The 55,981-nt window shown below is 71.4% G+C and carries 50 protein-coding genes, 4 tRNA genes and 2 pseudogenes (1 of these 56 only partly in view); 24 read left to right on the top strand and 32 right to left on the bottom strand.

From position 1 onward, the window contains the following. Nucleotides 1–188: 188 nt before the first annotated feature. Entirely contained in the window at nt 189–1,886 is a 1,698-nt protein-coding gene (locus tag ACZ4Z1_RS09345; RefSeq protein WP_468485977.1) for a S1C family serine protease, read from the top strand. 41 nt (nt 1,887–1,927) lie between these two features. After that, a tRNA-Ser gene (locus ACZ4Z1_RS09350) sits at nt 1,928–2,015 on the top strand. A gap of 152 nt (nt 2,016–2,167) precedes the next feature. Here ACZ4Z1_RS09350 and ACZ4Z1_RS09355 read toward each other — a convergent pair. The 22 genes from ACZ4Z1_RS09355 to ACZ4Z1_RS09460 form a co-directional block, all read right to left on the bottom strand. Next, complete coding sequence (locus tag ACZ4Z1_RS09355) at nt 2,168–3,550, bottom strand: tyrosine-type recombinase/integrase (protein ID WP_468485978.1); 1,383 nt, start codon at nt 3,548–3,550, stop codon at nt 2,168–2,170. A 69-nt stretch (nt 3,551–3,619) separates the two neighbouring features. Beyond that, on the bottom strand, nt 3,620–3,811 hold the full coding sequence (locus ACZ4Z1_RS09360; RefSeq protein WP_468485979.1) for a helix-turn-helix transcriptional regulator: 192 nt from the start codon (nt 3,809–3,811) through the stop codon (nt 3,620–3,622). Nucleotides 3,812–3,947: 136 nt separating this feature from the next. Next, on the bottom strand, nt 3,948–5,204 hold the full coding sequence (locus ACZ4Z1_RS09365; protein ID WP_468485980.1) for a DUF3631 domain-containing protein: 1,257 nt from the start codon (nt 5,202–5,204) through the stop codon (nt 3,948–3,950). Between the two features lie 172 nt (nt 5,205–5,376). Continuing rightward, on the bottom strand, nt 5,377–6,288 hold the full coding sequence (locus ACZ4Z1_RS09370) for a bifunctional DNA primase/polymerase (RefSeq protein WP_468485981.1): 912 nt from the start codon (nt 6,286–6,288) through the stop codon (nt 5,377–5,379). Next, the gene (locus ACZ4Z1_RS09375) at nt 6,285–6,551 is read right to left on the bottom strand and encodes a hypothetical protein (RefSeq protein WP_468485982.1); all 267 of its coding nucleotides are present in this window, start codon (nt 6,549–6,551) and stop codon (nt 6,285–6,287) included. Before ACZ4Z1_RS09375 ends, ACZ4Z1_RS09370 begins: the two co-directional genes overlap by 4 nt. Nucleotides 6,552–6,640: 89 nt before the next feature. Continuing rightward, the gene (ssb, locus tag ACZ4Z1_RS09380; protein WP_468485983.1) at nt 6,641–7,087 is read right to left on the bottom strand and encodes a single-stranded DNA-binding protein; all 447 of its coding nucleotides are present in this window, start codon (nt 7,085–7,087) and stop codon (nt 6,641–6,643) included. Between the two features lie 19 nt (nt 7,088–7,106). Next, a complete protein-coding gene (locus ACZ4Z1_RS09385) occupies nt 7,107–7,601 on the bottom strand; it encodes a MazG-like family protein (RefSeq protein ID WP_468485984.1) in 495 nt (164 codons plus the stop codon). Nucleotides 7,602–7,609: 8 nt separating this feature from the next. Next, nucleotides 7,610–8,086: a hypothetical protein gene (locus tag ACZ4Z1_RS09390; RefSeq protein WP_468485985.1), complete on the bottom strand. Its 477-nt coding sequence runs from the start codon at nt 8,084–8,086 to the stop codon at nt 7,610–7,612. Nucleotides 8,087–8,116: 30 nt separating this feature from the next. Beyond that, nucleotides 8,117–8,311 (bottom strand): hypothetical protein, encoded by a 195-nt coding sequence (locus tag ACZ4Z1_RS09395; protein WP_468485986.1) that lies wholly within the window; start codon nt 8,309–8,311, stop codon nt 8,117–8,119. A gap of 211 nt (nt 8,312–8,522) precedes the next feature. Continuing rightward, nucleotides 8,523–10,718, bottom strand: a complete 2,196-nt coding sequence (locus tag ACZ4Z1_RS09400) for a P-loop NTPase family protein (RefSeq protein WP_468485987.1) — start codon at nt 10,716–10,718, stop codon at nt 8,523–8,525. Then, nucleotides 10,711–13,152 (bottom strand): hypothetical protein, encoded by a 2,442-nt coding sequence (locus ACZ4Z1_RS09405; RefSeq protein ID WP_468485988.1) that lies wholly within the window; start codon nt 13,150–13,152, stop codon nt 10,711–10,713. The genes ACZ4Z1_RS09400 and ACZ4Z1_RS09405 overlap by 8 nt, the downstream gene beginning before the upstream one ends. Nucleotides 13,153–13,225: 73 nt before the next feature. Next, nucleotides 13,226–13,438 carry a hypothetical protein gene (locus ACZ4Z1_RS09410; protein WP_468485989.1) on the bottom strand — a complete coding sequence of 71 codons (213 nt, stop codon included), beginning with the start codon at nt 13,436–13,438 and terminating at the stop codon, nt 13,226–13,228. Between the two features lie 39 nt (nt 13,439–13,477). Further along, complete coding sequence (locus ACZ4Z1_RS09415) at nt 13,478–13,783, bottom strand: hypothetical protein (RefSeq protein WP_468485990.1); 306 nt, start codon at nt 13,781–13,783, stop codon at nt 13,478–13,480. Further along, entirely contained in the window at nt 13,771–14,001 is a 231-nt protein-coding gene (locus tag ACZ4Z1_RS09420) for a hypothetical protein (protein ID WP_468485991.1), read from the bottom strand. Before ACZ4Z1_RS09420 ends, ACZ4Z1_RS09415 begins: the two co-directional genes overlap by 13 nt. A gap of 78 nt (nt 14,002–14,079) precedes the next feature. Then, the gene (locus ACZ4Z1_RS09425; protein ID WP_468485992.1) at nt 14,080–14,409 is read right to left on the bottom strand and encodes a hypothetical protein; all 330 of its coding nucleotides are present in this window, start codon (nt 14,407–14,409) and stop codon (nt 14,080–14,082) included. 57 nt (nt 14,410–14,466) lie between these two features. Further along, the gene (locus ACZ4Z1_RS09430; RefSeq protein ID WP_468485993.1) at nt 14,467–14,802 is read right to left on the bottom strand and encodes a hypothetical protein; all 336 of its coding nucleotides are present in this window, start codon (nt 14,800–14,802) and stop codon (nt 14,467–14,469) included. After that, a complete protein-coding gene (locus ACZ4Z1_RS09435) occupies nt 14,799–16,064 on the bottom strand; it encodes a DUF2637 domain-containing protein (RefSeq protein WP_468485994.1) in 1,266 nt (421 codons plus the stop codon). Before ACZ4Z1_RS09435 ends, ACZ4Z1_RS09430 begins: the two co-directional genes overlap by 4 nt. A gap of 11 nt (nt 16,065–16,075) precedes the next feature. Next, nucleotides 16,076–16,600, bottom strand: a complete 525-nt coding sequence (locus ACZ4Z1_RS09440) for a hypothetical protein (protein WP_468485995.1) — start codon at nt 16,598–16,600, stop codon at nt 16,076–16,078. Next, nucleotides 16,597–17,304 carry a GGDEF domain-containing protein gene (locus tag ACZ4Z1_RS09445; RefSeq protein WP_468485996.1) on the bottom strand — a complete coding sequence of 236 codons (708 nt, stop codon included), beginning with the start codon at nt 17,302–17,304 and terminating at the stop codon, nt 16,597–16,599. Before ACZ4Z1_RS09445 ends, ACZ4Z1_RS09440 begins: the two co-directional genes overlap by 4 nt. Then, on the bottom strand, nt 17,301–17,456 hold the full coding sequence (locus tag ACZ4Z1_RS09450; protein WP_468485997.1) for a hypothetical protein: 156 nt from the start codon (nt 17,454–17,456) through the stop codon (nt 17,301–17,303). Before ACZ4Z1_RS09450 ends, ACZ4Z1_RS09445 begins: the two co-directional genes overlap by 4 nt. Beyond that, the gene (locus ACZ4Z1_RS09455) at nt 17,453–17,902 is read right to left on the bottom strand and encodes a DUF3307 domain-containing protein (RefSeq protein WP_468485998.1); all 450 of its coding nucleotides are present in this window, start codon (nt 17,900–17,902) and stop codon (nt 17,453–17,455) included. Before ACZ4Z1_RS09455 ends, ACZ4Z1_RS09450 begins: the two co-directional genes overlap by 4 nt. Then, nucleotides 17,902–18,159, bottom strand: a complete 258-nt coding sequence (locus tag ACZ4Z1_RS09460) for a DUF6284 family protein (protein ID WP_468485999.1) — start codon at nt 18,157–18,159, stop codon at nt 17,902–17,904. Before ACZ4Z1_RS09460 ends, ACZ4Z1_RS09455 begins: the two co-directional genes overlap by 1 nt. Nucleotides 18,160–18,911: 752 nt before the next feature. On the opposite strand from ACZ4Z1_RS09460, the gene ACZ4Z1_RS09465 reads away from it, so the two are divergent. The 4 genes from ACZ4Z1_RS09465 to ACZ4Z1_RS09480 all read left to right on the top strand — a co-directional run bounded on the left by ACZ4Z1_RS09465 (nt 18,912) and on the right by ACZ4Z1_RS09480 (nt 23,997). Next, nucleotides 18,912–19,310, top strand: a complete 399-nt coding sequence (locus tag ACZ4Z1_RS09465; protein WP_468486000.1) for a GntR family transcriptional regulator — start codon at nt 18,912–18,914, stop codon at nt 19,308–19,310. A 249-nt stretch (nt 19,311–19,559) separates the two neighbouring features. Next, on the top strand, nt 19,560–20,774 hold the full coding sequence (locus ACZ4Z1_RS09470; RefSeq protein ID WP_468486001.1) for a helix-turn-helix domain-containing protein: 1,215 nt from the start codon (nt 19,560–19,562) through the stop codon (nt 20,772–20,774). Nucleotides 20,775–20,793: 19 nt separating this feature from the next. Next, on the top strand, nt 20,794–21,279 hold the full coding sequence (locus tag ACZ4Z1_RS09475; RefSeq protein ID WP_468486002.1) for an NUDIX domain-containing protein: 486 nt from the start codon (nt 20,794–20,796) through the stop codon (nt 21,277–21,279). A 789-nt stretch (nt 21,280–22,068) separates the two neighbouring features. Beyond that, nucleotides 22,069–23,997, top strand: a complete 1,929-nt coding sequence (locus ACZ4Z1_RS09480; protein WP_468486003.1) for a D-alanyl-D-alanine carboxypeptidase family protein — start codon at nt 22,069–22,071, stop codon at nt 23,995–23,997. A gap of 104 nt (nt 23,998–24,101) precedes the next feature. On the opposite strand, the gene ACZ4Z1_RS09485 is transcribed toward ACZ4Z1_RS09480, so the two are convergent. Together ACZ4Z1_RS09485 and ACZ4Z1_RS09490 are read right to left on the bottom strand one after the other, a co-directional pair. Beyond that, nucleotides 24,102–24,740: a GNAT family N-acetyltransferase gene (locus ACZ4Z1_RS09485; RefSeq protein WP_468486004.1), complete on the bottom strand. Its 639-nt coding sequence runs from the start codon at nt 24,738–24,740 to the stop codon at nt 24,102–24,104. A 150-nt stretch (nt 24,741–24,890) separates the two neighbouring features. Further along, nucleotides 24,891–25,907, bottom strand: coding sequence for a bifunctional DNA primase/polymerase (locus ACZ4Z1_RS09490; RefSeq protein WP_468486005.1), 1,017 nt, complete (start codon nt 25,905–25,907; stop codon nt 24,891–24,893). Nucleotides 25,908–26,156: 249 nt separating this feature from the next. On the opposite strand from ACZ4Z1_RS09490, the gene ACZ4Z1_RS09495 reads away from it, so the two are divergent. The 5 genes from ACZ4Z1_RS09495 (at nt 26,157) to ACZ4Z1_RS09515 (ending at nt 30,755) form a co-directional block, all read left to right on the top strand. Then, nucleotides 26,157–27,284 (top strand): bifunctional MaoC family dehydratase N-terminal/OB-fold nucleic acid binding domain-containing protein, encoded by a 1,128-nt coding sequence (locus ACZ4Z1_RS09495; protein WP_468486302.1) that lies wholly within the window; start codon nt 26,157–26,159, stop codon nt 27,282–27,284. Continuing rightward, the gene (locus ACZ4Z1_RS09500) at nt 27,281–27,739 is read left to right on the top strand and encodes a MaoC family dehydratase (RefSeq protein ID WP_468486006.1); all 459 of its coding nucleotides are present in this window, start codon (nt 27,281–27,283) and stop codon (nt 27,737–27,739) included. The genes ACZ4Z1_RS09495 and ACZ4Z1_RS09500 overlap by 4 nt, the downstream gene beginning before the upstream one ends. Then, a complete protein-coding gene (locus ACZ4Z1_RS09505; protein ID WP_468486007.1) occupies nt 27,736–28,902 on the top strand; it encodes a lipid-transfer protein in 1,167 nt (388 codons plus the stop codon). Before ACZ4Z1_RS09500 ends, ACZ4Z1_RS09505 begins: the two co-directional genes overlap by 4 nt. A 156-nt stretch (nt 28,903–29,058) precedes the next feature. Beyond that, nucleotides 29,059–29,919, top strand: a complete 861-nt coding sequence (locus ACZ4Z1_RS09510) for a DUF1906 domain-containing protein (protein WP_468486008.1) — start codon at nt 29,059–29,061, stop codon at nt 29,917–29,919. Between the two features lie 302 nt (nt 29,920–30,221). After that, nucleotides 30,222–30,755, top strand: a complete 534-nt coding sequence (locus ACZ4Z1_RS09515; protein WP_468486009.1) for a SigE family RNA polymerase sigma factor — start codon at nt 30,222–30,224, stop codon at nt 30,753–30,755. A gap of 21 nt (nt 30,756–30,776) precedes the next feature. Here the strand turns inward: ACZ4Z1_RS09515 and ACZ4Z1_RS09520 are convergent, their stop codons facing one another. Continuing rightward, nucleotides 30,777–31,616 (bottom strand): MOSC domain-containing protein, encoded by an 840-nt coding sequence (locus ACZ4Z1_RS09520; RefSeq protein ID WP_468486010.1) that lies wholly within the window; start codon nt 31,614–31,616, stop codon nt 30,777–30,779. Nucleotides 31,617–31,818: 202 nt separating this feature from the next. Then, nucleotides 31,819–31,950, bottom strand: coding sequence for a lasso RiPP family leader peptide-containing protein (locus ACZ4Z1_RS09525; protein ID WP_468486011.1), 132 nt, complete (start codon nt 31,948–31,950; stop codon nt 31,819–31,821). Nucleotides 31,951–32,307: 357 nt separating this feature from the next. On the opposite strand from ACZ4Z1_RS09525, the gene ACZ4Z1_RS09530 reads away from it, so the two are divergent. Further along, entirely contained in the window at nt 32,308–33,960 is a 1,653-nt protein-coding gene (locus ACZ4Z1_RS09530; RefSeq protein ID WP_468486012.1) for a long-chain fatty acid--CoA ligase, read from the top strand. 88 nt (nt 33,961–34,048) lie between these two features. On the opposite strand, the gene ACZ4Z1_RS09535 is transcribed toward ACZ4Z1_RS09530, so the two are convergent. Both ACZ4Z1_RS09535 and ACZ4Z1_RS09540 read right to left on the bottom strand, forming a co-directional pair. Further along, complete coding sequence (locus ACZ4Z1_RS09535; RefSeq protein WP_468486013.1) at nt 34,049–38,425, bottom strand: response regulator; 4,377 nt, start codon at nt 38,423–38,425, stop codon at nt 34,049–34,051. Between the two features lie 193 nt (nt 38,426–38,618). Next, the gene (locus tag ACZ4Z1_RS09540) at nt 38,619–39,104 is read right to left on the bottom strand and encodes an SSI family serine proteinase inhibitor (protein ID WP_468486014.1); all 486 of its coding nucleotides are present in this window, start codon (nt 39,102–39,104) and stop codon (nt 38,619–38,621) included. Between the two features lie 411 nt (nt 39,105–39,515). Here ACZ4Z1_RS09540 and ACZ4Z1_RS09545 point away from each other — a divergent pair. From ACZ4Z1_RS09545 to ACZ4Z1_RS09565, 5 genes and pseudogenes are all read left to right on the top strand, one after another. Beyond that, nucleotides 39,516–39,606 (top strand) — tRNA-Ser (locus tag ACZ4Z1_RS09545). A gap of 150 nt (nt 39,607–39,756) precedes the next feature. Further along, entirely contained in the window at nt 39,757–40,512 is a 756-nt protein-coding gene (locus ACZ4Z1_RS09550) for an HD domain-containing protein (RefSeq protein ID WP_468486015.1), read from the top strand. A gap of 132 nt (nt 40,513–40,644) precedes the next feature. Next, nucleotides 40,645–40,717 (top strand) — tRNA-Arg (locus ACZ4Z1_RS09555). A 483-nt stretch (nt 40,718–41,200) separates the two neighbouring features. Then, a pseudogene (locus ACZ4Z1_RS09560) lies at nt 41,201–42,442 on the top strand (IS701 family transposase). A gap of 234 nt (nt 42,443–42,676) precedes the next feature. Further along, nucleotides 42,677–43,485 (top strand): annotated as a pseudogene (locus tag ACZ4Z1_RS09565) (IS5 family transposase); the annotation flags it as partial. Nucleotides 43,486–43,619: 134 nt separating this feature from the next. On the opposite strand, the gene ACZ4Z1_RS09570 reads toward ACZ4Z1_RS09565, so the two are convergent. Together ACZ4Z1_RS09570 and ACZ4Z1_RS09575 are read right to left on the bottom strand one after the other, a co-directional pair. Next, complete coding sequence (locus ACZ4Z1_RS09570) at nt 43,620–44,264, bottom strand: MAE_28990/MAE_18760 family HEPN-like nuclease (protein WP_468486016.1); 645 nt, start codon at nt 44,262–44,264, stop codon at nt 43,620–43,622. A gap of 13 nt (nt 44,265–44,277) precedes the next feature. Beyond that, complete coding sequence (locus tag ACZ4Z1_RS09575) at nt 44,278–45,381, bottom strand: GmrSD restriction endonuclease domain-containing protein (RefSeq protein ID WP_468486017.1); 1,104 nt, start codon at nt 45,379–45,381, stop codon at nt 44,278–44,280. Nucleotides 45,382–45,660: 279 nt separating this feature from the next. On the opposite strand from ACZ4Z1_RS09575, the gene ACZ4Z1_RS09580 reads away from it, so the two are divergent. Continuing rightward, nucleotides 45,661–45,734 (top strand) — tRNA-Met (locus ACZ4Z1_RS09580). A 64-nt stretch (nt 45,735–45,798) separates the two neighbouring features. Here ACZ4Z1_RS09580 and ACZ4Z1_RS09585 read toward each other — a convergent pair. Further along, entirely contained in the window at nt 45,799–46,578 is a 780-nt protein-coding gene (locus ACZ4Z1_RS09585) for an NAD(P)H-dependent oxidoreductase (RefSeq protein ID WP_468486018.1), read from the bottom strand. Nucleotides 46,579–46,675: 97 nt separating this feature from the next. On the opposite strand from ACZ4Z1_RS09585, the gene ACZ4Z1_RS09590 reads away from it, so the two are divergent. Further along, nucleotides 46,676–47,791: a GlxA family transcriptional regulator gene (locus ACZ4Z1_RS09590; protein WP_468486019.1), complete on the top strand. Its 1,116-nt coding sequence runs from the start codon at nt 46,676–46,678 to the stop codon at nt 47,789–47,791. After that, nucleotides 47,788–48,705: a DUF2797 domain-containing protein gene (locus ACZ4Z1_RS09595; RefSeq protein WP_468486020.1), complete on the top strand. Its 918-nt coding sequence runs from the start codon at nt 47,788–47,790 to the stop codon at nt 48,703–48,705. Before ACZ4Z1_RS09590 ends, ACZ4Z1_RS09595 begins: the two co-directional genes overlap by 4 nt. 86 nt (nt 48,706–48,791) lie before the next feature. On the opposite strand, the gene ACZ4Z1_RS09600 is transcribed toward ACZ4Z1_RS09595, so the two are convergent. After that, on the bottom strand, nt 48,792–49,367 hold the full coding sequence (locus ACZ4Z1_RS09600; protein WP_468486021.1) for an NADPH-dependent FMN reductase: 576 nt from the start codon (nt 49,365–49,367) through the stop codon (nt 48,792–48,794). Nucleotides 49,368–49,784: 417 nt separating this feature from the next. Between ACZ4Z1_RS09600 and ACZ4Z1_RS09605 the strand changes: the two genes are divergently transcribed. The 4 genes from ACZ4Z1_RS09605 to ACZ4Z1_RS09620 all read left to right on the top strand — a co-directional run. Then, nucleotides 49,785–50,534, top strand: a complete 750-nt coding sequence (locus ACZ4Z1_RS09605; RefSeq protein ID WP_468486022.1) for a response regulator transcription factor — start codon at nt 49,785–49,787, stop codon at nt 50,532–50,534. A 279-nt stretch (nt 50,535–50,813) separates the two neighbouring features. Next, a complete protein-coding gene (locus ACZ4Z1_RS09610) occupies nt 50,814–52,442 on the top strand; it encodes a sensor histidine kinase (RefSeq protein ID WP_468486303.1) in 1,629 nt (542 codons plus the stop codon). Nucleotides 52,443–52,468: 26 nt separating this feature from the next. Then, complete coding sequence (locus ACZ4Z1_RS09615) at nt 52,469–53,947, top strand: bifunctional glycosyltransferase family 2/GtrA family protein (RefSeq protein ID WP_468486023.1); 1,479 nt, start codon at nt 52,469–52,471, stop codon at nt 53,945–53,947. Beyond that, on the top strand, nt 53,944–55,981 hold the 5' portion of the coding sequence (locus ACZ4Z1_RS09620; RefSeq protein ID WP_468486024.1) for a glycosyltransferase family 39 protein. 107 nt of this gene lie beyond the right edge of the window; only the first 2,038 of its 2,145 coding nucleotides appear in the window; its start codon is at nt 53,944–53,946; its stop codon lies off the right edge, out of view. Before ACZ4Z1_RS09615 ends, ACZ4Z1_RS09620 begins: the two co-directional genes overlap by 4 nt.

Consider the following 55,981-nt stretch of genomic DNA (forward strand, 5'->3'; position numbering starts at 1 on the left):
ACAGTCACAGCCTCGGCTTACGGCGCCCTGACGCGCGGTGGGAAAGGCTTGCGCCTGTGACAGTCGCCGGTACCGCCTGCCCGTCGCCCGTACGCCAGGGTCCTACGCCGCATCCTGGACACCGGACCGCATCCTGAAGGAGAGGCCGGGCCGTGGCCCGGCACCGTCGCGAAGCTGAGGAGAGAGCCGTGAGCACCGAGAACGAGGGCGCCGCCGTCCCGCCGGAGGCCCAGCCGCCGTCGGCGCCCCAGGGGTCGGACAGCGCACCCGAGTCCGGTGCGCGTCCTGCGGACGGCGCGGGGGCGCGGGACGTGGCGGGCACGCCGGGGGCGAAGGACACGGCGGGGGCGCACGACGCACAGGGAGCGGCCTCCGCCCCGGCGCCCGCTCCCGCCTCGACTCCGCCGTCCGCGCCCCCGCCGCCGGAGTTCGCGCCGACGGCCGGCCAGGCGGGCACGCCGGTCGGCGCTCCCGACCGTACGCAGCAGTTCTCCAAGCCGACGGACCCGCAGGACGGCCCCTACCCGGCAGGCGGCCCGCACCCGGCCTCCCAGCCGCACGCGGGCGCTCACCCCTACCCGGGCGGCGAAGGCGCCCCTTCCGGTGCCCCCGCCCACCAGACCACGCCGCCTCCGTACGGGACGGCGGCACACGGCGCTTCCGCGGGCGGCTGGGGTGGCCCCCCGCCCGGTTACGGAGGCGGCGGCGCGGGCGGCCCGGACGGCGTGTGGGGCGCCCCGGGCGCGCCCGCGCCCAAGAAGCGCCGCAACGGCGGCCTGATCGCCGCCGTACTCGTCGCCGCGCTGGTGGCCGGCGGCATCGGCGGCGGCATCGGCTTCTGGGCCGCCAACCGCAGTGACGCGAACTCGACGACGGTCTCCGCCTCCGGCGACCCCGAGGCGCTCAACCGCAAGCCCACTTCCGTCTCCGGGATAGCGCAGAAGGCGCTGCCCAGCGTCGTGACGATCGAGGCACAGGGCGCGACCGGCGAGGGCGGCACCGGCACCGGCTTCGTCTACGACAAGCAGGGCCACATCCTCACCAACAACCACGTCGTCGCCAGCGCCGCCCAGGGCGGCAAGCTGACCGCCACGTTCTCCAACGGCAAGAAGTACGACGCCGAGGTCATCGGCCGGGCCCAGGGCTACGACGTCGCCGTCATCAAGCTCAAGAACCCCTCCGACGCCAACCTCGTCCCGCTGCCGCTCGGCAGGTCCGCCAACGTCCAGGTGGGCGACGCGACGATCGCCATCGGCGCCCCCTTCGGCCTCTCCGGCACGGTCACCACCGGCATCATCAGCGCCAAGAACCGCCCGGTGGCCTCCAGCGACGGCGGCGGCGCCACCCCCTCGTACATGAGCGCCCTCCAGACGGACGCCTCGATCAACCCGGGCAACTCCGGCGGCCCCCTGATGGACGCCACCGGCAGCGTCATCGGGATCAACTCGGCCATCCAGTCCGCGGGCAACGGCGGCGGTGGCTTCGGCGGCGAGAGCCAGTCCGGCAGCATCGGCCTCGGCTTCGCCATCCCGATCGACCAGGCCAAGCGGGTCGCCAACGACCTGATCAAGAAGGGCCAGCCGGTCTATCCGCAGATCGGCGCGCAGGTCCTGATGCGCGACACCGGCGACGGCGCGACCATCGCCCAGGGCGGCGGCGCCGACGGCTCCGCCTCCGTCACCCCGAACGGCCCCGCCGACAAGGCCGGTCTGAAGCCCGGCGACACGATCACCAAGCTCGACAACACCGTCATCGACAGCGGTCCCACCTTGATCAGCACCATTTACCAGCACAAGCCGGGCGACAAGGTGACCCTCACCTACAAGCGCGGCGGCAAGGAGCAGACCACCCAGGTGACCCTGGGCCAACGCACGGGCGACAAGTGACGCGCTAGTCTGATCCCCGCGCACCGTCCTCCGGCGCGCGGGGAGGCTTGCCCGAGCGGCCTAAGGGAACAGTCTTGAAAACTGTCGTGGGGTAACCCCTCACCGTGGGTTCAAATCCCACAGCCTCCGCCGAGGTCAGCAAACCGCTGGTCAGGAGGGGCGCCCGAGCCAATCGGGCGCCCCTCCTGCGTTGGGGGTGTCTCACCCTGGCTCGCCGGTATCCCACCTTTGACCAGGGCGTGCGGGCCAGGCACGGGCCAGGAACTGGGCGGTCGCCCCCGTCATTCGTCCAGTTGCTGCTCGATCAAGCTGTTGGCTCGTGACTGCGAACCACGCAAGATCTTCGCGTAGAAGCGGTACAGCACGGCGATACTGTGGCCCGCCCGCCGGGCGACTTCCGCGGGGTCCACTCCCGCCTTCAACCACAGAGAGACACCAGCGTGCCGCAGGGCGTACGGAACATCCGCCAGGTCGGATTTCACCTCCACCGGCGTGAGAACCTGCCGCCGTGCCTCCTGCCACATCTCCGTGTACTCCGTGGACCGCACACGCCCACCCTGTGCAGCACGGAACACTCTGCCGTCAGGGGCAGTGCCATACCGGCCCATGTGCTCGCGCAGCATTGCCACGAGAACCGGCGGGATCGGTACCGACCGGGTGGTGCGGCGCGCTCGTCGTTTCAGTCCCCGCTCCTCGTACGACTTACCGTCGTCCGTCCACCCCGCACCGACCTCCGGCCGGCTTCCCCTGAGTACCAGCTCACCCCAGCCGCTGCCGGGCAGTGAGCAGTGGTCCTTCTTCAGGTCGGCGATTTCGGATGGACGCATAGCGGCGTAGTACAGGCACCCGAAGAACGCGTAGAGATGGTCACCGCGGGGTCCCTGGGCCCGCACAGCTTTCAGGAGGCTTCGAGCCTGCTGCGGTCCGGGTACGTACTGAAAGTCGATCTCGTCATCCGTCTTCGGCGGAGTCCAGTCGATGCGCATCATGGGGTTGGACGCCAGCACCCCGGTCTCCACGGCGTACCGCATCGCGTTACTCAAGACCATGACCTTCCGGTGCGCGGTGGTCTCGGCTGCCGGTTCACCGTCGAGCTTGAGCGACAGTGCATCAAGCGCTCTTCGCAGTTGGGCAGGCTTCGCCGCATCGGTAACCTTGAGCGAATGCCTGGCGAGCCATGACAGCGCTTCGGTGATTTCGTTCGGCGGCGCTTCGTGCACAAGCCTGCTTACCAGGGCGCCATCGTCCGTACGGGCAGCGCGAAATGCCCACGCACACAGTGCACGCCGCAACACCGTGCTGTCCGGCATACCGCGAGTTGTGGTCACGAAGACCGCCGTAGCACCGGCGAGGGATTCAGCGATATTGGCCCGCTGCTTGGCCGCGGCCTTCGGCCATTTCATGAGCATGTAGGCCACAGCGTGGTCATACCAGGAAGGACAGTTAAGCGCTTCCAGTTCGGCTGCGGGTAGGCCAGTCTCCTCGTCGAACTGCTGGCGGTTCTGAAGCGCGGTGAGCAGTTCTGCGCGTCGGCCGTCCGCTTGTGCCTTGGTCTTGTAGCTCTTCGAATAGGGTCTTGACCCCACGCGCCAGCGGAGCTCGAACGGCTTCGGACGGCCCTTCCGGGTGCGAATGGACCAGATCTCTACGTCGAAGGTCGGCATGGGACTCCGTACTGCGAGGGGGCCCGCCGAGCAGTGTTCGCGGGCCCCGATGGAACAGCGGGTGGAAGGTCAGGCGGCGGATTTTTGCTCGTGCTGCTGCCACCAAGCGTCCAGGTCGGCGCGGCGGACGCGGAGCTGGCCGTTGGGGAGCTTGATGAAGCGGGGAGCTTGGCCGCGGGCACGCATTCGGTAGTAGGCGGCGCGGCTCATGTCGATCTCTTCCAGAACTTCGTGGAGCTTGAGCATCTTCCGGTTGGACACGGTGTGCGACTCCTTCGGCGAGTGGGGCTGCTTCCCCCTTCTCTCTCGGGTCCGCTACGTCCGCTACATCCGCTACACCCCAGGTCAGGGCCATGATTTTTGTAGCGGATTGGCGAGGTGTAGCGGATAGGTCCCGCTACGCGGTGCGGGAGAGGACCGGCGGGGGCGTGGCGCTCGTATCCGCTACATGCTCCGTATCCGCTACATCGATCACGCTGTTCACCTGCGGTGTAGCGGATGTAGCGGATGTAGCGGACGTAGCGGACCCGGGGGAGGACGGGGGGCAGTACCGCATCCAGGCGTCGGCGAGATCCTCCGCGTAGTAGCCCCGAGGGGTGCCGGAGGAAGTGCGCATGGGCCGGGTCCGGATCGGCTCGTTGGCGCCGGTCACGTACTCCTTGAGCATCTTGGCCAGGCCGCGCGGGGTCAGATGCCGGCCGTCCAGGTCACCCCACGGCGAATCCTCCAGATTGTGGAGTGTGCGGAGGATGTCGGCGGTGGGCATCCGGTCGGCGCCGCAGAACACCTTGTCCCGCAGATCGGTCAGGAGCTGGACGCCCAGGGACGCCGGTTCGCCGTCCTTGGCCGCGGCGACCAGGTCCACACAGGCCGCGCGGGCCCGCTCCGGCCAGGTGCCGCCGGCGGCTTCGGCCACGGCCAGCAGCGGCTCCCACACGTCCGCGGGCCGGTCGGAGATGCCCTCTGGGAGCTCCGGCCAGGCGTCGGTCACCTGCGCGCGCACCTGGTCGGCCCATGCGGCGAGCCGGTCGCGCAGGGCGTGCCCTTCCCTGCCGTTGGTGCGCTGGCGGTAGGGCTCGATGTGCTCGTTGGGTGCCCGCTTGCGCATCCGGATGATGACGGACCGGGTCAGGATCGTGTCCGGCAGGGATCCGAGCCCGGCCATGGCGACGGCGCAGAACGACGGGAAGGGCACGGCGTTTTGGTTGGCGCCCTCCCCGACGCACCGCAGGGAACTCGCGCCGCGCCGGTAGCCGGAGTTCAGGAAGCCGCGAAGGTCTTCGTTGCCGCCGGCTTTGGGGCTGAAGATCGTGTCGATCTCATCGAAGAGGATGGTGGGGCGGCCCTCCTCGCCTGTCACCACGCGGAAGAGAGCGTTGGCGGAGGCGTTGACCGTGGCCAGCGGGCGCGGCACCAGGGCTTCCACGATCTCCAGGGCCCGGCTCTTGCCGCTGCCGGGCTCGGGGGAGAGGAACGCCAGGCGGGCGGTGTTGTCGCCGCAGTCCACGAGGTGGGCGTGAGCGTCCCACAGGGTCACGGCCACGTAGGCGGCTTCCCTGGGGAAGATGTTGAAGCGGCGGTGGAAGCGTTCGACTTCATCCAGGAGCGCCGCGCCGTCGATCGGGCGTGGTGCGTGCTGTGCGGGATCGTTCATGAGGCAGTCCTGTTCTCGGCGTCCGGCCGCAGAGCGGGGCGAAGAGCTGAATGGACGGCCTGACGGCCGCCGCCCTTCGGGCCGCGGGCAGCCGCCGGAGCCCGGAAGCAGCCAGCGGCGTACGGGCGGTCGGGGCTGGGAGGGAGGCTCTTAAGGGGGTGGGGGCGGGTGGTCATGCGGCTTTCCCGCCGTTGTGGCTGATCGACCAGTTCAGCGCACTGGTGACGGCGGGCCGGCACTCGCGTTCGGTCAGCCCGGCTGCCACTCCTGCCCCATTAAGAGCCTCCTCCACCACGGCGTGGGAAAGGTCGCCGGAGGCCACTAGGCGTCCCAGGGCCCGTGCGGCACGGACCAGGGTCCGGTTGCGGGTGCCTTCCGGGGCGTGACGAACGTTATCCGTCTCGTTGCGCAGCGCCGCCTGCGCGTACGCACTCGCCCGGCCCGGGGAGGGCAGGGTGACGGGGCCGCGGGCGCGGGGCGGGGGCGTGAGAGCAGTGAGCAGCCACGCGGGCAGGTCGGCCACGGGCGCATCGACCACGACGCGGTAGTCCCCGGCCGGGGTGGTGCTTCCGGCGGCGACCACGTAGCCGCCCCAGGCCCGGGTGTCGATGAGCGGCCCGAGCTTGCCGGCGGTGTTGTGCAGCCGTACGCCGCCCGGCGCGGCGAAGTACAGATGCTGTCCGCCGCAGGCGCTCCGCACCGTGTAGGTGGTCGGCCAGGGCTGACCGGCGCGCTCGCAGAGCGCCAGGAAGCAGTTCGCGCCGTCAGGCGCGTCCTTCTTGTCCTTGTCCTTCGGCATGTCCAGGTCCACCACGAGCAGCTCGGCCGGTCCGGTGGCCACGCCGACGTTGTACGGGGCGTGAGCCCAGCAGCGTTCGATGCGCTTCGGGTCGGTGGTGGCGCGCTGCTCCCATTTGCGGTGCCCGCCGGCGCATTCGCCGGTACGGGGACAGTGCTCTTTCCCGTGCAGTGCTGGCGTCTTCGCGCCGGGCCGCAGTGGGTGGACGTGCCAGCCGCGGTCGGCTGCGGCCAGCGCGGCGGCGAGCAGCGTCACCAGCGGGAGATCCATGGTCAGGGGTTTCATCGGTGACCGCCCTTCCAGCAGACGGGGCGGATATCGCGCCCGTGGGGGCGGGTGTGCCAGCCCAGGGTCTGACGCATACGGCGCACCTCGGTGACGGTGCGGGCCAGGCGTGCGGCCAGCAGCCGGGAGGCGGCCGGATCCTTCTCGCCGACCAGGACCGTGGAAAGGCCGGTGACGGCCTCCACGGCCAGATCCAGTGCACCGGACCCGGTGCACAGGCTGATGTTGCCGCCCTCCTGCGGACGGAGCGGGGGTTGGGCCATGCTGGAGTCTCCAGTTCTCTTCGGAGGAGCTGGTGAGGCCGGGGCGACCGCAGTTCTTTGGCGAGATGCGGCGGTCGCCCCGGGCGTCGTTAGAACGGCGGCTCGTCGCCCGGTGCCGCGGGGGTGTCCGCGGTGTTCCACTGGTCGCCGGACGGGGCGGTGCCGTTGGTGCGCTTGCCGTCGATGGTGACGGTGGTGAAGCGCAGGGACGCGCCGATTTCATCGACTTCGACGGCGAGCATGGAGCGGTTTTCGCCCTGCTCGGTCTGCCAGTTGTGCTGGCGGATGCGGCCGGAGAGCACCACGCGGGAGCCCTTGTTGAGGGATTCCGCGACGTGTTCGGCCAGGGTGCGCCAGGTGGCGCAGCGGAAGAAGGTGGAGGTGCCGTCCTTCCACTGGCTGGTTTCGCGGTCGAAGGTGCGAGGGGTGGAGGCGACGGTGAACTTGGCCAGGGCCTGGCCGCCGGTCGTGTACTTCAGTTCCGGGTCGGCGGTCAGGTTGCCGATGATGGTGACCGGGGTTTCTCCGAACGACATGAGTTTGCTCCTTCGCTGCTCAGGCGCGGGCAGGGGCGGCGGTGAAGGCGGCCAGCCGCTGGTGGCGGTGGGCGGCGGTGTCGGCGAGCAGGCGGGCGGGGTGGTCGCTGAAGTCGTGCAGGGCGACCATCGCGCTCAGGATCACGTCGCACAGTTCAGCGGCCACGTCGCCGGTGCTGTGGCTGGTGCCCTTGCGGGGATTCTGACCGCGTACGCCGATGTACGCCTGCGCGGCCTCCCCCGCCTCCTCGGTGACCTTCAGCAGGCGCAGGGCGGTTTCCTCCGGGCCGCGGCCGTTGCGGTCGTCCAGCCACGCCTTGACCGCGCGGATGTGCGCCCACGGTTCGGCCATGTCGGCGCTTCCGGGCTGGTGGTCGGCGGTGAGGTGGACGCGAGTGCGGCCGGGGTCGGCGGCGGGCGTCTTACGGAGGGAGTGGATGCTGAAGGCGGCGGGCAGCGCGTTGGCGATCTGCTCGGTCTCGGTGTTGTCGCAGATCAGATAGATCTCGAACACGGTTCTCCTCAGTGGGTGTTGATGGTGCCGTTGGCTCGGCCGAAGAGGCCGTTGGCGGTGATGTTCTGGGTGATGCGGGCGGGCGCCGTGCGGCGGCGGACGGCGCGCACGACGGAGCAGGCGGCGATGCCGCCGGCGGCGATGACGGCGACGGCGGCCCACAGGGCGTGGCTCACGGCGATGACTCCCGGTGCGGCGTAGGAGATGCCGACGCCGGCGGCGGCGACGCCGCATCCGGTGGTCGGCGCGAGCAGCGCAATGGTCTTGGCCCACACCGGAATCGGCTGCGCGGCACCCGCGGCCGGCCCGGCCGAGGCGGGTGGCGTGGCGGCGGGCTGGGTGTAGGCGAGGGTGCGGGCGCCGCCGGGCAGGGTGACCACCTCCACGCCGGGCGGGATCTCGGTGGCGGGCAGCGGCGGGTAGGCCAGGCGCGCTACGGGCTCGTACGGCGCGGGGGCGGTGGTGATCCGGTAGGGGTCGGGCACGGGTCCTCCTTGCGGGAGGTGCGGTGCCGGTCAGCCGGCCAGTTGCATGAGCGCGCCGGCGACGGTTTCGCACAGGTTGTGGATGGGCCGGTACGCGCCGGTGCCCGCGGCGAAGAAGCCGCACAGGAACACCACGATCGCGGCGCCGGGGCCGACGTGGCGGGCGCGCAGCAGCACGACGGTGAGGATGGCGAAGAGCACGGCGGCGGAGACGGTGAGGGCCATGAGGGCTCCTGTCCCGGTCGAAGACGGAGGCCGCGCGGCGGGCCGGACAGTCCCGGCCGGGAGCACGCGGCGGTTACGGTGCGTGCTTGTTGTCGCTTGTTGTCGCTTGTAGCGACAACAAGGAAAGAGAGGGTCACAGGCCCCTCAGGGGGTGGGGAGGGGGTGTGTGCTTGTTGTCGCTACAAGCGACAACAAGCACACACAGTGACCGTCAGGCGGAGGGGGGACGGTCGGAGACGTAGCTGCGGTGGACGTAGTACGTCTGCGTGCCGCTGCCCATCTGGAAAACCTCTGCGGCGGCGGCCCACAGGCGCAGCCACCCGGAGATGGTCGTGCGGTGGGTGCTGTAACCCATGGCCTTCAGGTCGGCTTCGATGCGGGAAGGGCCGGTGCCGTCCGGGCCCGCGTCCAGCACCAGCCGCATCGCCGCACCCTGCGCGGTCGGCTGAGGCTCCGCCGCTGCCGGCTTCGCCTGCTCCGGCGGCTCCGGCTGCTGTACCGGGGCCGGATCGCTCGTCGCCGGGGCGGGCGGCTCCTGGGGACTCTCCGGCGGCTTCGGTGGATCCTGCGGCCGGTCGGTGTTGTTGACCACCAGCCGCAGCCGCCCGTCCGGCGGAGAGCCCGGGGTGTCCGGCTGCTGCTCCGGTGCGGCGGGCGTGGCCGTGTCGCCGCGGCGGGGGAAGAGCCGGTTCCATTCCGGGCTGCCGGGCCGGATGCCCGCCCCCGGCCCGCCGGCCACCGCACCCGACGCCGGGGCCGGGCCGCCTTGCGGTGCGGCGGTGGGCAGGGGCACGACGGGCACGCCGGTGTAGGGCCGGGTGACCGCGTGCAGCCGCTCCCCCTCATACAGGCGCGGCAGGACCCGCGCCCACCGCGAGGGGTAGAAGCGGCCGTGCGGCACCTCGCTGGAGATCTTGTCCAGGACGGGGCGGCGCGCGCTGACGGCGATGGCGATGTGGTCCATGCGCTGCGGGGTGAGTTCGAACGCCTTGAACGGCCGCGGCTTGGTGTCGTTGTAGGCGTTGAAGCCGCAGCCGGGCCAGGGGGCGTCGCTGGGGTCCACCCTCTGGTAGCCGGAGAACAGATACGACAGCTCTTCCGGGTCGGTGACGAACATCCCCCAGCGCCACTTGGCGCGCTTCTTGACCGGCACCGGGATGGAGTCGGTGGTGGCCCGCAGCGAGGAGACCAGCGCCCGCACGCGCACCGCCCGGCCGGTGTTCATCACCGTTTCGATCATGCCTTTGATGTCGCGGGGCAGGTCGGCCGTCTCGTCCACCACGATGACGATGGCGGGGATGTCCGGGCGGGCGGGCAGCTTGGTGTCGTTGGCCTGGCGCATCACCTGCTGGTAGCGGCGCTTGCGCATCTCGATGATCTGGATGGCCATGGTCAGCATCGCGCGGGCCTCGTCCAGGGTGGGTGCGGTCCAGTCGATGACCGGGCGTTTATGGGTGCCGTCGATGGCCCACGAGGTCAGCCACGGCAGCGACAGGCCGGCGCCGGTGGTGTCGATGTGCCACACCAACGCGTCGGTTGTACGGATGAGTTGGGCGTTGATGCCGTTGAGGGTGTTGGTCTTGCCCGACCCGGTGTCGCCGATGCCCAGCCCGCACTGGAAGGCCAGCGAGCCCTTCGCGTACGTGCCGTCCTTGTGCAGCCCGATGGCGAACTCGTCATCGATGCTGGTCGGCGACAGGTCGGCGGGGAACGGGATGTTCTGCTCGATGACGTTGACGGTGGCGACGCGGATGATGGCGGTGCCCTTGCGGCGCCCGCCGGCCACCTCCGCCCCGCACCCCTCCGGCAGCCGCAGATCCGAGCCCAGCGCCTCTTCGAAGCGCTTGAGCTGACCCCAGGTGGCGCCGCCGGGCAGCTCCACCTCCACGGTGTAGCCGGTGCGGGCCGCCCACGGCTGGATCGCCACAATGCGGCACTCCTCCAGCTTGGCGATGCGGGCCAGGCGCTGCTTCCACTGCTCGCCCCACGCGTCGTGCCGCTCCTGGCGCGCGGCTTCCTGCGCGTCCCAGGCGGCCTTGCGGCGCCGCAGCTTCTCCGCACCCTCATGGCGCCCGACGGCGTTCCAGGTCAGGCGGCCGAAGGCGGCGCCGCCGGCGAGCGCGGCCAGGCACGTCCAGGACCAGGGCGGGCCGCCCGCGGCGGCCCACCACGACCACGCGCCCGCCCCGGCCCACAGGCCGGCGCGGTAGGTGAGGGTGGCAGGCAGGTGCCCGCGGCGGGCCCCGTCCAGCACGCTGCCCAGCGCCCCGGCCGCCGCGATCCCCGCATCCCACAGCGGATCGACGCCGCTCACGTAGGTCAGGGAGGAGGCGGCGAGCGCAGAGGTGATGGCGGTCGCCGCTCCGGTGTTCAGGGTGTGGCGTCCCTGCCAGTCCAGCTCAGGCACGCTGCCCTCCGTCCCGCGGGGTGTTCCACATCTGCTCGTTGGTGCGCGGGTTCTCGTTGTGGTCGATTTCCTCGGAGTGCAGCCGCCGGAACGCCGGCTGGAGTTCCATGGCGGCGCTGACGGCCTTGCGCAGCCCGTGCACCACATCGGCGACCATCTCGGCAATGCACGGATCGACCGGGTAGCACTCGGCGGAGCGGGTGGCCAGGTAGGTCACGGCCTGCGCCAGGTGCTCCAGCCCGACCGGCACCCCCTCGTACTCGACGCCGACGACCAGGGCGGGGCTGACGTGCGCATCGGCGTGCGCCTCCGGCGACCACTGCTCGTAGACGCCGCTGACCTCCTCGGCGGCGGTGGCCAGCACGGACGGTTTGGCCCACAGGGCCCCGTCGCCGTCGATGCCGCCGACGTTCCACCAGTGCTCGTTCACCCGGGGGTTCTCCAGGCGCATGATGTCCAGGTTATGGACCTGGCGGAAGGTCGGTTCGAGGTCATCGGCGTAGGCGGCGGTGGCCTCCAGCACATGGGCGACCTGTGCCACGCCGTCGGCCATGGCCGGGTCCATCGGGTAGTAGGCGGCGGAGTTCTCCGCCAGCGCCATGACCGCGCCGTTGATGTTGCGGATGGCGTCGGGCAGGCCCTTGTACTCGGCGGCCACGGCCGCCATCGCGGGCGGATCGTAGGCCGCGTAGGTGTTGGCGACCTCTTCGGCGGAGGTGGCGAAGACACTCACGTGCCCACCCCTTTCAACTGTGGATTCGGTGACCGCCGGGGCGTCGGTGCCGGCGCCGGGGTCGTCGCAGACGTGGCCCACGTGCGCACGGTCGCCGGTGATCGGCGCGGCCATGTCGGAGAGCTGGTCGTGCAGGCGGCGCCGGGAGGCGTCCGCCAGGCCCTTCCAGACCTTGCGGAAGACCCGGCCCGGCCAGGTCATGCCGCGGTTGCTGAAGCGGAAGCGCCTGTTGAGCACGGCGGGGATGTTGGAGGCGGCGCCAACGAACAGCGCGGCGGGCATCACCGCGAGCGCCGCCACCGTCGCGAAGAACACGGCGGCGGCCAGCCGCAGCAGATGCCGCAGCTTCGCCAGATTGCGGCGCCGCCAAAGGTGCGCGGCCTGCCAGGCCCGCGTCAGCTTGGCCTTGGCCCACGCCCCGGCCCGGCCGCGCCACTGCCGCAGCCGATCGCGCAGACGCTGACCCCAGTGCCGCAGCCAGGCCCCGGCCCGCTGCCGGGCGCGATCCAGGCGGCCCTGGGCAGCCTTGAGCGTCTGCCAGCCCGCCCCGCGCCAGCGGTCGCTGCCCGCCGTACGGTTCTTGCGGCCCGGCGCGGACCAGCGATCGGCCAAGCCGGAGGCCAGTCCAGAGCCCAGACCGCCGCCGCGGTGCCTACCCCTGCCGGACGCGCCGGAGCCGTGGCGCCCGGCGCCCCGGCCACCGAAGAGGCCCCCGACGCCGCGGCGCCCGCGACCCGTGCCCAGCCCAGAAGCCCAGCCCCCGCCGCCGGCACCAGCTCCGGAGCCGGAACGGCCCCTGCGGCCAGCGCCTTTGTCCAGGCTGAGCGGCGCCGTACCGGAGGAGCGGTGACCGGCCGCGGTCTCGAAGCGGCCTGACCGGCCCTTCCCGCGCCCACCCGAACCGGCGGTCCCCGTGCCGAAGTTCACGCCGGAGGTGCCGCGGCCGGTGCCGCGCCGCCCCCACAGGCCACTTGCCAGGCCTCCGGCTGCCCCGCCGGAGCCCGTACGGCTCCCGCCACGCGTGCGCCCGCCGGCATGGTCGGCGGCAGACTTCCTGCGGCCGAAGAAGCCGCGCCCTCCGCCATCGCCCGCACCGGAGCGGCCACCTGCTGACCGGCGGCCGGGCCCGCCACCGGCTGCTCCGCCACCACCGGCGGAACGCCGGGTACCCGCGGGCCCGCCGCGGCTGCCCCTGCTGCTCCCCCCGCCGACGAAACCGGTGCCGGACCGGGCCCGGCCCCCACCGCGGCGGGAAGCGCCGCCGGAAGCGCCCGCACCACTGGTACGGCCGGCGCGGGTGGTGGTGGCCGCTTCCGCCCGCCGCTGTTCGGCGGTGCGGGCGGAGCGCACCGTGGCCAGGCCCAGTGCGCCGACACCGGCCGCGGCCACGGCGCCCGCCGCGATGGCGGCGACCGGGCCTGCGGCTTGGAGGGTGCTGCACACGCCGACGGTGGACAGATTGATGGCGTTGGCCAGCAGCGGAACGGCCGGCAGGGCCGCGGGCTGCGGCCCGACCTCTTCCTCGTCCTCTTCCCCGGTGTCGTCCTCGCCCGGGGCCGGGGCCGGGGCGGGTTCGGGGTCCGGGCCGGGGGCGGGCAGGTCCGGCGTCGGCGGCGGTTCGGGGTCGGGCGCGGGCGGATTCGGCCCCGCGGGGGTGGAGATTTCTTCGACCGGTTCGGCCGGCGTGATGATTTCCGGCATGCTGAGAGAGCTCCTCTCGAAGGGGTAGGACGCCCCCGGCCAGGCCCTGAGAAAGCGGGCCGGGGGCGACCGTTTAGCTGTGGTCGGCGTCGCGCAGGTACGCAGCCAGCGCGACCTTGGCCGACGCCACCGCGGCGTACGCGGTCATCGCCGCGAAATCCCCGGTGTCTTCGCAACTCACGGCCTGGCGCAGGTACTCATCGGCTTCGAGCACCAGGTCATCGGGCGCGGTGCGGATCTGCCGCAGCGACGGCCGCGGGGTGAAGATCTGTTTCAGTACGGACATCGGGTGCCCTTCCTCACGGACCGGAGCCGGCGGGCCCGGTCAGAAGCGGTGCGGGTGGGCGGCGGCGATCTCCTGCCAGCGCCGGTTTTCCACCGCGTCCACGTGGCGGACCTGCACCATGAAGGAGCAGCCCTCCTTGCGGCAGCGGTGCACGCTGGTGGAGCTGGCTTCGGCGATGCGCAGCACCACCGTGAAGGCGGTGAGAAACAGGCCGCAGGCGCACGAGACGAGCAGCGGCAGCGGCACCCCGTAGGAGGCCAGCCGCACACCGCTGACCACGGCGAACACCGTCCCGGCGGCGACCGCGACAGGCAGGGTCAGGCGCTGGCGCTTCACGCGTTGCACGGACCCTCCAGAGCTTGCAGGTCGTTGCGGTCGAGGCTGAAGAAGGTCACGTTGCAGTGGGCCAGCTCCGGCCTGTCGTGCATGACCTTGGCGTAGATGCGGTTGAAGGCTTCTTCCCGCGTGCAGCCGGGCCGCGGGGTGAACGTGCCGGTCTGCGTGGCCATGGCGTAGCCAGGGCTTTCAACCGTCAGGATGAAGAAGTGGGTTCCAGCGCTCACAGGTGCTCCGTTCGCTCACGGGGCGGGCTGTCCGGCCCCCGACGGCCCCGGCATGGCATCCGGGACCGCGGGGAGCCGTCAGGCGGCTGCCGCGAGGAGAGGCATGTAAGCGGTGAGCTGCACGGGCACGCCCTCGTACGTGGCGTAGGCGCGCAGGCAATGGCACCTGCTCAGTTCGCTGTACTCGATGCCGGCGGGGTCGATGTCCAGGGCGTCGCGCCAGGCTTCGAAGTCCCCTGCACTGGTGTGCAGATCGATGTGGATGCCCTCTTCGATGCCGTCGGGCCCGCACACCGTGCCCACGGTGAAGCTGGTACTGGGCAAGGCGGTGAACCGTTCGGCCAGGACCGCCAGCGCACGGATGGCGCGGGCCTGCGCGGCCACGGTCAGGGCAGGGTGGTCCGTCACGGTGGTACTCCCATCAGACTAAAAAGTTCGAGGTCAGGCGGCGCACTGACCGCCGGGTCACAGATCGAACAGGCCGCCCTGCATGCCGCCCACGGGGTCGGCGGTGCGGCGGGTGCGCTTGCGGGCGGCGGTCAGGCAGGCCGGACACCACGCCTTCAAGTGCGCCGCGGGCAGGGCGGCCGCCTGCCGCTCGGAGGCGGCCGGGTCGGCGGGTGCGGCCATCAGCCGCACCCGGCCGCCAGCCTTGCCGGCGTAGCCGCCGTGCTCGCGCGGACAGCGGCCCCCGGTCTTGGTGTGACCCTGGCCGCACTGGCCGGTGCACTGGCAGCGCCAGCAGGCCGTCGTCATCACCGCGCGGAACAGGTCCGCGCACGCGATCGGGTCGGCGGTCATGCCACCTCCTGCTGTGCGTGATCCGCCCGCTGGCGCTCGGCGTGCGCTGCGGACGGCTGTTGCGCGCCCTTCAGGTCGCGGTAGCGGGCGGAGACCCAGCCCACCGACCAGCCGGTGCGCTCAGCCGTCTCGCGGACGGTCAGCCCGTGGGCCAGGCTCTGCCGGACAGCTTCGAGCGCTTGGTCCTCGGAGAGCTTGTCCGTGTTCACGGGCTTCGGTCCGGTGTTCACGGCGCTGTTCACGGCCGGCGTGACCGCGGCTGGTGCCGCCGCCTGAACAGCGGCGGCCGGGTGTTCACGGGCTGCCCCTGTGGTTCGGTCCGCCGTGTTCACAGGTGCCGGAGTAGCCGTGTTCACGGCCTCTGCCGCGGTGTTCATGGTGATCTCTGCGGCCTGTTCACCGGCCGCCTGCGAGCGCTCCTGTACGAGGCGTTCCCGCTCCTGGCGTTCACGCTGTTCACGCTCGATGCGGGCCTGTTCACGGCGCCGGTCCTCCCGTTCCCGCTGCTCACGGGCCAGGCGCTCCGCGCGTTCCTCCTCGCGGATGCGGGCCGCTTCCTCGCGGGCGGCTTCGGCCCGCCGCTCCTGGCTGGCCAGGCGATCCCGCTCCAACGCGGCGGCGTGTTCACGAGCCTCGCGCTGCTCGGCGGCCTCGTGTTCACGGCGTTCACGCTCCAGCCGCGCCGCCTGTTCACGCTCCTCTCGTGCCAGGCGTTCCCGGCGCTCGCGTTCACGCTCCCGCTCCTCGCGCGCCAGGCGTTCACGCTCCTGGCGCGCGGCCTGTTCACGCTCCTGACGCTCGCGCTGTTCACGTTCGATGCGCACCAGCGCCGCGGCGATCGCGCGCCGGTAGGCCAGCGCCGCTTCGGCGTTCACGATCAGCAGCAGCGGTGCCGGGATGTGCACACCGACACCGACCAGATCGCCGCGCAGGGCGGCGTCGCCGACGTTGAGCACGAGCGTCATCAGCCCGGTCAGCCAGCGCAGCAGAAACGGCCACACGGACCGGCGCGGGCTGGCGCCGTCGCGGGCGGCCTGCGCGTGCAGGCGGGCCAGGGCCGCATCCAGGCGTACGACGATGACCACGGCCGAATCCACCACCAGCGGCAGGATCGGCGCGGTCCACACCCAGCCGGGCGCGGTATGGCCGGCCATCAGCGGGGTGACGGTCAAGACGCTGTAGACGATCGCGCCGACGGTGATGGTCCACGACCCGATCGTCAGCGTCCGGTCCGCCGCCTCGACATCGGCCGTACTGGTCATCTTCGACGGCCTCATGCCGCCCCCGCCACACGCTCCGGCGTCGGCTCCGGCACAACGGGCACCGCCTGCGTACGCCATGCCACCTCGGCGGCCGGCCGATCGGATAAGGGGCCCCAACCGCTCAACGGCGCCCCGCAGGCGTCCGCGTGCTTCTCGGCGGCTTCCCGGCTGGCATGCAGGCTGTGCGGCTCTCCGTACCTGCGCAGCAACACCAGCCACGATGGCGCCGTACCGACGGCGGCGAGCTGCCGTTCCAGTTCACCGATGCGGTCCTGCTGGCGGGCCATGGCCAGCAGGGCCGCGGTGAACGCCTGTCGCATCTGCACGGCCTGCCGACGCGCCTCCTCAGCCTGCACCATCGCCGTGTGAGCGACGCCAACAAGATCCTTGCGCTCCTCGATCAGCTCTCGGCTGGCGGCCAGCCGGGCGGCCCACTGCCCGGCCACTTCCTCACGGGCCTGTCGGGCCTCCTCGGAGGCGTCTTCGACTTCGGCGTGCAGCGCGGTCAGGCGGGCTGCCGTAACGATACGGATCATGATGTGGTGGTCCCTTCCAGGGCGGTGCCGCGCCGGCCGTGCCGGCGGCCGTTGACCGTGCGGTGAGCCGGGGCCGGACCGGCGGCGGCGAGCCAGCCGCCGCCGCTGCGCTTGGCCTCATACATGGCCTCATCCGCCAGCCGCAGCGCCAGCGGCAGCGACACGGCGGGCAGGTCAGCGGTCAGGCAGGCGCCGATCGAGACGCCGACCGTCAGGCACCGGCCGCGGTGGGCGAACGGGGCAGTGATTGCGTCGTGCAGGCCGCGCAAAAGCCACGGCAGCGCCACGGCCACCGGCAGCGGCACCACAGCGGCGAACTCGTCACCGCCCAACCGGCCCGCCGTCGCGCCTGGGTGCGGCTCCAGGGCGTCGGTCAGGCTCGCGCCGGTCGCCCGGATCGCCGCATCGCCTGCATCGTGGCCGAACTGGTCGTTGAGCCGCTTTAGCCCGTCCAGGTCGATCAGCAGGACAGCGCACGGTCCGGCCTTCAGGACGTGCGGGGCGCACTGCTCGAACCCGGCCCGCGTCAGCAGACCCGTGAGCGGGTCGTGGCGGGCCTGATCAAGCTCCGCGGACAGCCGCCGAATCACCTGCGACTGGTAGCGGCCGGCCTGTACCGCGCTCGTGGCGAAGGCCAGCAGCCAGGACACATCCGGGTCGTGCTGCGCGCGCTCCCGGAACCTCTCCAGAGCCGAGACCGTCACGACACACCCCCCATCACGCCGGTGCGGGTGTAGTCGAGCGCGCCGTCGGCGACCTGGTGCCGCTGCTCGGCGAGCTGCCCGGCGCGGTAGGCGCGCGGGTGCAGGCGCCGCCACAGGCGGTGGCGCAGCGTGGCGTGCGGTCGGCGCGTCATGCGGCACCTCCCGCGATGAGCAGGGCGGCCGGGAACAGGCCGAAGACCAGGTGCATGGACTGATCGACCAGCGGCATCCCGCCGCGCTGTACGAAGTCGGCGGAGCCGGTGCGGCACATCCAGGCCCGTACCGGCCACCTGCGGTCGATCAGCGAGTGTGTGAGGTGAATCCACAGCACGGCGGCCGTCACGCTCCACAGCGGCAGCGACAGGCCGACCACGGCGGCCAGGAGTCCCAGCGCCAGCAGTTCGGCGATGCTGTGCGTCGCGGCGTGCAGCTGGTTGGCGCCCCATCCGGCGTGCCGGACGGTCTTGCCGTCGGCCCCCTGCTCCGTCCAGCCGGCCTTGCGGGCCGACATCCGGTCGCCTTGAGCCAGGTAGTCGGCGGCGTGGTGCGCGGTGAACAGGGCGATGTAGGCCGCGGCGAATTCGGCGGCGGCAGCCATCAGGCCACCTCCGGTACGGGCTCGCTCTGGTTGGCCAGGGACAGGCGGGCGGCGAGCAGCTTGCGGCGGGCGCGTCGGATGCGGCGGGCGGCCACCTCCGTCAGCGGGGTGTCCAGCGCCGCGATCCGGGCATCCAGCAGCTCAACCTCCGCCACGAGCACCGGCATCTCGGCGTCGATGGCGGCCAGGTCGGCGGCGGTCGGCTCCTGGGCCGCCAGGTCCGCGGCCATGGCGTGGTCAGGGGTGGGAATCTTCATGCGGGCGTACCTCTCGAAGGAAACGGCAGGCCCCGGCCAGGCCCTGAGAAAGCGGACCGGGGCGGACACCGGTTGTGTGCAGGCCGTTCATCAGCACGAGCAACCGCGGCACCCCGCCGCCCGGCAGCGCCTGTACGGCGACCGGACGGAGGGGACCGTGAGCACTGGTGCTCAACCGCGCGGAAACGTGTGGTGCGCGGGGGTGACGCGGTGGGCATAGCCAGCGCCGTGCCGGTCCAGCCCGGGCGGCGCCCAAAGCGGTCGTCGCATCGAAAACCTCCTGCTCGGAGGGGCGTTGGAGCAGGCTTTGCCGGAGCGCCGTTGCCACAGCACTCCGGACCCGAGCCTGAGTCGGTGCGTCATCGTTGCTGCTCTGACGCCAGCAGGGCGGCGCGCATCAGGAGTCCTTAAGCGCCTCAGGGGCTGACCTCCAGAAATGGAGGGATGATCCCCATCGGTCACCCAGAGCTGACACGCAGGACAGGACAGGTTCGCCTGCCACGAAGTGGCCGCCGGGCGGCCGTCACCCGGGCCGTTGCGGGGACGGGGACTCACACCCCGTCGAATGTAACTCTGTTGAGTTCTCAAGGAAGGCCCGCTCTCTTTGGACCCGTCTCGCGGGGCCCTCCGGGCGGAGTTCGTGCAGGTCAAACGCATTGTTCTTCGGCTTCGGCCACCTCGTTCGAGGTGCTTTCGCCGACAGCTACTGTTCTAGCACGACTGGTACAAGCAGTACAAGGGGTTGTGTTGGCATGGCTGGTTGGACCGATGAACTGGCGGTTAGCATCGAAGCCATGACGCCCACTTCCGGCGACGCCCGCCGCGTGAACGAGCAGATCGCCGACGCCCTTCAGGAGGACATCGAGTCAGGGAGGTTCGAGGTCGGAGAGAAGCTGCCAGCAGTGCGAAAGCTCGCTGAGCGATTTGACGTTGCTGCTGGAACCGTGACCAAGGCGCTTCAGCTATTGGTTCAACGGGGCTTGATCCGTGCGGAGTCCACACGCGGGTACTTCGTGAACAACCGGAGGGGAAGCCAGGAGGAGCAGCCCAGCCCAGAGTTCCTGGCGATCATGCGGGAGGTCGAGGTGATCCGTGCTCACGTGGCTCGCCTCGATGGGCGTCTTCGGCAACTGGAGGACCAGCGTGAGTAGGGCTGACGGGGGTAGCCAGCCGTTGGACGCGATGGGTCAATCCTTCGACATCGGCAGCCAGCTGAGCCAGATCTTCCAGCAGTTGCCGACGCTCGTGGTCCTTCAAGAACACGGCTGTGCCCCCTAGTTGCCAGTTCTGGGTGTCTCACTTCGGACGCCTATGAAGCTATGGCGGCGCGCCAGCTCGAACCCGGAAAATCCTTCCGGGGTCTCTTGGCGAACCGAGGTGAGGGTTGAGTCATGCGAGGAATGACGCAGCAACTGACGATCGGCGAGCGCGTGGCTTGGTACCGCCGCCGCCGCGGCCTGTCCCAAGAAGTGCTGGCCGGCCTAGTCGGGCGTACCGCTGACTGGCTCGGCAAAGCAGAGAACAACCGCATCGAACTCGACCGCCTATCGGTGATCAGGTCCCTGGCTCACGCGCTTGATGTGTCCATTGGCGACCTCATCGGAGAGCCGACACTCCTGGAGTGGTCGCGCGACAGCGGTCGCCACACTGTCCCCGCGCTTCGCGAAGCGCTCATGGACTACCGGCTTCTCACGCCTCTCATTGGTACACCGACGGGGGGCGAACCGCCGACGCTGGCAGCTCTGCGGTCCGACGTACGCGAAGTGTGGGACGCCTACCAAGGCTCCCGGTTTGGTTTCGCTGCTCGCCAGCTCCCGCTCCTGCTAGCTGACGCTCTGCTGACTGCGAGGTATCAGTCAGGGCCAGGGCGCGAAGAAGCACATGAACTACTAGCCCTTACGTACCAAGGCGCTGCCATGGTGCTCGGAAAATTGGGGGAAACTGAACTCGCTTGGATCGCAGCGGACCGCGGGCTCGCCGCAGCCCAGCAGAGCGGGAACAAGGTGATCGCGGGCTCCCTGTTCCGATCGGTGACGCACTGCCTGTTGTCGAATGGCCGCTTTGAGACGGCGGTCCAACTGGTCGATGACGCCGCCGGATTCCTGGAACCGGGACTCTCTGATCCGTCTCCTGCGTATCTATCCGTGTATGGAACCCTGTTTCTCACCGGAACGATGGCGGCAGCTCGCGCAGAGGACCGCTCTACCGTTGAGGCGTTCCTGCGTGAGGCAGGAGAAGCCGCGGCGCGACTCGGATCAGACGGAAACCACATGTGGACTGCCTTTGGCCCAACGAACGTAGCTATCCATCGCGTAGCTGCCGCCGGCGAACTGGGAGACGTGCAAGTTGCCGCGGACCTAGGCCCACGGATCGACACCAGCGGACTTCCAGTAGAACGACGCGTTCGACATGACCTGGAAGTAGCGCGAGCCCTCAGCGCTTGGAACCGAACCGACGAGGCCGTTGCCATGTTGCTCGCGGCGGAGCGGCTCGCCCCTGAGCAGGTGCGGCACCACTACATGAGTCGAGAGCTGGTCCTAGGCTGGGTCCGTGGCACCCGCGGGCGGCCGACAGTACCGGTCAGGGAGCTAGCTGACAGGCTTCACGTCCTGTGATCTGGTTAGGCTCAGTCGTGTGAGCGAAAACGAACACGAGACGAAGATGGCGCGCCCGCGGATGGCCTCGGGCGCGTTGTTCTTCGATTCCCAGGGTCGCGTCATGCTCCTCGATACGACGTACAAGGATTACAAGGAGATTCCCGGGGGTTATGTAGAGACCGGTGAGTCACCCCTCCAGGCATGTGTGCGCGAGGTCGAAGAAGAGCTAGGGATCTCGCCCGCCATCGGCCGACTTCTTGTTATGGACTGGGCTCCCGGAGCGAAGGAGGGGGACAAAGTCCTCTACGTTTTCGATGGCGGCACACTGCCACCCGAAACTGAGTCGCAGATCGTCTTGCAACCGGAAGAGCTGAGCGACTACGGGTACTACCCGGTTGACCGCATCGCAGACCTCACGATTCCTCGTTTGGCCCGGCGCATCAGGGCGGCAGCCAAGGCGCGGGAAGAGGGCACATTCCGCTATTTGGAGCACGGCCAAGAACCAGAACAGTCGACAATCTGAACGTGCTCTGCCGCCTTCCTTGGACAGTGCGTACCAGGAGCGCCGTTCGCTCCTGCGTCCACGCCTGCCCGGTGTGTTGAACGGGCCCACGGCGAAGAGGACGATGGCAACACGACCGTTGAGCGGAAAGGCTCGGTGCCATGGGAGTCATAGATCCAAAGTGGATCCCAGCCTTGCGGGAGGACGGTCGGTACACACGGCTGCTCAACCTGACTCAGCGACTCGCAGAGCAGCGGGAGCGGGAGCGGACAGTGCCGAGATGCGGTAGCTGCCAGGGCGGTCAGGTCATTGTCCAAGGTTCGGACGGCAACCAGCACACGGTGCAGTGCGACAGGTGTGACGGCACCGGCGAGGTACCGGAGTACGCCGACAACGAGGACAACGGCCAGGCCGGAGGGAACGGGTAGCGCGGTCGGCGCCGCACAGAAGGTGCCGGGCCATCGTGACCGTTCCAGCTCATGTTTGCCCCGCCTGTGGGCCATGCGCGGGCCAAGGAGGCGCGATGGTGGCAATCTTTCGGGGTCCGCCCAGGTCAGCGCGGGTTTGTCGATGCACGGCGGAACGCTCTTGAAAACTGTCGTGAGGTAACCCCTCACCGTGGGTTCAAATCCCACAGCCTCCGCAGCTCCCAGTGTGAGCACAGCGCCCCCGACCAGGGATTCCGGTCGGGGGCGCTGCGCGTTGTGGTGCGGGCGCCATGCTTCGTACGGCTGGTCGGGTTCGTCGGGAACCGGTGGATTGTCGTTTCCCTCTTGATCTCCGGAGCTGGATCGAGACGAGGAGACACCGGTGGCGGGCGCGACCCCTGACACGACGAAGAAGCGGGACGAGGAGCCGAAGGGGACGCCGTCGGGTGAGGGGGATACGGGGGTGGCGGCCGCGGCAGCGGCGGCAGGGTTAGAGGGGAAGGATGCGCCCTCCGGTGAGGCCGATCGCGAGGGCGAGGGGGACGTCGGGGCGAGACCGGCGGCTGCGGAAGGGCCGGGGGCGGACGCGGCGCTCGAATCCGCAGTCACAGCCGAGTCCGTACGCGAGAGCTCGGACGCGGAGGCTGAGGAGAAGGCTGACGCGGAAGCCGACGTGAAGGCCGACGCGGAAGCCGACGTGAAGGCCGACGTCGAAGCCGACGTGAGGGCCCGCGCGAAGGTCGGCTCAGGTGCTGTAGCGGAAGACGTCACCCACGTCGCCCCGGCGGACGAGGGTGCGAAGAAACCCGCCGCGGCAACCTCTGCCGCGGAACGGGCCACCGCCCAGGCACAGCCGTCCACCACCGCCCCCACAAAGCCCGCCCCCACAAAGCCCGTCCACACCCCAGCGCCGACTCCCGCTGCAACCCCGACCCCGACCCCAGCCCCAGCCCCCACCCCAACCCCCCTCCCCGCCTCCAAGCGGACCAAGCAGCAGCCGTTGCCTTCGGTGTCGCCGGTGGAGTTGTCGGCGGAGGTGACCAGCACTCCGCCGCCGCCCGGGACGCCGCTGCGGACGGTGGCTCGCCGGGTCAGGATCTGGGCTCCGCTGGTGGTTCTGCTGCTGGTCGTCCTTGTCGTCGTTCAGCAGGTCCGGCCGTTGCCCGACCCGGAGCTGGCGTTGGGGGAGAAGGCGTCGTACACCTTCGCGGGCGGCGCGTTCCGGATGCCGTGGCCGGGGGAGGGGCAGGCGGCCGTGCGGGTGGTCGGAGTGGGGGACGTGGGGGTGTACGGGCCGCGGAAGCCCGTGCCGACGGCGAGTGTCGCGAAGGTGATGACGGCGTATCTGGTCCTGAAGGATCACCCGTTGAAGGCCGGTGAGCAGGGGCCGAGGATCACGGTGGACGCGCAGGCCGCCAAGGAGGCGGAGGCCAAGGACGAGTCGCGGGTCGACGTGCGGGAGGGGCAGTCGTTCAGCGAGTTCCAGATGTTGCAGATGGTGCTCATACCGTCCGGCAACAACATTGCGCGGCAGCTCGCGCGTTGGGACGCGGGGAGCGAGGCCGCCTTCGTCGGCAAGATGAATGCCGAGGCCAAGGCCCTGGGGATGACGGACACCACGTACACCGACCCCAGCGGTTTCGCGGCGAGTACGAAGAGCACGGCGGTCGATCAGCTGAAGCTGGCCGAGGCCGTCATGCGGAACGATGTCGTCCGCAAGATTGTCGCGATGCCGAACGCCGAGGTCCCCGGCCTCCGTGAGCGGCTGGAGAACAACAACAGCCGGTTGCTGATCAAGGGAACCGGGGTGCTGGGCGTGAAGACCGGGTCCAGCAGCCCGGCCGGTGGCGCGCTGATGTGGGCGGCCCGGCGGACGGTGGACGGCACGCCGCGGACCATCGTCGGCGTGACGATGGACCAGCACTTCAAGGGGCTGGACCCCAACGCGGAGAACAGCCTGAACCTCGTGCTCGACCGGAGCTACACCATGATCCGGGCGGTGCAGGACGCCCTGACGTCGGCCACCGTGGTCGAGAAGGGGGACGTGGTCGGTCACGTCGACGACGGTCTCGGCGGGCGGACGCCGGTGGTCGCCACCGAGAGCCTGACGGCCGTCGGGTGGCCCGGAATGAAGGCGCAGTTCTCGGTCGATGCCGGTGATCGTTCCGCCGTACCGCATGAGGGGAAGGCCGGTACCGTCGTCGGCCGGCTGAGTGCGGGCAGCGGTGCGGGCCGGGCGACGGTTCCGGTCGCGTTGCAGAAGGACATGGCCGGGCCGTCGTTCGGGGCCCGGCTCACGCGGATGGGCTGAGTGAGGCCGCCGAGGCCACTGGACGCAGCGAGGTCGGCGAGGTCTACGAGTTCAGCGAGGCCGTCGAGGTCGGTGGTGCCGCCCCTGACGGAAGCGGGACCGCTTCAGGGGCGGTAGACGCACGCTGCCAAGGTCGCGTGCGCCTTCCAGCCGAGGGTTTCGTAGAGGGCGCGGCCGGCGTCGGTGGCTCCGAGGAGGCCGAGGGTGGCGCCGTCGGCCACGGCGTGCCGGGCGAGGGTCTGCATGACGTGGCGGCCGAGGCCGCGGCGGCGGTGGGCCGGTTCGGTGGTGACCCGGTCGACGATCGCGGCCTCGCCGAGGACGGACATCTGACCTTGGGCGGCGCTCTCGCCCGTCGTGGCGTGGACGCGTACGTACGTGACGCCGTCGCGGGTCTCGACGGTGGTGGTGCAGCCGGCGGGCGGTGCCGGTTCCGGGGCGGTGGCCTGGAGGTCGGTGGCCATCAGGTGACCGGTGTCCTCCAGATCCACCACCCAGCCGGGCGAGAGCCAGGGGGCCACGGCGTCGGGTTCCGCCGGGATCTTCAGCCAGGTGTGGGGGACGGTGACCGAGGCGGCGGCCGCGCGTATGGACGGTCCGTCGGGGGCGGGCAGGACGTGGCGGCCCATGTGGCCGGGCTCGCCCACCTCGATGTACAGGCCCCAGGGCCGCTCGGCCGGCCGGGGGGTGCCGCGTGAGACCGCCCAGCCGGCTGCCCAAGTCCTGACGTACTCCGGAAGCATCGCGCCCTCCCATGGTGTCGGTGGGGTGCAGTCGGCATCGGTAAGTGGCCAACTGCGGTCTGGGAGCTTACTTCCGTGGTGAGTGGGGTGGCATCTGCTTTTTGTGAGGGTGCCGGGGCGGGCGAGGCGGGTGAGGGACGACGGACCGGATCAGTGGCGGGCGGCCGAGGCGATGGTGGCGCGGGCCTCGCGTTCGCTGAGGCCGGTGTGGAGGGCGGCGGTGGTCAGGGCGGTGGCCATCTCCTGGCCCAGGCCGGACTCGTAGGCGCGGCAGGCGGCCCAGAAGAGGCGGGCGTTGCGCTGGCCGTCCGGGGAGGTGCGGACGAAACGCAGCAGGGCGGGGGCCGGGTGCGGGTGCGGCGGAGGGGACGGCAGGGCCGACGGGTGGTGGAGGGAGTGGGGGTCGGGACGGGGCGGCGTTTGGGGCGGGAGGAGGGCGACCAGAGCGGCCGGGGCCGGCGCTGGGGTGCGCGGGGTGCAGGGGGCGAGGTGGTACTCGCCGCGGGAGGTGCGGGAGCCCGGCCCGACCAGGTAGCCGCCGGTGCCCCGGATGTCGATGCCCGGGGCCAGCCGGCCCGCGGAATTGGGGACGGGCGGGGCGGACGGGCCGGAGAAGTAGAGGTGGCGGCCGCCGCTCGGGGTGTGGACCGTGACGGTGGGCGGGAGCGCGAAGTGGTGTCCGGCGGCGAGCAGGCGCAGGGCGGTGAGGCCGTCGGCGCCGTGCTTGGTGTCCAGGTCGATGCCGATGAGGTGGTGCGGGGGGACGCCGCAGGCGATGCCGTACGCGGTGGCCCAGGGCGCGGCCCCGAAGAGGCGGCGAACGGCGAGCGGGTCCGAGGTCGCGTCGTGGATGCCGTGCCCGGGGCGGCCGCAGGCGCCGCGGCAGGGGGTGGGGGACCGGTCGGCGTGGTGGGGGGAGCGTACGGCGGGGAGTTTGGCGCGGGTGAGCGGGATGACGGAGTAGCCGCGGCCGGCCGCGACGAGGGCGTGGGTGAGGGCGGTGGCGTGGTCGTCGCGGCGGTGGGCGGGGTGGGCGACCCGGAGGGCGGCCCGCCCGTCGGAACGGCTGTCGGACTGCTCGTCGGCCCGTCCTTCGAAACAGCTGTCGGCCCGTCCGTCGGGGTGGGCGGGATGGCTTCCGGTGGCGGTGACGTGGGGAGAGGCCATGGATCTATTTTCGTATGCGCGTTCGATTCAGGGAAGGGGTGCGGGAGGCTCCGGCCGGGAAAGGCCGGAAAAGGTGCGGAAGCGATTGCCGCAGGTCGGGGATGCGAACGGAGCCTGCGCGCTGTTGCCGCCTCTTGACTCCGAAGGGTTCCTGACGGACAGTCAGGAAATCTCCGTTCGTTTCCGTGGCAGCCGGAGTGCCGGAGTGGGGGCGAAAACGTGGCCAGGAACGTGGCCGTGGACGGGCCGGTGGACGGGACCTCACGCGCGGCCGCGTCCGCCGCCGACGAGCTGTACGTACGGCTGAAGGCCTTCGAAGGCCAGGCCGCCGTCACGGCCGGCGAGGGCAAGGATCCCGTCAACGAGCCGATGATCCGGCACTGGTGCGAAGCCATGGGCGACACCGGCCCCGCGTACCAGGGCCCCGGCGCCATCGCGCCGCCCACCATGCTCCAGGCGTGGACGATGGGCGGCCTCTCCGGACACCCGGGCCGCTCGACGGCGCACGAGGCGCTCTTCGCCCTGCTGGACGAGGCCGGCTGCACCGCCGTCGTGGCGACCGACTGCGAGCAGGAGTACCTGCGTCCGCTCCGCCCCGGCGACCGCGTCACCTTCGACTCCGTCATCGAGTCGGTCTCCCCGCGCAAGACGACGAAGCTGGGCGCCGGGTACTTCGTCACGACACGGATGGACGTACGGGCGAACGGCGAACCGGCCGGTACGCACCGCTTCCGGGTCCTCAAGTACGCGCCCGCCGCAAGCCGGGAGCCCGGAATCCGCCGCCCGAATCCGCCCGAGAGGGGCCGCCCGGACCCACCCGAGAAGGGCCGCCCGGCCCCGCCCGGGAAAGACCGCCCGGCCCCGCCCGGTCCCAGCGCCCGGTCACACCGCCCCCGCCCCGTGATCAACCGCGACAACGCCGGCTTCTGGGACGGAGTCGCCCGCCACCGGCTGCTCATCCAGCGCTGCACGGACTGCGCGACGCTCCGTTTCCCCTGGCTCCCGGGGTGCAACAGCTGCGGCGGCGAGGGCTGGGACACCGTGGAGGCCGCCGGTTCCGGCACGGTCTTCTCGTACGTCGTGATGCACCACCCGCCCTTCCCGGCCTTCGACCCGCCCTACGCGGTCGGGCTGGTCGAACTGGCGGAAGGTGTACGGATGGTGGCCGACGTGGTCGGGGTCCCGCCGGAGGAGATGCGCATTGGTATGCCCGTACGACTGGAGTTCCGGACCGTGGACGAGGACCTCGTACTACCCGTCTTCAACGCCGACCGCGGCGACGACGGCGGCCACGTAGGTGACGGCGGCCACGAAGGCGGCAGTGACGGCGGCAGTGACAGCGTCGGCGACGGCTATGGCGACGGGCCCCAGGCATGAGACCAGGCGACGAACTCCCCCCGCTGACCGTCCCCGTCACGCGCACCCTCATCGTCGCGGGAGCCATCGCCTCCCGCGACTACCAGGACGTGCACCACGACGCCGAAGCGGCCAGGGCCAAGGGCTCCCCCGACATCTTCATGAACATCCTGACCACGAACGGCCTCGTGGGCCGCTACCTCACCGACTTCTTCGGCCCCCGCGCCGTGCTCCGCAAGGTTGCGATCCGCCTCGGTGCGCCCAACTACCCCGGGGATGTACTGGAGTTACGCGGTACGGTCCTCGCCTTGGACGGTGACACGGCGGACGTACGGGTCGTCGGCACCAACCGCCTCGGCCACCACGTCACCGGCACGGTGACCGTAACCGTCCCCGCCCCGCAACCCACGCCCTCGGAAGCCACACCCCCGAGAGTCACCTCCCCTGATGACGCGCCCCCGGAGCCCACCCCATGAGCCTCCACCGCGCGGACACCCTCGGCGGCCGGGCCGCCATAGCCGGGATCGGCGCCACCGAGTTCTCCAAGGACTCCGGCCGCAGCGAGCTTAAGCTGGCCGTCGAGGCCGTACGGGCCGCTCTGGACGACGCCGGGCTCGGCCCCGGGGACGTCGACGGTATGGTCACCTTCACGATGGACACCAGCCCCGAGATCACCGTCGCCCAGGCGGCCGGGATCGGCGAGCTGTCCTTCTTCTCCCGTGTCCACTACGGCGGCGGCGCGGCCTGTGCGACGGTCCAGCAAGCGGCCCTCGCGGTCGCCGCCGGACTCGCCGAAGCCGTGGTCTGCTACCGGGCGTTCAACGAGCGCTCGGGCCGCCGTTTCGGCGCCGGTGTGCAGCGCCGCGAACCGTCCGCCGAGGGCGCGGCGCTCGGCTGGAACCTGCCCGCCGGGCTGCTGACGCCCGCCTCCTGGGTCGCCATGGCGGCTCAGCGGTACCTGTACGCGTACGGGCTCACCCCGGAGGCGTTCGGTCAGGTCGCGGTCGTCGGCCGGCGGCACGCCGCGCGCAACCCCGCCGCGTACTTCCACGGCAAGCCGATCACCCTCGCCGACCACGCCGCGTCCCGCTGGATCGTCGAGCCGCTGCGGCTGCTCGACTGCTGCCAGGAGACGGACGGCGGCCAGGCCCTCGTCGTCACCTCGCTCGAACGCGCCCGCGACCTGCGGCGGCCGCCCGCGGTGATCCGGGCCGCCGCACAGGGCGCGGGCCGCGCCCAGGAGCAGATGACCAGCTACTACCGTGACGGCCTGACCGGTCTGCCGGAGTCGGCCGTCGTGGCCCGGCAGCTCTGGCGGACCAGCGGACTGCGCCCGGCGGACATCGACGTCGGCATCCTCTACGACCACTTCACGCCGTTCGTGCTGATGCAGCTGGAGGAGTTCGGCTTCTGCGCGCCGGGCGAGGCGGCGGACTTCGTCGCCGCGGACAGGCTGCCGCTCAACACGCACGGCGGGCAGCTGGGCGAGGCGTACCTGCACGGCATGAACGGGATCGCGGAGGCCGTACGGCAGCTCCGCGGAACCTCCGTCAACCAGGTGCCTGGCGCCACCGGTGTCCTGGTCACCGCCGGTACGGGCGTACCGACCTCCGGACTGCTGCTCGGAGCCGACCACTGAGCACAGCCCGACCAGCCCGACCAGCCCCACCGGTCCTCCTTCAAACCCCGGCACTCCTTCGAACATCACTCCGAAAAAGCACCCGGAAGATTGAATGAGTGCGGCCACTGGCGTGTCCGGCGCGCGGCGCCCCTGACCCGCACTTTGACTCCGGGTATGGGATCGACAAAAAGGATCATCCGACGCGGCACTCAGCGCCCCACCGTCCTGGTCACGGCCCTGACCGGCCTGCTCGGTCTGCTGGCCACACTCCTCGCCCCGGCCGCCGGCGCGGAACCCGACCGGGCCGGCCCACGCGGCCCGAATGTGTTCCAGGGCTGGGCGTTCGACACCTGCAAGACGCCCTCGCAGAGCACCATGCAGGCGTGGAAGGGCTCCAAGTACCGCGGCGTCGGCATCTATTTCGGCGGGCGCGGCCGGGCCTGCCCCAACCAGCCGAACCTCAGCCGCGACTGGGTACGCGCCGTCCACGGTGCGGGCTGGCGGCTGCTGCCGCTGTACGTCGGCTCGCAGGCACCCTGCGTCGTCAACCAGCACAAGCGGAAGGTGACCATCGGCAGTCGCCCGGCGCAGGCCGGCACGAATGAGGCCCAGGACGCGGTACGGCGCGCCAAGGCGCTGGGCATCGCCCCGGACAGCGCGCTGTACCTGGACATGGAGGCGTACAGCCTGCGCGACGCGGGCTGCACCCGTAAGACACTGGATTACATCCGGGCCTGGAACCGGGAGACCGTCCGCCAGGGCTACGTGCCGGGTTTCTACAGCAGCGCCGACTCCGGCGTACGGCACATGGAGCGGGCACGGCAGGCCGGCACGCGGGACCTGCCGACGGTGATGTGGTTCGCGCGCTGGCACGCCAAGCCGAACCTCTACGGCGAGCCCGAACTGTCCCGCACGGCGTGGCGTCCGCACCGGCGGATCCACCAGTACGCGGGCAATGTCGCCGAGACGCATGGCGGCCGCAGGATGGTCATCGACCGCAACCAGGTGGACGCACCGGTCGCCGTGATCAGGTAGGCCGGTAGGGCAGCCCGGCCGGGCAGTCCGTCCGGGCGGGCCGCCCGGACGAGCCCGGCGGGACCCCGGAACACGGATTCCGGGGTCCTGACGAAGGCAGGTGCGGGATGGGGTGCGGAACCGGGACCGGGCCGGGACCGGGCCCGGGACCTGACGAAAGTGGGACAGTGACCCTGACGGGGGACGAGTGGCTGTCCGCCTTTAGGAGGTGGGGGCAACCCCACCCGTACAACTTGAGAGGGAGGCTTCTTCGGCACCTGGGGGCGATCCGTCACGGCACACCGCGCTTCTAGCGTTGGACCATGACCACGCCAGTGTGCACCAGCGCCTCCCGCGCCGCTGTGTTCCCGTCATTCTCGTCGTACGTACGGGCCCGCGGGCCGGTGCTGCTGCGGACCGCCCGCTCGCTCACGGCCAACCCGAGCGACGCCGAGGACCTGCTGCAGACCGCGCTGACCAAGACGTTCGTGGCGTGGGAGCGGATCGAGGACCACCGGGCGCTCGACGGGTACGTGCGCCGCGCCCTGCTGAACACCCGTACCTCGCAGTGGCGCAAGCGCAAGGTCGACGAGTTCGCCTGCGAGGAGATACCCGAGCCCGACCCGGTGCCGGCGCCCGACCCGGCCGAGGCCCAGGTGCTGCGGGACGCGATGTGGCGGGCGGTGCTGCGGCTGCCGGCGCGGCAGCGGGCCATGGTCGTGCTCCGCTATTACGAGGACCTCAGCGAGGCGCAGACGGCGGAGGTGCTCGGGGTCTCCGTCGGTACGGTCAAGAGCGCGGTCTCCCGGGCCCTGGCCAAACTGCGCGACGACCCGGAACTGTCCGTCGCGGCGTAGGACGTCCGTCCGCCCACCGCCTCACACCACCCGCACCGCGTCCCCCTGCCGGATGCGTCCCGGCCGTACGACCTGCGCGTACACGCCCGCGCACGGCTGCGGGCCCATGTCCTCCATCGGCACCACCCGGTTGTGCCGCGCGGGCACCCGCAGGGCGTCGGGGTCGCGTGGCAGGCGGCCGTGTTCCAGCGTCGGTACGGCGCAGCGCGGTGTGCGGGCCACGACCCGGAGGGTGAGTTCGTCGCCGATGCGCAGTTCGCGGCCGGGCCAGTCGTTCTCGACGAAACCGGCGGCCTCGGTGCGGATGACGACGTTGGGGCGGTAGCGCTCGGCCTCGACGGTGGTGGCCCGGGGGCCGAGTTCGGTGATCCGGTCGAGGGTGGCGCGGGTGATCAGGTGCAGCGGCGCGTAGTCGAAGAAGGTGCCGGGCGGGGCCTGGGCGCCGATCTCCAGCGTGTCGTACCCGACCCGGGCCGCCGCTCCGGCGTCCAGGACCTCCTCGGGGCGGGAGCGTTCCAGGGTGGCGCTCTCGGGTGGGGTGCCGGTCAGCGTGACGGGGTGCCCGAGGTGCGCGGAGAGCGTCTTGTGCACGTGCGCGTCGGTGGACCGTACGGTCCGGCCGGAGGGGAGCGTGATCCGTACGGCACCGTCGATGATCTCGGCCCGCAACTTCAGCAAGTCGCGCCACAGGCGGGGGTTCTTGGCGCTGGCGACCTGGCCGGATGTCTGGTGCACCAGGGCGAGCGCGCGGTCTCCCGCCAGCCCGCGGGCGTCCGCCGCGGCGTCCGGAACCTCCTCACCCAACAGTGATTTCACCGGATACCGCCACAGCGTGGTCACCGTTCCCACCATCGTCCCCATACCTCCAGGCTGCCACGACCGTAGCGCCCGAGACTCCTGAATTCTCCGCGCAGTGGTCCCCTACCGTGCGATACGGGACCGGCGCCGCCGTCGGGGATGCGGTCGGTCGGCGTGCCCGCGATGCGGTCGGTGGGCCGGCCGCCGCGACGGCCGGCCGTACGGTGGCTTCGGGAGTGTCTGTGGGGTCAGGGTCGGACATGTCCTAGGACAGGCCGAAGAACGCGGAGTAGCCGTCCCAATAGATCCCCGAATAGCCGTGTGTCACGTCGGTGAAGTCGCCGACTTCGGTCAGCTCGGGGGTTTCGTAGTCGGTCTCTTCCTGGTGCTCTCGCATGGTCCGACCTCCGTCCGGAGCGTGTGCCTGCCAAGAGCATTCCCGGTCGTCGCGGCCGCGCCACCACCCCTTTGGAGTGGGCGAGGGGTGCGCGGGCGTGCGGTCCTCTCCCGAGGAGCGCCGCACGGCCTGCGGCGGACACCTGCCCGACATGGCGAAGATGGCCTGATCGGGACTCACCTCATGGGGCGGTCGGCGCCCCGCCGTACCGCTCACCGGCGGTGTCGCGGAGCCGCCGAGCGCCGGGACAACGGCTGAATCCGTACTGGCCGGGTAGTGACATACCGCGAGGAACACCAGCACAATCGCCAGGAACTTACCCGCGCGTAACAGGCGCACCCTATGGGGAGGCTCCCGGTGCAGAGCACGATGCAAGACGTACCCCTGCTCGTTTCGAGGATCTTGACGCACGGCGCGACGATCCACGGAAAGGCCGAGGTGATCACCTGGACCGGTGAAGGCGAACCGCACCGCCGCGGTTACGCGGAGATCGGCACCCGTGCCGCCCGGCTCGCCCACGCCCTCCACGACGAATTGGGTGTCCGCGGCGACGAGCGGGTGGCGACGCTCATGTGGAACAACGCCGAGCACCTGGAGGCGTACCTCGCCATCCCCTCCATGGGCGCCGTGCTCCACACCCTCAACCTGCGGCTGCCCGCCGAGCAGCTGGTGTGGATCGTCAACCACGCCGCGGACCGGGTCGTCCTGGTCAACGGCTCCCTGCTGCCGCTGCTGGCACCGCTGCTGCCGCACCTGCCGACGGTCGAGCACGTCGTCGTGGCGGGGGCGGGCGACCGTTCCGTACTGCAAGGGGCCCGGCCCCGCCTCCACGAGTACGAGGAGCTGATCGCCGGCCGTTCGCAGCACTACGACTGGCCGGAGCTCGACGAACGGCAGGCCGCCGCGCTCTGCTACACCTCCGGCACGACCGGCGACCCGAAGGGCGTGGCCTACAGCCACCGGTCCCTGTACCTGCACTCCATGCAGGTCAACAATGCCGAGGCGTTCGCGCTGGGCGGCAAGGACATCGCGATGCCTGTAGTGCCCATGTTCCATGTGAACGCATGGGGCCTGCCGCACGCCTCCTTCATGGCGGGAGCCTCCCTGCTGATGCCGGACCGGTTCCTGCAGCCGGGGCCGATCGCCGAGATGATCGAGACGGTACGGCCGACCGTCGCCGCCGCCGTGCCCACCATCTGGCAGGGCCTGCTCGGCGAGCTGGACGCCACCAAGCGGGACGTCACCTCGCTGCGCAACGTCGTCATCGGCGGCTCCGCGTGTCCCCCGTCCCTGATGCGCGCCTTCGAGGAACGGCACGGCCTGCGTGTGGTGCACGCCTGGGGCATGACCGAGACCTCCCCGCTCGGCTCGGTCTCGCACCCGCCGGCCGGCGTGAGCGGCGAGCAGGAGTGGGCCTACCGCGCGACGCAGGGCCGCTTCCCCGCCTCGGTGGAGGCCCGGCTGGCCGGCCCCGACGGCGAGTACCTGCCGTGGGACGGGGAGTCGGCGGGCGAGCTGGAGGTACGGGGACCGTGGATCGCGGGCGCGTACTACGGCGGCGCGGACGGCGCCGACCTGCGCCCCGAGGACAAGTTCAGCCCCGACGGCTGGCTGCGCACCGGCGACGTCGGCACGATCACGCCGGACGGCTACCTCACCCTCACCGACCGCGCCAAGGACGTCATCAAGTCCGGCGGCGAGTGGATCTCCTCGGTCGAGCTGGAGAACCACCTGATGGCCCACCCGGAGGTCGCGGAGGCCGCGGTGATCGCCGTACCCGACGACAAGTGGGGCGAACGCCCCCTGGCCGCCGTAGTGCTGCGGGACGGCGCCGGCGCCGGTTTCGAGGAGCTGCGCACCTTCCTCGGCGAGCGGGTGGCGCGCTGGCAGCTTCCGGAGCGGTGGACGGCGGTGGCGGCCGTACCGAAGACCAGCGTCGGCAAGTTCGACAAGAAGGTGCTGCGCAGGCAGTACGCGGACGGGGAGCTGACGGTCACCCGGGTGGGGTGAGGCGGCGGCGCACCCGTACGGGAGGGGCCGGCGGAGTGGCCGGCCCCGGGGCCGCCGCCCGCCCCCGGCCGCCCGGTGACCCGTCCGCTCAGTTCGTACCGATCTTGGCGAGCAGGTCGACGATCCGGGCCTGGACCTCCGCGCTCGTCGAGCGTTCCGCCAGGAACAGGACGGTCTCGCCCGCCGCGAGCCGCGGCAGCTGGGCCGGATCGAGGTCCGCCGACGTGTAGACGACCAGCGGGGTGCGGTTGAGCAGGCCGTTCGAGCGCAGCCAGTCGACGATTCCGGCCCGGCGGCGGCGTACCTGCATCAGGTCCATCACCACCAGGTTCGGCCGCATCTGGGCCGCGAGCGTGACCGCGTCCGCGTCCGTCGCCGCCCGCGCGACCTGCATGCCGCGCCGTTCCAGCGAGGCGGTCAGCGCCCCGGCGACGGCGTCGTTCTCCTCGGTCAGCAGGACCCGGGGCGGGTGCTGCTCGCTGTCGCGCGGGGCGAGCGCCTTGAGGAGTACGGCCGGGTCGGCCCCGTAGGCGGCCTCCCGTGTCGCCTGGCCGAGTCCGGCCGTCACCAGCACCGGCACCTCGGCCGCCACCGCCGCCGTACGCAGCGACTGCAGCGCGGTACGGGTGATCGGCCCGGTCAGCGGATCGACGAACAGCGCCGCCGGGTACGCGGCGATCTGCGCGTCCACCTCCTCGCGGGAGTTGACGATGACCGGACGGTAGCCGCGGTCGCTCAGCGCCTGCTGGGTGGAGACGTCCGGGGCGGGCCAGACCAGCAGCCGGCGCGGGTTGTCCAGCGGCTCCGGCGGCAACTCGTCGTCCATCGGCTGCGGCTGCGGCTCGGTCACCTCGACGGCGCCGTTCGGCCCGTCCAGCGGCTCGGGGCCCTCGCTGCCCTCGTCGGGCGCGGAGACGGCGAACGCGCGCCCCTCCGAGGCGTTCAGCAGGTGCTGCTGCGGCGCCTGTTGCTGGTGAGGCTGGGGCTGCGGCTGTCCCGGTGCGGGGGCGCCGGGCTGCGGGTGCGGCCGGGCCTCGGCGGGGGCGGCGTCGGACGCGGCCGTACGCTCCCCCTCCTGCGGCGGCTGCGCCAGCTTGCGGCGGCGGCCCGAGCCCGCGGCGGGCGCACCGGGCGCGGCACCTCCGGGCGCCCCCGGACGCTGCTGCTCGGCGAGCTGCTGCGAGAACGGCACGCCCTGCCCGAGCGTACGCACACTGAACGCGCGCCCGTGGGAGTGACCGGCGGCAGGCCCGCCCGCCAGGTCGTCACCTTCCGGAGCCTCCGCGGCCTCCGCGGCCTCCGGGGAGGCGGACGCGGGCATGGGCTGCCGAGGGGCGGACGGGTCGGACGGGGCGGACGCGGGCGGTACGGAGGGCTGGGCGGGCCGGGCCATACCGGGGGCTTCGGCGGGGCCGACGGGGCCGGTGCCGATCTCGTGTCCGGGCCCGTCCCCGGGCGTACCGGCGGGAGCCGGCTGAGCCGGGTTCTGGTGCTGCGGTCCCTGGCCGCCCTGCTCGGCCTGCTCGGCCTCCACCGGGCTGGGGCGTCCACGCCGCCGCCCGGTCGGCGCGGGCGGAACGTCCCCGGCCGCCGGAGCGGTACCGGGAGCGGCCGCCGCAGCGGTACCAGGGGCAGCCGTGGGAGCGGCTCCGGGAGCCGCCGTCGGCCCGTCCTCGATGGGGTGCGCCACCAGCCCCTCCGGCCCGGCGACGAATGTCCCCGTCGACTCCGAATCGGCCATCGCGGCAGCGGCCCGCTCCTCGGCGGCGGCCCGACGCGCACGGCGCCGGCCGGTCGGCTCAGGGCCCCAGCCACTTTCGGGCGCACCCGGCTCGGGCACCGCCCCGGCCGGATCACCGGCCGCGCCGGGCGTACCGGGACGCGCGCGGCGGCGGCCCGTACCGCTGCCCGCGCTCGCGTCCGTACCCGTGCCCGTACCGCCCCGCGGGCCATCGGCCTGACCGGAATCCTGACCGGAATTCTGTCCGGGCAGGGCCGGCAGCCCGGGCAGCGGGGACTGCGGAAGCTGGTCCGCGGCGGCGGGCGGCAGCGCGAAGGCCGAGTGCGCGGTGCGGGCGGGGGCCTGCGACTGGTTCGGGATGGGGCGCTCGGCCGTGTCGGCCAGCGCCCTGCGTGCCCGGCGCCCGGACGCCGGCACCTGGGCCTGAGCCTGCACCGCCTGGGCCTGAGCCTGGGCCGGGTGGGCCTGGGCATGACCGGCCTGGGCGTGCACCGCCTGCCCCTGCCCCGGACCCTGCCCGAGCTGCTGTGCCTGTCCCGGCCCCTGCCCCGGCCCCTGTCCGTGCGCCTGAGCCTGCCTCTGCGGGCCGCCGGCGGCCGCCGGGAGCGCGGCTCGTGCGCCGCCCTCCGGTGTGCCCTGTGCGCCCTGTGTGCCCTGGGTGTCCTGCTGGACCCGGCGCCGGCCTCCCGGCGGTACGACCTCGGCCCCGGCCATGCCCTGCGGCATTCCGGGTGCGCCGGCCATGCCCGGGTGCGTACCCGGACGCCCGTCGCCGCCAGGACCCGTACCGCGTACGCCGGTGCCGCCCGTGCCCTGCGGCCCGGCCGCATCGGCTTCGCTGCGGGACCGGGGCACCTGGCCGTTGCCGTTCCCGGCCGCCGCGGGGCCGCCGCCCGGCTGCTGCTCCGGCACGTCACCGTGCCGCGCCCTGCGCCGCCCGGTCGGCGGGCCCTCGGCCCCACCGTCCGTACGGGCCGTACCGCCACCCGCCGCACCGGACGCATCCGGGGCCCCGGAACCGGCCGCGGCCCCTTCAGCGCCCTGAGCGTGCGCCGTCTGCCCCGGCGCCCCTTGGGCCCCCTGAGCCCCCTGGGCCTTGGCCCCGTCGGCCCCCCGGCCCTGCGTCTGCTGTGTCCCGCGAGCCCGCTCGGCGGGCACCGGCATCACCGTCGTCTCGTTGCCCGTCGCCTCGCGCGCCCGGTCCGGGCCCGCGGCGCCGGACACCGGCGCGCCACCGGCCGTCACCGGCACTTCGAGCACGTACGCGCTGCCGCCCGCGCCCGGCACCTCGTGCGTCTGCAGTACGCCGCCGTGCTGCCGCACGATGCCGCGCACGATGGGCGCGTGGACCGGGTTGCCGCCGCCGTACGGGCCGCGCACCTCGATCCGTACGACCTCGCCACGCTGCGCCGCGGCGACCACGATCGTCGAGTCCCCGGAGGCGGTCGCCTCGGCCGTACCGCCGGACGTCTTGCCCGTGGCGTCCACGCCCGCCACGTCCGCGATCAGGTGGGACAGCGCCTGCGCGAGCCGCTCCGCGTCCACCTCGGCCTCGATCGGCGGCGCGTGCACCGCGAACTGCGCGCGGCCCGGGCCGATCAGCTCGATTGCGCCCTCGACGCCGGCCGCCACGACCCCGTCGAGCGAGACCTTGGCGCGCGTGAGTCGTTCGCCGCCCGCGTCCAGCCGCTGGTAGCTCAGCACGTTGTCGACGAGCGTCGTCATCCGCGCGTACCCGGCGGCGAGGTGGTGCAGGATCTGGTTGGCCTCCGGCCACAGCTGGCCGGCCGGGTCGGACGCCAGCGTGCCCAGCTCCGCCTTCAGCTCCTCCAGGGGGCCGCGCAGCGACTGGTCCAGTACGGCCAGCAGCTGCGTGTGGCGCGCCGCCAGCGCGTCGTAGGGGCGCCGGTCGGTGAACGTCATCACCGCGCCGACGAGCTGGTCGCCGTCGCGCACCGGCGCGGTCGTCAGGTCCACCGGGACCGACCGGCCGTCCTTGGCCCACAGCGCCTGCCCCCGCACCCGGTGCTTGCGCCCGGAGCGCAGGGAGTCGGCGAGCGGCGTCTCCTCCCAGGGCAGCGGCGTGCCGTCGGCCCGCGAGTGGTGGATGAGCGGGTGCAGTTCCCTGCCGCCCAGCTCGCTGGCCCGGTAGCCGAGGATCTGCGCGGCGGACGGGTTGACGAGGACGACCTTGCCGTCGGAGTCGACGCCGACGACGCCCTCGGCCGCCGCGCGCAGGATCATCTCGGTCTGTCGCTGCTGGCGGGCCAGCTCGGTCTCGGTGTCGAGCGTCCCGGTGAGGTCCCGTACGACGAGCATCAGCAGCTCGTCGCCGGTGTAGCCGTTGCGGTGGTCGGCGTACGCGGCCTCGAAGGCGGACTCGTACGGGGTCCGGCCGTCCTCCAGGTTCGCGCTGGTCACCTCGACCAGCAGTTCACTGCCGTCGGTACGCCGCGCCACCATCCGGGTGGGCTTCGTCCGCGGGCCCTGGTCCTGCTCGTCGTGGCGCCGCATCGAACCGGGGATGCGTTTGGAGTCGAAGGACGGCAGCAGGTCCAGCAGCCCGCGGCCCACCAGGGCGGTGCCCGGGGCCTCGAAGGTCTCCAGGGCGATGGCGTTCGCGTTGACGACCGTGCCGTTGCAGTTCACCAGCAGCAACGCGTCCGGCAGAGCGTCGAGTATGGCTGCGAGGCGAGCAGCGCCTCGGGATGGCCTGCTGCTCACGACGACGCTTCCTCCCTGCAGTTACCGCACCTTGCCGAGCCCGCCGCCACGTCCGCCGCGGGTCACTGGAAGGGAGTCTACGGGCACCGGATGTGGACGCGGAGACGGATGACGAGGAGGTAATGCCACGGGATTGTGCGACTCGTCGCACGCCCGACATGTGCCCCGCGTCCTGAACTGGCCCGCTTCTACGTCACGAAGCGACCGAGGGCAGCACCGGCACGAACCGGTCCCAGCGGCTGATCTCACACCCGTCGGTGCGCTTGAACTGGGCGTCGACCCTGCGCCCCGCCCAGGTCCCGGTGACCCGCGCGGTGGCCGGGCCGCCGTACTGCATCGTGCACTTGCTGCCCTTCGGCACGCCCGCGAACAGGTCCTTGCCCCACCGCGTCAGGCTGTCCAGCTTGGCGCATGCACCGCGCGCGTCGGTGTGGGTGCCGCGCGCCGGGTGGCAGTACAGCTCGTACGTACCGTTCGCGGCCGCCTTGCCGGTGTCGCTGACCGTGATCGTGAGGTGGTCGGAGGAGTGCGACAGCAGCGGCAGGGGCGCCGTGACGGACGGGGACCCGACGGAGACGTCGGCGGGGGCGGCGGACGCGGCGGCCGGCGCCATCAGCGTGAGGGCGGCGACGGCGGGGGTGGCAGCCGTGGCGAAGCGGGACAGCCGGTGGAACGGCATCACGGGCTCCTGGAGGTACGGGTACGGGGACGGGTGGTGCGGGGGCGGTACGCGGGCCCCCTTGCCGGGACCCGTCCGCCCCCGCAGCGTCTAACGCGCCACCGGGGCCGACGTTGCGCGTGGCGTACCGGCCGGCGCGCTGTTTGAGGGCCGTTCGATCGGCGGGGCGCAGCGCCTGGCCGGCACGGGGCCGGTCCGTACGGAGCCCGGCTCGTACGCGTACGCGGACCCACCCCCTATGCGACGCCCGCCCTGCCCGAAGATCGTGCGGCAGGCACCCGAACCACCCCGTAAAGACCTTTGCCGCTCGGCCCGTCCGCCGAGTACCGTAGGGGTCGATTGGTGACAGCCCGCCGAGCTGTGCCATCATCTGGTCACGCCACATCGCGCTTGCGCGCGGTCGAGGCGTGTGGAGGCGTCGCCTAGTCCGGTCTATGGCGCCGCACTGCTAATGCGGTTTGGGTCTTAAAGCCCATCGAGGGTTCAAATCCCTCCGCCTCCGCTCCATTGCGTTCAGGCCCCGGTCATCACGACCGGGGCCTGAACGCTTTTCTCCGCCGCGCTGTGCACGCAATCCCCGCCGTACGGGCCACGACCCCACCTGGCCGAAATCCCCCGGGCGCGGCGCCCCTCCCCGAGCGACCCTGTCCCCATGCCACCCGACCGGGACAAGCCCCATCCCCCCGCCCAGCCCCCGCCTTCATCCCCACCCCCGCCCTCACTCTCCTCCCCAACCGCAATCCGCCGCGCAACCCACACCGCCCACACCACCCACACCCACATCGCCGGCATCCCCCTCCCGGACTCCGCCCTGGCCAGAGAGGCCACCGAGCTGATCCGGAACACCACCGACGAACTGATCTACCACCACTCCCGCCGGGTCTATCTCTTCGGCGCCCGGCACGGCCGCGACCAGGGCCTGCCCTTCGACGCGGAAGTTCTCTACGTCGGCGCCCTCTTCCACAGCCTCGGCCTGACCGACCGGTACCGCTCCTCCCGGCAGCGCTTCGAACTGGACGGCGCCGACGAAGCCCACCGCTTCCTGACCGCCCACGGCGCTCCGCCGGCCCGCGCCCGCCTCGCCTGGGAAGCCGTGGCCCTGCACACGACCCCGGAGATCCCCCACCGCATGGCCCCGGAGATCGCCCTCCTCGCCACCGGCTACGAACTCGACGTCCTCGGCATCGGCTACGACACCCTCCCGCCGCAGACCCGCACCGAGATCCTCACGGCCCACCCCCGCCCCGACTTCAAGCGCCGCATCCTCCGCGCCCTCCACCGGGCCGTCGCCCACCGCCCCGAAACCACCACCGGCACCGTCGCGGCCGACGTCCTGGCCCGCCTCGCCCCCCACCACACCCGTCCGGACTTCGTACGGATCCTCGACTCCACCGCCTGGCCCGAGTAGCCCCCACCCGCCACCCACAGGGTGTTTCCGCAGGTCAGAGGGGGTGTAGCAATCGGATTTCGCCTCACGGCGTGGTTCATGTAATGTTGTTCCCGCAACGCCGACCGGCAAGAAAAACCGCCGGAAAGCCAAGCGCTCGTAGCTTAACGGATAGAGCATCTGACTACGGATCAGAAGGTTGCAGGTTCGAATCCTGCCGAGCGCACAGCAGGTCAAAGCCCCCGCCGGGTCATCCGGGCGGGGGTTTTGTCGTGCGGTACAGCAGCGAGGTACAGCAACCGCTGAAGCTGCTTCGGCGCCTCCATCAGGGAGGCCGCGTCCGTCTTGATTTCGTCCTCCGCCACCGCCTGGGGCAGACCGACCCTGCGAAGCGACAGGATCGGCCTGGAACGCCCGGGGGGAGCCATACGCCTCACAACACGTTCAGCGGCGCAGCAGCGGCGAGCGGGCGCCCGCTCGCCGCTTCCCCTGGCTGCGGCACCGACACTCGGATTTGAGCCTGTCAGTCACCTCGCACACGTCCCGGCAGCCCGGACAATGAGCTCGCCCTGCTCTTAGTACTGCGGTGGGACTTCACCATTCCCGCCGGTCAGACGCGGTCTTTCGAGCCTAGCGGGCGGACGGTGCCCCACGGGCCGGTTTCGGGGTGCCGCCGTGGACAGCGGGGTGGAACGCTCAGGCTCGGGGCATGATGGCGGACTTTGTCACGGGGGGCTGGAGTGCAGAGCTCGAAGACCTGTTCCTGCGGGTGGGTGGAAGGTTCGGCCGGGTCGAGGTGCGGCGTCGGATGCGGGACTACGTGCGGGGCCTGCTGGGCCCGGTGAGCCGCAAGAACAGCTGGCAGCTGGCCGAGTACGCCGGTCACAACGGCCCCTACGGCCTGCAGCACCTGCTGTCGTGGAGCCGGTGGGGCCCCGATGAGCTGCGCGATGACGTGCAGAGTTACGTTGCCGAGAAGCTCGGTACCCCGGACGGGGTCCTGATCGTCAACGACACCGGGTTCGTGAAGCAGGGCACCGTCTCGGTCGGGGTGCAGCGGCAGTACTCCGGCACGGCCGGACGGACCGAGAACTGTCAGATCGGCGTCTTCGCCGCCTATGTCTCCAGTCGGGGGCGGGCGCTGGTGGACCGGGAGTTGTATCTGCCCAAGTAGTAGACGAAGGATGGGGACCGCTGCCGGGCCGCCCGCATCCCGGCCGAGCGTGGCTTCGCCACCAAGGGGCAACTGGCCCACACCCTGGTCCTGCGGGTGCTGGCCTCGTCGCTGCCGATCGCCTGGGGGAGCGCCGACAGTCGTTACGGGCAGGAGTGGCGCTTTCGTCACCTGCTCGAGCAGGCCCAGGTCGGCTGCGTGCTCGCGGTGCCCAAGTCCCAGCAGCTGAAGTCGCTGTTCGGGATCTGGCGCATCGACCAGGTGATCGCTGATGCGCCGGACGACGCCTGGCAGATCTTGTCCTGCGGCGACGGTGCCAAGGGACCGCGCGTCTACGACTGGGCCGCGGCGAAGCTGCCTGTCAATATCGTCTTCGACCCTGATCCGCCCACGCACGAGCGATGGGTGCTGGCCCGTCGCAGTCTCAGGCGTCTCGACGAGATCGCCTACTACCTGGCCTACGCGCCCGTTGGCACTGCCGTTGAAAGGCTGGTCGGTGTCGCCGGCTCCCGCTGGGCGATCGAGGAGTGCTTCCAGGCCGCCAAGGGCCAGTGCGGCCTGGACCAGTACGAAGTGCGCCGCTACCCAGGCTGGTATCGGCACATCACCCTGGCCATGCTCGCGCACGCCTTTCTCGCCGCCATGGCCGCGGCCGCGGTCAAAAAGGGGGCGGCCGAAACGACACAGCCGGCCTGGCCCCGCTCACCGTGGCAGAGGTCCGGCGTCTGCTGGCTGCTGTCCGCCCCCGGCCGGCGCACCGCGGTGGCGGCGCACTGACCTGGTCCCGCTGGCGCAGACGCCACCAGGCCATCGCCCGCGCCTGCCACTACCGCAGACGCGTCCGCGACTGACGCGGCATCCCGAAACCGGCCCGTGGGGCACCGTCCGCCCGCTAGGCTCGAAAGACCGCGTCTGACCAGCGGGAATGGTGAAGTCCCACTGGAGTATTAGAGGTCCTAACAGAAGCTGTTGATCATGTGACTTTCGGTTCGGGTAGTCGTTGGTCCGGCCGTGGGGAAACGTCAGTCGCGGCCGTGGATCGTGTCGGATGAACTGTGGTCGCTCCTCGAGCCGCTGTTGCCCGAGCCGGTGCCGAAGCAGGTGGAGGGACGCCCCCGGGTGCCGGACCGGCAGGCACTCTGCGGGATCCTGTTCGTGCTGCATACCGGGATCCAGTGGGAGTACCTGCCGCAGGAGCTGGGCTTCGGCTCCGGGATGACCTACTGGCGGCGTCTGGCTGCGTGGAACGATGCCGTCGTCTGGGACGAACTGCACTTGGTGCTGCTGAAGAAGCTGCGGGTCGGGAAGAAGCTGGACTGGTCGCGGGCGGTGATCGACTCCTCTCACGTCAGGGCCGCTCGCCGGGGCCCCAAAGCGGCCCCAGCCCGGTCGACCGAGCACGTCCGGGCAGCAAGCACCACCTCATCGTCGACGGCCGGGGCATTCCACTCGCCGTCTCGCTGACCGGCGGCAACCGCAACGACGTCACCCAGCTGATCCCCCTGCTGAAGAAGATCCCATCGGTCGCCGGCCTGGTAGGACGGCCACGCAACCGACCTGACAGCCTGCTCGGCGACCGCGGCTACGACCACGACAAGTACCGCCGTCTCGTCCGGGCGCTGGGCATCAGACCGGTGATCGCCCGCCGCGGCGTCCCACACGGTTCCGGCCTCGGCGTTTACCGGTGGGTCGTGGAGCGGACCATCGCATGGCTCCACGGCTTCCGCCGGCTACGGATCCGCTGGGAACGACGCGACGACATCCACGAAGCCTTCCTCGGCCTCGCCACCTGCCTCATCACCCACCGACACGTCCGACGCCTTTGTTACGACCTCTTACAGCGGGCCCCAGGCCGGGAGATTCCGGAGCCGACCAATCCGGTTGGCTGGCACGGAGGGCCGACAGATCACCGTGGGCCAGGTCTCTGTCATGCGAAGGGAACTCGATTTTTCTGTCAACAGGAAGCTACGTACAGTCTGTCCCGAGCGGCATCAAGCAGCTGATTGGCGTAGAGGTCCAAGAGGTCGCGCACGGAACTGAGTCGCTCAGCGGCATCCGTTTCATTGAACACAGTCAGCTCGCCGTGGGCTACTTGATTCCGCCCATGAACGAGTTTCTCGTCGATGAAAGCCTGACGGGTTGAATAAGCGTCCAGATAGGGAAGCCCCAATCCAGTGACGAGCGACTGAAAAACAGTCGATGACAGGTTGCTCTCAGTGTCAATGCATTTTTCCGGGGATATGGAGAAAACTTTTGCCCGGTCCGCATCAATCGATGACAGGACTTCATCCAGAAAGCTGACTTTCGAACTTTTTTGGGCGCGCTTGAAGTGACTTGCGACGTATGCGGCCTGGAAGCAGTTTTTGAGTTCGTGAACAGGGACCTGCTGCCCGTTGATATGCTTGATGTACAGGGCGCTGGCGCCTTTGATGAATCCTTCCCAATGGGCGTATGTGAAGACGACTGTGGCTCGGCACATCAAATTTTTATGCGGCTGGCCGGTGGAGGGCGTTTGGATGGCCACAGCTAGGCGGGATAGCTCTAGCTTGCGGTGACCTAGGTCTTTCTGAACCTTTTCGCTGAATTTTTGTAGGTCCACGAGTGCTCTCCGTTTAGCGCGCGAAGAGCTGCCGACCGAAGGGGATGGTCTTTTTCATTCGCTGGTCAGCGCGCACGCCAGTCGCGTGGCGAGCGGAGAAGGCAGGGGCCAGCCACAGCTCTGTCCTCTTGCTCTGCACTTCGGAAGGATCCGGCTCGATGTTAGGGAGGCCATAACCCATGCCAAGCGCAATGGCCTCGAACGCGGTCAGGGAGAACGGGCCTTCCGCACGCCCCTTTGCAGGGTTCCAGCGTCGCAGAATCTCCGCTCCGCCCGCTTCGACGATCACCTCGAATACGCGCTTGAAGATTTCGCTCTCCATGTCGAGGCGCGCAGCGTCATACTCGGTAAATGTGACGAGTTCGGCAGTCAGGAAGTCGCCAATGTTCCCGATCGATGCGATCCCTGGCTCGGGAAGCTGGCGAAGGAAAATGAAGCGAAGTGCCAGCTCCATATGATAGCGCTCATCAATGAGGCGATCGGGGAGTTCCAAAGCATCCAGGAAAGCAGGGGTCTGAGAAACCTCGGTAAGCCATTCAAAGTGATGCTTGCTCATGCTGACGAGCAGGCAATTGCGGAGCTCCTGAGGAGTCGCAACAGAGCCGAATGAATTGAGTCGCTGGAAGAGGTCGTACTTCGCCCGGTTGTCGCTCTCCCTCTTGATGATTTTCATGTCCACGCGAGCGCGCTTGAAGTCGAGTCGCTGAGTGGCATCTAGTGAACGCTCGGCTCCCTCTGTAGGCTCGTAGGAGCAGCCCTCCAGCAGCGACAGGAACGGCGCAGAGGAACAGATGAGCGGCTTGTAGCGCTTATCCTCCTCGTCTTTCAAGATTCCCATGAACTGGAAGATCGTGGATAGGCGCTGCACGCCGTCGACTACATCCCAGACGCCGTTCTCGTTCTGCGCCACGAAGACGCTAGGCAATGGAATACCCAGAAGGATGCTCTCAATCAGCCGGCTCTTCTGCCCCTCTTCCCACCTGAAAATTCGTTGGAATTCTGGATGGATGTCCATCTCGCCGTCACGGTAAAGGTTCGACAGTTCCCCGATTGACATCGGGTAGGAATCGGTTGCAATTTGTCGCCGATAACCGCTGATCTGTTCCTCGAGGGTCATGCGTGGAGAATAGCAGTCGTGGGTTTCATGAAGGCAGGAAGTTACCAAAAAACCGTTCGTCTTCGTCATCCTGGTTGAGGCGCTCGAAGAGAGGGCGACGGCAGGACTGGGCAACCGCGACAACCCCTGACGCCGTCGGAGTGGGCGTGACGCGCCGCTTTGTCATGGTTGCTGACGGATCGGGACAGGGGCGGGTCGGGAGGGGCGTGGGCCTTCTGGCGAGGCGTGGAGCAACGATTTCCCTTGGGGGCGGGAGTGGCGTAGTGTCTGGGGAACCGACGCGGGGTGGAGCAGCTCGGTAGCTCGCTGGGCTCATAACCCAGAGGTCGCAGGTTCAAATCCTGTCCCCGCTACTGCGAAGACCGGTCCGGCACGGAAACGTGCCGGACCGGTCTTTTTTGCATGGGCGTGTGCGGGTTACCGGGCGTCCGTGTAGTGCAGGGCCGGGCCGGTGGTGTGGGGGGCGAGGTCCGGGCGGAGGGTGAGGGTTTCCGGGTCGTAGTCGGGGGAGTTCTGGCGGCGGAAGGGGAGGGGCGGGGTCGAGGGCAGGTCCAGGAGGCGGGTGCGGAGCCGGTCGGCGGTGTCCTTGAAGGTGGTGGGGGTTATCCGGTCGGCCGAGGGGACGAGGAAGGGCGGGACGACGCTCATGCCCGTGTACCAGAAGGTGCCGTGGTGGAGGGGGAAGAGCAGGTCGTTGAGGTCGCCGTTGACGCCTCGGGGGCCGATGGAGGAGGGGCGGGCGCCGGCGGTGACGACGACCATGGCGCGCTTGCCGGTGAGCGGGCCGTCGCCGTAGCGGAGGGCCTGCCCGGTGGCGGGGTCGTTGATGCCGTACGCGAAGCCCTTGACGAAGACGCGGTCGAACCAGCCCTTCAGGATCGCGGGCATTCCGTACCACCACAGGGGGAACTGGACGACGAAGGTGTCGGCCCAGAGGAGCTTCTCCTGCTCGGCGCGGATGTCGGGGCTCAAGGCGCCGCTGGTGAAGGCGCGTTCGGAGGCGTTGCCGACACGGAGGCGTTCCTCGGGGGAGTGGTCGAAGTCGCCGGCGTCGACGACCGGGTTCCACTTCATGGCGTAGAGGTCGGAGAGCCGGACCTCGTGGCCGTGGTCGCGCAGGGTGCGCAGGCCCTCGTCCTTGAGGGAGCCGTTCAGGGAGTGCTCTTCGGGGTGGGCGGCGAGCCACAGGACCTTCATGGGGAACCTTCCAAGGGCGAGAGTGGTCGGGGATGAGATGAGCGGATCCGGTTGCTTCGATCTTGGGGGCGGTGGGTTGGGGCGGGCCAGTGGCCGGATGGCCATGGTGTGCAAGGATCGGGCCATGAGTGTCTTCGCGGAGGACGGGCGGCACAGGGTCGCCGTACTGGTGCGGCACGGGCTGCTGCCGATGGAGCTGGGGATCGTGCACCGGCTCTTCGGGTACGCCGAGGCGGCCGACGGTCGGCGGCTGTACGAGGTGGTGACGTGTGCGCCGGAGCCGGGGGAGCTTCGTACGGACGCGGATTTCACGGTCCACGTGCGGAACGGGCCCGAGGCGCTGGCGGAGGCCGACACCGTCGTGGTGCCGGCCTCGGAGCAGGACTACGGGACGGACGACGGCTGCCTGAGCGAGGAAATGGCGCGGGCGGTGGCGCGTATCCGTCCCGGAGCCCGGGTCGCCTCGATCTGCACCGGATCATTCGTGCTGGCGGCGGCCGGGCTGCTGGAGGGGCGGCGGGCGACGACGCACTGGCGGTCGGCGGAGCAGTTCCGGCGTCTGTTCCCGGCGGTGGAGCTGGATGCGGATGTTCTGTACACGGATGAGGAGGGTGTACTCACGGCCGCGGGGGTCGCTTCGGGGATCGACCTGTGCCTGCACATGATCAGGTGTGATCACGGGGCGGCGGTGGCCAACGAAGTGGCGCGGCGTACGGTCGTGCCGCCGCACCGGGAGGGCGGGCAGGCCCAGTTCATCCGGCGGCCGGTGCCCGAACCGCAGTACTCCTCGACGGCCGCGGCCCGCGCCTGGGCGCTGGAGCACTTGGACCGGCCGCTGTCCCTGCGGGAACTGGCGGCCTGCGAGGCGATGAGCGTACGGACCTTCACCCGGCGGTTCCGGGAGGAGGCCGGGGTCTCGCCGCTGCAGTGGCTGACGCAGCAGCGCGTCGAGCGGGCCCGGCAGCTCCTGGAGGAGACCGAGCTGACGGTGGACCGGGTGGCGGCGGACGCCGGATTCGGTACGGCGGCTTCGCTGCGGCAGCACTTCCAGGCCGCGGTCGGTGTGTCGCCCAGTGCGTATCGCGGCACCTTCAGGGGAGCGGCGGGTGGTCCGGTGGGGGGCGCCTCCGGTGCGGTGGGGGCGGCGGTCGATTCGGCGGGAGCTGGTGCGGTGGGAGTGGCGGGTGCGTCTGAGGCGAGGGGACAGGCGTGAGTGGTGCGAGTGACTGGTGGTGTACGGGGCCGAGCTGGGCCGGGGACGAACCGGGGCTCGGCTGGTACTGCCCCGGGCGCGGCGCTCGGCGGCGCAGCGCCCTGACCGCCGGCAAGGCCCTGGCGTTCGTGGTGACGGGCGAGCGGCGGTGCCTCGGGGTGCGGCGGGGCGCGCGGTGGACGGCCTGCCCGTACGCGGCGGTGATCGACGGCGGGGCTACGCGGGACCAGTGCGCGGACTGCGCTCGGCTCGACCGTTCGCGGTCGGTGGCGGCGGACACGATGGCCGACGATCCCCGTACGTACGGCGTCTACCTGGCGTACTTCGGGCCCGGCCTGCTGAAGGTGGGCATCACGGCGGCAGAGCGCGGAGCGGCACGCCTGGTGGAGCAGGGGGCGGTCACGTACGCGTGGCTCGGGTACGGGCCGCTGATGGCCGCGCGGCGGGCGGAAGCGCTGCTGGGCAGCGCGCTGGACGTACGGGACCGGTTCGGCAAGGCGGAGAAGCGGGCGGCGCGCGCCGCGCTGCCGCCGGTGCCGGACCGGGTGGCAGCGCTGGCAGGCCTGCACGGTGCGGCATGCGGGCTGACGGGGTGGCCGGAGGCGCTGGAACCGGCCGCGTTCGCGTGGACGGACCACACGGAGGCCTTCGGGCTCGCGCGGATCCCGGCGGGGGCCGGGGAGATCGCGGGGCTGGCCGCGGGGGAGGAGGTCGTGGGGACTGTGGTGGCGGCGGTGGGAACTGACGTGTATGTGCGGGGCGTTGAGGACACTGAGGGTGGGACCGGGGTCTTTGTGGTGGACGGGCGGCTGCTGGCTGGGTGGGTGTTGCGGAGTGCGGTGGGTGGGGTGACCACGGCGGTGGTGCGGGCTCCGAAGGGCGGGGCGGGTGAGGAGCAGGGGAGTTTGTTCTAGGGGAGGGGACGGAGGGGGGCGGTGGAACGGTGGAGGCTGTAGGGAGGGGACGGGGACGGAGGGGACGACTGGCATCGCGGTGTCTGTCACGGCAACGCGGCGCGGCTGTTGGGGATGTGAGCGGGGGCGGAGCCGGGGAGGGCCGCCGCCAGCGCTGCCAGGGCCGTGCGGAGTTCCTGGAGGGTGGCGGGGTCGGTCACGGTTCCGTTGGCCGGGTCGGTCTTCGGGCCGATGGCCGTGAGGTTGCGGCAGGCGTCCGGGACCACGTCGGCGGACATCATGCGCAGGGTCTCGCACAGCTGCTCGTGCGCGTACCCGGCGCCGGCCGGTGAGGGGGAGGCGGTCAGCACCGCGGTCGGCTTGCCCAGGAACTCGGCGCTGCTGACCAGCCAGTCGAGGGCGTTCTTGAGGACGCCGGGGACGCCGTGGGCGTACTCCGGGCTGACGACCAGTACGGCGTCCGCCTCGGCCACGGCGTGGCGCAGGGCGGCCACCGGAGCGGGCGGTGTGGCGTCCTCGGTGTCCAGGTCGGGGTTGAAATGGGGAAGCGCGGAGAGCTCGCCGACGGTTGACGCGGCGTCGGTCAGCGCGAGGGCGGAACGCAGGACGGCGCCGTTGGAGGAGCGGGCGCGCAGGCTGCCGTTGAGAGCGAGGAGCTTCATCCCGGAACGGTACGGGTTGACGTCGGGGTGAAGGGAAGGGCCGGGGGAGTGGCGTGGGGCGGTTGGTGGCGTGGGCGCTCGTACGGGGGCCGGGTGAGGGCGGGGGCGGGGCTCGTACGGCGGTGGGGACGGGTACGGGGCCCGTATGGCGGCGGGGCGGGGGCGGGTGCCGTTCGGTTCGGGGTGGTGCCGGGCGGTTCTCCGAGGCGCCGGTGGACGGCTTTTCGGGGCGAAGCCGCAGGTCAGGGCGATTGTCAGTGGTGGGTGCGATGCTGTTTCCAGTGGTGACCGGCTGGACCGCGCGGGGGGCGGCCCAGTCCGGTCCCACTGAAGCAGTGCTGCGGTGACGGGTGTTTCTCAGGAGATTCACAGATACGCGCAAGACGGCTCTCAGAGGGGGTGGTCAGCCTCGACAGCATGACCGTGACAGCGTCCACATCCACCGCCAAGAAGCGTGCCGAGCTGCTGCGTCCCGACGGGAGCCCGGTACGGGTGCTGGTCGTCGACGACGAGGCGTCGCTCGCCGAACTGCTCTCCTTGGCGCTGCGTTACGAGGGCTGGGACATCCGCGCGGAAGGTGACGGTACGGCCGCACTGCGGGCGGCACGTGAGTGGCGGCCGGACGCGGTCCTGCTCGACGTGATGCTGCCGGACATGGACGGCCTGACCGTACTGGGGCGGCTGCGCCACGAACTGCCCGAGGTGCCGGTGCTGTTCCTGACCGCCAAGGACGCGGTCGAGGACCGGATCGCCGGGCTGACGGCGGGCGGCGACGACTATGTGACCAAGCCTTTCAGCCTGGAGGAGGTGGTGGCACGGCTGCGCGGTCTGCTGCGCCGTGCGGGCGCGGCGGCGGGACGCGGCGAGTCGTTGCTCTCGGTGGGCGACCTGCTGCTCGACGAGGAGAGCCACGAGGTGTGGCGGGGCGGCCAGGAGATCCACCTGACGGCCACCGAGTTCGAGCTGCTGCGTTACCTGATGCGCAACCCGCGCCGGGTGCTGAGCAAGACGCAGATCCTGGACCGGGTGTGGAGCTACGACTTCGGCGGCCAGGCCAACGTCGTGGAGCTGTACATCTCGTACCTGCGCCGCAAGATCGACGCGGGCCGCAGCCCGATGATTCACACGCGCCGTGGCGCCGGATACCTGATCAAGCCGGGCGAGTAACGGGTGGCCGGAGCCACGGCCGCAAGCGCCGGACCGACGGCCGTGAACGCCGGGCCGACAGCCGCGGGTCCGGGAGTGGCTGCCGCAGGCCGGGCGTCGGTTGCCGCGGGTCCAGGCACGGTTGGCGCGCGTGCCGGGCAGGCTGTCGCGGGCCAGGGCACGGCTGGCGTGGCTTCCGGGCAGGTGGCCGCGGCTGCCGTCGGCGGTCCCAGGGCCCGTCGGCACCGTCGTCCCCGGCGGGTCAGGCTGCGGCCGCGCCGCTGGAGCCTGCGGACCCGGCTGGTGGTGTCGGCGGTTCTGCTGATCGCGGTGGTCTGTGCGGTGATCGGTACGGTCACCACCATCGCGCTGCACTCGTACCTTCAGAACCAGCTCGACGGCAAGCTGCGCGAGTCGGCCCGGCACTCCGTCGGCCGGCAGGGTGACATCACCGGCCACCGGGACCTCGGGTTCATCGCCGGGCCCGGTCAGCCGATCGGCACCGTCGGGGCGCGGCTCTCCCCCGAGGGCGATGTGACCGCCGCCGCCCGCAGCATCGACGCGCGCAAGCCGCTGCCGGCGCAGAATCTGTTCACGCTGACCGATGAGCAGGTACGGGCGCTGGCCGCGGTGCCGCGCGACGGCCGTCCGCACACCGTCACCTTGCCCGACCTGGGCGACTACCGCGTCGAGTCGGCGCCGGACGACTCCGCGCTGGTCGGTCTGCCGTCCGGCGAGGTGCAGGACGTCGTCGGGCGGCTGGTCGTCGTCGAGGTCTGTGTGACGGCCGCGGGTCTGGTGGCCGCCGGTCTCGCGGGCGCCGCCACGGTCCGTATCGCGCTGTGGCCGCTGCGCCGGGTCGCAGCCACCGCCACCCGCGTCTCCGAACTCCCGCTGCACCGTGGCGAGGTGGCGCTGTACGAGCGGGTACCGGCCGCCGAGGCGGATCCGCGGACGGAGGTCGGGCAGGTCGGCGCGGCGCTCAACCGGATGCTCGGGCACGTGGGTTCGGCGCTCGCCGCCCGGCAGGAGAGCGAGACGCGGGTCCGCCGTTTCGTCGCGGACGCGAGCCACGAGCTGCGGACCCCGCTGGCCTCGATACGCGGCTATGCCGAGCTGACCCGGCGGGGCCGCGAGCAGCCGGGCCCGGCCACCCGGCATGCCCTGGGGCGCATCGAGTCCGAGGCGGAACGGATGACCGGCCTGGTGGAGGACCTGCTGCTGCTCGCCAGGCTGGATTCCGGGCGCCCGCTGTCGTACGAGTACACCGATCTCGCGCCGCTCGTCGTGGACGCCGTCAGCGACGCCCGTGCCGCAGGGCCGCGCCACAACTGGCGCCTGGAGCTGCCGGTCGACCCCGTGCCCGTACGGGCGGACGCCGACCGGCTGCACCAGGTCCTGGTCAACCTGCTGGCCAACGCCCGTACGCACACCCCGGAAGGCACCACGGTTGTCGCTTGCCTGCGGCGCGAGATGCCGCTGCCCGGGGTGGGCCACTTCGTCCGCCTGGAGGTACGGGACGACGGTCCCGGCGTGCCCCCCGAGCTGCTGCCGCACGTCTTCGAGCGCTTCGCCCGCGGCGACGCCTCCCGATCCCGCACGGGCGGCGGTACGAGCCCCATGAGCAGCCCGCGGGACGCGAGCAGCACGAGCACCACGACCACCAAGAGCACCACGAGGAACACGAAGAGCGCGAGTCCCCGGGCCGGCGGCGGCAGTACCGGCCTCGGGCTGGCCATTGTGCAGGCCGTGGTCGCGGCGCACGGCGGCACGGTCGGGGTGGAGAGCGTGCCCGGACGGACCGTCTTCCGCGTACGGCTGCCCGCCGACGGACCGGCGCGCGACGCCACACGCGCCCCTCAGCATTCCCGTACGCCTCTTGAATACGCCCATTCACAGTCTGGGCACAGCAGCACCACACAAGGGTGACAGCGCGCTTGGCGAGTGTCGGTGCCATGACGACGACACAGCCGGCCCACACCCCCCTGGGCTCCCTGCCGCCCCGTGAGCATCTGCGCCTCGGCCAGATCGACACGGTGCTCGATGTCGTGATCCCCGTCTACAACGAGGAGTCCGACCTGGAGCCGTGCGTACGCCGGCTCCACGACCACCTCTCCCGCACCTTCCCGTACGGCTTCCGCATCACCGTCGCGGACAACGCGAGCACGGACCGCACACCCGAGATCTCCGCGTCGCTGGACGAGGCGATCGACGAGGTGACGGCCGTACGCCTGGAGGAGAAGGGCCGCGGCCGGGCGCTGCGCACCGTGTGGTCCCTCTCCGACGCGCCGGTGCTCGCCTACATGGACGTCGACCTGTCCACCGACCTGAACGCGCTGCTGCCGCTGGTCGCCCCGCTCATCTCGGGCCACTCCGACCTGGCCATCGGCTCGCGTCTCGCCCGCAGTTCACGCGTGGTGCGCGGCCCCAAGCGGGAGTTCATCTCCCGCTCCTACAACCTCATCCTGCGCGGCTCGCTGGCCGCCCGTTTCTCCGACGCGCAGTGCGGATTCAAGGCCGTACGGGGCGACGTCGCCGAGCGGCTGCTGCCCATGGTCGAGGACAGCGGGTGGTTCTTCGACACCGAGATGCTGGTGCTCGCGGAACGCGCCGGCCTGCGCATCCACGAAGTGCCGGTGGACTGGGTGGACGATCCGGACAGCACTGTGCACATCGTGCGGACGGCCACCGAGGACCTCAAGGGCGTCTGGCGCGTGGGGCGCGCGCTGGCGACCGGCGCGCTGCCGCTGGACCGCCTCACGCGCCCCTTCGGCGACGACCCGCGCGACCGTGAACTGGCGGGCGTGCCGCGTGGCCTGGCCCGCCAGATCATGGGCTTCTGTGTGGTCGGCGCCCTGAGCACGCTCTTCTACCTGGGCCTCTACTCGCTCTTCCGGCTCGGCGTCGGGCCGCAGCCGGCCAACGCCGCGGCGCTGCTGCTGTCGGCGATCGGCAACACGGCGGCGAACCGGCGGCTGACCTTCGGCGTACGGGGCCGTGAGCGCGCCGTACGCCACCAGGCCCAGGGGCTCGTCGTCTTCGGCGTCGGCCTGGCCCTGACCAGCGGGTCCCTGGCCGCGCTGGACGCCGCGACCGGCGACCCCGCGCACGGCACCGAGATGGCGGTGCTGGTGGCCGCGAACCTGGCGGCGACGCTGCTGCGGTTCCTGCTCTTCCGGGCGTGGGTCTTCACGGGCCGGGAGCGGGAGCGGGCGGAAGGTGGCGAGGGCGGGGGCGGGGATGCCGTACGGGAGGCCCCCACCGCCGTACGGGAGGCCCCCGCCGCCGTACGAGAGGCCCCCACCGCCGTACGGGAGGCCCCCACCGCCGTACCGGGCCGCCCCGCTGCCGTACCGGGCCGCCCCGTTGCCGCACCGAGCCGCCCCACCGCCGTACGGAATAACCCGCACCACCCCGGCAGGAGCGCCCGATGACCACGCACCACCCCCGCCTCACCCAGCCGGCTGAGGCGCCCGGACCGGATGAAGCGTCCGGCCCGCCCGAGGCCCCCACCCGAGAAGCCGCCTCCCCGCCCCCGGAACCCACCCCGCCCCCCGCCTCCCCCCGCTGGGCCCGCCCCGCCCTCGCCGCGCTGCTCCTCGCGTCCGCCGCGCTCTTCCTCTGGGACCTCGGCGCGTCCGGTTACGCGAACCAGTTCTACTCGGCGGCCGCCCAGGCCGGTTCCGCGAGCTGGAAGGCGCTCTTCTTCGGGTCCTCCGACGCCGCCAACTCCATCACCGTCGACAAGCCCCCGGCCGCCCTGTGGCCGATGGCCATGTCCGTGCGGCTCTTCGGGCTCAGCTCGTGGGCGATCCTCGTGCCGGAGGCGCTGATGGGCGTCGCCACGGTCGGTGTGCTGTACGCGGCCGTACGGCGCCGGTTCGGCGCGGGTGCCGGGCTGTTCGCGGGGGCGCTGCTCGCGCTGACGCCGGTCGCCGCCCTGATGTTCCGCTTCAACAACCCCGATGCGCTCCTGTGCCTGCTCATGGTGTGCGCCGTGTACTGCGTGCTGCGCGCCCTGGAGGACGCCCGGACGAAGTGGCTGGTGCTGGCGGGTGTCTGCTTCGGTCTCGCCTTCCTGACGAAGACACTCCAGGCGTGGCTGATCCTGCCGCCGCTGGCGGTGGTGTACGCGGTCTGCGCGCCGACGCGGCTGCGCCGCCGGTTCGGCCAACTCCTGCTCGCGGGGCTGGCGATGGCCGTGTCCGGCGGCTGGTGGGTCGCGATCGTCGAACTGTGGCCGGCCGGTTCGCGCCCGTACATCGGAGGATCGCAGAGCAACAGCTTCCTGGAGCTGACCTTCGGCTACAACGGTCTCGGCCGCATCAACGGCGACGAGGCCGGCAGTGTGGGCGGCGGCCGCCCCGGCGGAGGCGGGGGCGGGGGCGGGGGAGGCTGGGGTGACACCGGCATCACCCGGCTCTTCACCTCCGACATGGGCGGCCAGATCTCCTGGCTGCTGCCGGCCGCGTTCCTGCTGCTGGTCGCGGGGCTGGTCGGCTTGCGGCGGGCCGGGCGGACCGATGCCGCGCGGGCGGCGTTCCTGGTGTGGGGCGGCGCCCTGCTGATCACGTTCGCGACGTTCAGCTTCATGTCCGGGATCTTCCATCAGTACTACAACATCGCGCTGGCCCCGTACATCGCGGCGCTGGTCGCGATGGGCGCGACGCTGCTGTGGCGGCGGCGCGACCGTACCGCCGCCGTGCTGGTCCTCGCGGGCACGGTCGCGGTGACGGCCGCCTGGGCGTACGTCCTGCTGGCCCGCTCGCCGCAGTGGCTGCCGTGGCTGCGCTGGTCGGTTCCGGTGGTCGGCGCCGCAGCCGTGCTGGGGCTGCTGCTGTCCGTACGGCTGGGCCGGCGGCTGGCCGTGGTGGCCGCCGGTCTGGGCGTCACCGCGGGGCTGGGCGGCCCGGTGGCGTACGCGGCGAACACGGTCGCCACCCCGCACACCGGGTCGATCGTCACCGCGGGCCCGACGGTCGAGGGCGCCGGGGGCCGGCACGGCGGAATGATCATCATCGGAGGGGCCGGGCCGGGCGGGAAAGGCGGCCAGGGAGGTCAGGGAGGCCAGGGGAGCCAAGGTAACCAGGGCGGCAAGGGCGGCCCGCCACCCGGCCAGGGCAATAAGCCCGGCCCCACCCAAGGCCAAGGCTCACCCCCCGGCCAGCGCGGCGGCGCCCGCCACAACGCCCTGGGCGGCCTCCTCAACGGCCAGCAGGTCAGCGCCAAGGCCAAGGCCGCCCTCCGGAAGGACGCCGGCGCGTACACCTGGGCCGCCGCCGCCATCGGCTCCCAGAACGCCGCCAGTTATCAGCTCGCCACCCGGCTGCCGGTCATGCCCATCGGCGGCTTCAACGGCAGTGACCCGTCGCCGACGCTCGCACAGTTCAAGGAGTACGTACGCCAGGGAAAGATCCACTACTTCGTCGGCGGTGGTTCGGGCGGCGGCTTCTTCGGTGCGAACGGCG

This window comes from Streptomyces sp. NPDC030165, assembly GCF_055573595.1.

Bases quoted from the DNA above. Each gene is read 5' to 3' on its own strand.
- ACZ4Z1_RS09615 (WP_468486023.1), top strand. From the start codon at position 52,469: ATGACGACGACACAGCCGGCCCACACCCCCCTGGGCTCCCTGCCGCCC.
- ACZ4Z1_RS09515 (WP_468486009.1), top strand. From the start codon at position 30,222: ATGACCACGCCAGTGTGCACCAGCGCCTCCCGCGCCGCTGTGTTCCCG.
- ACZ4Z1_RS09455 (WP_468485998.1), bottom strand. From the start codon at position 17,902: ATGGCTGCCGCCGCCGAATTCGCCGCGGCCTACATCGCCCTGTTCACC.
- ACZ4Z1_RS09405 (WP_468485988.1), bottom strand. From the start codon at position 13,152: ATGCCGGAAATCATCACGCCGGCCGAACCGGTCGAAGAAATCTCCACC.
- ACZ4Z1_RS09375 (WP_468485982.1), bottom strand. From the start codon at position 6,551: ATGGCCCAACCCCCGCTCCGTCCGCAGGAGGGCGGCAACATCAGCCTG.
- ACZ4Z1_RS09355 (WP_468485978.1), bottom strand. From the start codon at position 3,550: ATGCCGACCTTCGACGTAGAGATCTGGTCCATTCGCACCCGGAAGGGC.
- ACZ4Z1_RS09590 (WP_468486019.1), top strand. From the start codon at position 46,676: ATGGCCATGGTGTGCAAGGATCGGGCCATGAGTGTCTTCGCGGAGGAC.
- ACZ4Z1_RS09510 (WP_468486008.1), top strand. From the start codon at position 29,059: ATGGGATCGACAAAAAGGATCATCCGACGCGGCACTCAGCGCCCCACC.
- ACZ4Z1_RS09500 (WP_468486006.1), top strand. From the start codon at position 27,281: ATGAGACCAGGCGACGAACTCCCCCCGCTGACCGTCCCCGTCACGCGC.
- ACZ4Z1_RS09460 (WP_468485999.1), bottom strand. From the start codon at position 18,159: ATGAAGATTCCCACCCCTGACCACGCCATGGCCGCGGACCTGGCGGCC.
- ACZ4Z1_RS09410 (WP_468485989.1), bottom strand. From the start codon at position 13,438: ATGTCCGTACTGAAACAGATCTTCACCCCGCGGCCGTCGCTGCGGCAG.
- ACZ4Z1_RS09525 (WP_468486011.1), bottom strand. From the start codon at position 31,950: ATGCGAGAGCACCAGGAAGAGACCGACTACGAAACCCCCGAGCTGACC.
- ACZ4Z1_RS09450 (WP_468485997.1), bottom strand. From the start codon at position 17,456: ATGACGCGCCGACCGCACGCCACGCTGCGCCACCGCCTGTGGCGGCGC.
- ACZ4Z1_RS09435 (WP_468485994.1), bottom strand. From the start codon at position 16,064: ATGACCAGTACGGCCGATGTCGAGGCGGCGGACCGGACGCTGACGATC.
- ssb (WP_468485983.1), bottom strand. From the start codon at position 7,087: ATGTCGTTCGGAGAAACCCCGGTCACCATCATCGGCAACCTGACCGCC.
- ACZ4Z1_RS09485 (WP_468486004.1), bottom strand. From the start codon at position 24,740: ATGCTTCCGGAGTACGTCAGGACTTGGGCAGCCGGCTGGGCGGTCTCA.
- ACZ4Z1_RS09395 (WP_468485986.1), bottom strand. From the start codon at position 8,311: ATGGCCCTCACCGTCTCCGCCGCCGTGCTCTTCGCCATCCTCACCGTC.
- ACZ4Z1_RS09440 (WP_468485995.1), bottom strand. From the start codon at position 16,600: ATGATCCGTATCGTTACGGCAGCCCGCCTGACCGCGCTGCACGCCGAA.
- ACZ4Z1_RS09520 (WP_468486010.1), bottom strand. From the start codon at position 31,616: ATGGGGACGATGGTGGGAACGGTGACCACGCTGTGGCGGTATCCGGTG.
- ACZ4Z1_RS09575 (WP_468486017.1), bottom strand. From the start codon at position 45,381: ATGACCCTCGAGGAACAGATCAGCGGTTATCGGCGACAAATTGCAACC.
- ACZ4Z1_RS09365 (WP_468485980.1), bottom strand. From the start codon at position 5,204: ATGAACGATCCCGCACAGCACGCACCACGCCCGATCGACGGCGCGGCG.
- ACZ4Z1_RS09600 (WP_468486021.1), bottom strand. From the start codon at position 49,367: ATGAAGCTCCTCGCTCTCAACGGCAGCCTGCGCGCCCGCTCCTCCAAC.
- ACZ4Z1_RS09465 (WP_468486000.1), top strand. From the start codon at position 18,912: ATGGCTGGTTGGACCGATGAACTGGCGGTTAGCATCGAAGCCATGACG.
- ACZ4Z1_RS09470 (WP_468486001.1), top strand. From the start codon at position 19,560: ATGACGCAGCAACTGACGATCGGCGAGCGCGTGGCTTGGTACCGCCGC.
- ACZ4Z1_RS09550 (WP_468486015.1), top strand. From the start codon at position 39,757: ATGCCACCCGACCGGGACAAGCCCCATCCCCCCGCCCAGCCCCCGCCT.
- ACZ4Z1_RS09430 (WP_468485993.1), bottom strand. From the start codon at position 14,802: ATGACCGCCGACCCGATCGCGTGCGCGGACCTGTTCCGCGCGGTGATG.
- ACZ4Z1_RS09505 (WP_468486007.1), top strand. From the start codon at position 27,736: ATGAGCCTCCACCGCGCGGACACCCTCGGCGGCCGGGCCGCCATAGCC.
- ACZ4Z1_RS09490 (WP_468486005.1), bottom strand. From the start codon at position 25,907: ATGGCCTCTCCCCACGTCACCGCCACCGGAAGCCATCCCGCCCACCCC.
- ACZ4Z1_RS09370 (WP_468485981.1), bottom strand. From the start codon at position 6,288: ATGAAACCCCTGACCATGGATCTCCCGCTGGTGACGCTGCTCGCCGCC.
- ACZ4Z1_RS09605 (WP_468486022.1), top strand. From the start codon at position 49,785: ATGACCGTGACAGCGTCCACATCCACCGCCAAGAAGCGTGCCGAGCTG.
- ACZ4Z1_RS09585 (WP_468486018.1), bottom strand. From the start codon at position 46,578: ATGAAGGTCCTGTGGCTCGCCGCCCACCCCGAAGAGCACTCCCTGAAC.
- ACZ4Z1_RS09540 (WP_468486014.1), bottom strand. From the start codon at position 39,104: ATGCCGTTCCACCGGCTGTCCCGCTTCGCCACGGCTGCCACCCCCGCC.